The organism is Sphingomonas xinjiangensis (assembly GCF_014199255.1).
Classification (GTDB): domain Bacteria; phylum Pseudomonadota; class Alphaproteobacteria; order Sphingomonadales; family Sphingomonadaceae; genus Sphingomonas; species Sphingomonas xinjiangensis.
In genome coordinates this window covers 168,368-221,984 of sequence record NZ_JACIJF010000006.1, presented here as the reverse complement: position 1 = coordinate 221,984, position 53,617 = coordinate 168,368, and the positions used below count along the sequence as shown (strand labels likewise).

The window sequence follows — 53,617 nt, the reverse complement described above, 5'->3', positions numbered from 1 at the left end:
ACGCAGAAAGAAGGCAAGGTCACCTTTGACGACGTCGCGGGCATCGACGAGGCGCGCGAGGAGCTGGAGGAGATCGTCGAGTTCCTGAAGGACCCGACCAAGTTCGCGCGGCTGGGGGGCAAGATCCCCAAGGGCGCGCTGCTGGTCGGTTCGCCCGGTACCGGCAAGACACTGCTCGCCCGCGCAATCGCGGGTGAAGCGGGCGTGCCGTTCTTCTCGATCTCGGGCTCCGACTTTGTCGAGATGTTCGTCGGCGTGGGCGCGAGCCGCGTGCGCGACATGTTCGAGCAGGCCAAGAAGTCGGCGCCGTGCATCATCTTCATCGACGAAATCGACGCGGTCGGCCGTTCGCGCGGCGGCGGCGTGGGCAATCAGAATGACGAGCGCGAGCAGACGCTGAACCAGCTGCTGGTCGAGATGGACGGTTTCGACGCCAACGAAGGCATCATCATCGTCGCGGCGACCAACCGCCCCGACGTGCTGGATCCCGCGCTGCTGCGTCCGGGCCGCTTCGACCGCCAGGTGGTGGTGCCGCGTCCCGACATCGAAGGCCGCGTGAAGATTCTGGAAGTCCATATGAAGAAGGTGCCGCTGGCACCCGACGTGGACAGCCGCACCATCGCGCGCGGTACCCCGGGCTTTTCGGGCGCCGACCTGGCCAATCTGGTCAACGAAGCGGCATTGCTGGCGGCACGCCGCGGCAAGCGGCTGGTCGCGATGAGCGAGTTCGAGGATGCCAAGGACAAGGTGATGATGGGCGCCGAGCGCCGGTCGATGCTGATGACCGAGGACGAGAAGCGGATGACCGCTTATCACGAGGCAGGCCATGCCGTGGTCGCGCTGCACGAGCCGGCGTCCGATCCGATCCACAAGGCGACGATCATCCCGCGCGGCCGCGCGCTGGGCATGGTGATGCGCCTGCCCGAGCGTGACCAGAATTCGATGCACCGCGACCAGATGTACGCGCATCTGTCGATCGCGATGGGCGGTCGCGTCGCCGAGGAACTGATCTTCGGCTATGACCGGGTGTCATCGGGTGCGTCTTCGGACATCCAGTCGGCGACGCGTCTTGCCCGCTCGATGGTGACGAAGTGGGGCATGTCCGAAGCGGTCGGTCCGCTGGAATATGCCGAAGAGGAGCAGGGCTATCTCGGCTATGGCGGCAGCCGTGCGGCGAGCATGTCGAACGAGACCGCGCTGCTGATCGACGCGGAGATCAAGAAGCTCGTCGAGGGCGGCCTGAATCGTGCCAAGCAAGTGCTGACCGACCATATCGACCAGCTGCACGGGCTTGCCCAGGCGCTGCTGGAATATGAGACGCTGACCGGCGACGAGATCAAGCGGGTGCTGGCCGGCGACCAGATCGACCGCGAGGATCCCGGCGCCAAGGCGACGGTGGTGGCGACGGCGGGGACCTCCATTCCCAAGATCCGCAAGCCCAAGGGTCCGTTCGGCAATCCGGCGCCGCAGGGCGCCTGAGGTTCGGGCTTAGGCTTACCACTGACGCGAAAGCCCTTCTCCGGGATGCTGGAGGAGGGCTTTTTCTTTGGCGATATACGTTGCAAACACGTGGTCTTGGGAGCGAGCTTCTCCGGCTCCAGGGTTGCCACCTTCGCCAGCCGCTCATCCCAGCGCGCTTCATTGTTGGGAGCTAGCCGACGGTCTGCACCTTCTCCTGAAGCTCTCGCCAACGGACAGTGGCGCCATGCCGAATTTCTTGCGAAAGTGACGGTGCTGGCAAATTGTATCGCTCCATGGGCGGCGACGCCTAGCGCGACGTGGAGCGGAGGCGGTTGCGCTGCAAACCGCGAGGCGCTGGAGCGCCGCCCCCCCTTCCGCTGCAACTGGGCAGTGAGGTGCCGAGCCTCGCGACCTCCCCCCTTAGGGGGAGGTGGATGCAGCATGTTGCGGATGGAGCCCGCCCGACGTGAAGGAGAAGCTGCCGCCGGAGCGAGCCCCGGCGGCGACATCGTTACATCGAGAAGCGCACGCCCAGTGCGAAGGTGCGGTCGAGCAGGAGCGTGCTGGAGTTGAACTGATCGGCGCCGCCGACGTCGCCGAACTGATAATAGTTCTGCTGCTTCGACTTGGTGAGGTTCACGGCGTCGAAGGTGACGCCGATATTCTTGGCGACGTTCCAGGTCAGCTGGAGATCCAGGCTGCTCTCGGGCTTGCGCCACATGCCGATCGGGTTGGCAAAGGCGCGCGCTTCGTTGTTGTTGAGGAAGCCCTTGCGCCAGATGTAGGACAGCCGCGCGCCGATCGGGCCGTTATCGTACGCCAAAGTGGCGTTGTACGAGAATTTCGACACCGCGAAGAAGGACGATTCGCTTTCGCCGGTGATCGCGCCGTTGGCGTCGGTGACGGGGATCGTCTGAGTCGAATCGAGGATCGTCGCACTGCCCGTGAAGCCAAGGCCGTCCAGCGGACCAGGCAGATAGTTCGGGAAGTAGGTGACGCCGATCTCCACACCCTTCAGCACGCCGTCGGAGGCGTTGATCGGACGCGTGATGTTGAAGATTTCGGTGTAGTTGTTGGTGAGGTAGTTGTTCGGCAGGACCTCGCGGATGGTCAGCGGCACGACCAGACCATCGATCTCGCGGCGGAACGCCGTCACATAGATCGCGCTGTTGCGTTCGAAATACCATTCCAGCGCCAGATCGTAATTCTTCGAATGCGTCGGCGCCAAGGTGGCGGTGCCGGCGGAGCCGGTGCCGAAGCCGACGTTCGAAAGGTCGCCGGTGAGCGTGTAGTTCGGATTGAGATCGCCAAAGGCCGGGCGGCGCAGCGTTTCGCCATAGTTGAAGCGCAGGCGCAGATTGTCGGTCAGTTCATAACGCGCGGTGACGCTCGGCAGGAACTTGGATGATCCGGTCGACACGCGAGTCGCGGCGCCACTGGTGCGATCGAAATAGGTGTAGTCGGTGTCGATCGCGACAAACCGCACGCCTGCCTGAAGCTGGAGCGGACGACCGAACAGCGAGAGCTCGCCATCGGCCAGCGCATAGGCCGCGGTGTTGATCTCGTTGATGTCGAACACGCGCGTGAACGAAAGCTGGTCCGACAGCAGCAGGTTGGGACTGACGGCACGGTAGCGGGTGCGCAGGGCGTCCGCGTCCTGATAGAGCGCCGCTGCATCGGGAAGGACCCAGCTGCTCGGCACGTCGGCGCGGCCATCGAAGAAGTTCGCGTTGGTGAAGATCGCGTCCTCGCCCAGCGCGGTGAGGTTCGTGCCCAGCGGCGCGCCGCCCTGATCGCGCACGAACGTGGATGCGTCGCGATTGTCGTACCGGAAACCCAGCTTGATGCGGCGAAGGAAGCCGTCATCCCATTTCTGCTCGCCGTCGAGCATCGCAGTGATCGCGTTGCCTGTACCGCGGGTGCCGCTGTCGTACAGCTCACCCAGGGTCCAGGCGGAGGGATCGGTCAGGACGCCGGGGTTCCCGAAGCTGTAGGCGGGAATGCCGCCGCCAGCGTTGAAGTCCACATCGAGATCGAGCGGGCCGCGACTGGTGCGGATCGCGAAAAACGCGGTTTCGTTGGTGCTGTCCTGATAGGTGACGTCCGCGGTGATCTTTCCGCCGGTGCCCACGTCCCAGGTGCCGTTGAGCGCATAGACGTAGCTGTCGGTGCGGTTGGTAGCGTAATCGGCGCTGTTGAAGCCTGCCACCGCGCCGGCGCGGCGCGACTTGATGATGTTGGTGCCGTCATACAGCTCGAAGGTCGAGCCGGGATTGGAGCCGAGATTGCCCCACCAATCGGCAAAGGTGAACAGCAGGTTGTTCGACGTATTGCCGCGGAAGCCGCTGTAGAAGAACTCGGCGGTATAGACCGAGCTGCTGTTGGGCGCCCATTGCAGCGCCGCGTTCACCGAAGGCCGTTCGCGCTTGCCGTACAGGTCCGAGCTGATCACGGCGTCGCGCGAAAGATAATAGGGAATCTCGGCGCCGTTGATGTTGAGCGTCGAGCCGGCCGCGGTGGATAGGCCGCGATCGAGACCCGGCGTCCAGGTCGTGCCGAAGCGATTGGCAGCGGTTACGACCCGGCAATCGGTCGGGAACAGGCGCTCCAGGCCGACAAAGCTCGCAGGCGGATTGTCACCGCCGCAGGTTTCGGTCGGGGTGACTGCGGGGCGCGGACCATCAGCCGTCAGGAACGGCACCAGCGCACCCGATTGGACATTCTGGTTGCGGTATTCGTAGCGCGAATAGCTGCCGTTCACGAGCAGGCCGATATCGCCAATACCGGTGCTCCACCGGTTGCTGACCAGCAGTGCGACGTTGGGATTAATCTTGTCGGCCTGTTCGCTGTAGATGCCGCGCGCCAGGCCCGAAATGGCGAAGCCGTCGAAATCGAGCGGGCGGCGCGTCTTGATGTCGATCTGACCGGCAAGGCCTGTTTCGATCTGATCCGCGGCGCGCGTCTTGTACACGTCGACCTGCTTGACCAGGTTGGCCGACACGTCCTGCAACGCGAACGACGTGCCCGCCGCAGTGAAGATGTTGCGGCCGTTGAGCGTGGTCAGCGGATCGGAAAGGCCGCGGATGGTGACGGCCGCGGCTTCGCCGCCAGCGCGGTCGGTCACCTGGATGCCGGTGACGCGCTGGAGCGCTTCCACCACATTATTGTCGGGCAATTTGCCGACATCCTCGGCCACGACCGAGTCGACGATCTGGACGGATTCGCGCCGCACGTTGAGCGCGCCGACGATCGAACCGCGCACACCGGTGACGACGATCTCCTCGTCCGCAGGCGCCTGATCCTGCGCCGAGGCGGCGTCACCTGCCGGCGTTGCCGTCTGATCCGCGGCCGTTTGCGCCGCAACCGGCATGGCCGCGAACATCAACGAACCGACAGAAGCAGTGCACAGAAAAGCGGGCTTGAAAGCCATTGGTCCTCTCCTCGGGGCGGCATCGGCCGCTCTTTTAGTAGGACAAAACTACGACTCGGCAGCGGGGGAAAGCAAGCGCAATTTCACACAGCCGTCATGATGCGCCGGCGATGGCGGCGGAGCAGGCAGCGAACCGGGTGCGGCCAACGGTGTTTGATTTGTCTGATAAATACGCGTCTTAACCGCAGCGAAGGCGCGGATTGGCGTCCTTCATCATGGGCGCGCCGATGCGCATTGCGGGCGTGGTTTGCCTGTCAGCGCTTTACGCGAAGCGCCGGCGTGCAGATCAGGCAGCGCGCGCGGCGCTGCGCTCTCGCCTTATGCAGCCGAACATGGGAGCAGCGCGGGCGCGCTGCATGCCGCACGCGGCAAAGGCAGGTGCCTGCTTAGAAGATCCCGACGGCGGCGTCCGCCCAGACGACCATCGCGGCCGCTACGGCCAATCCGATCACGCCGGCCCTGATTGCAGAGGGCGGAAGCAAGCGGAAGGCGAGCTCGGCGGTTGCGGCGACGCCGGCAAGGAGAAGGGCAGCCGCCGCGAAATCGGGCGCGTCCCATCTGACGGCATCGGTGAACTGCATGGCGATCGCGGGGAGCACCAGAAGCACGAGGGCGGCGCCCGCCATCGCCGTGCGCCAACGCCGGTGCGTGCTCATGTCCTGTTGCAGCGTCAAGCTCATCGGTGCGCTCCCTTCGGGGATAACCGTTTACGCCGGTGGCTGGCGGTTCGAAAGCGATTTTTGCGGGTTCCTGGGGCAAGGGCAGTGGCCGAAGCCGCCGCGCTGGCCGAGCATGACCTCCTGGCGCAGACATTCCTGCCGTTGCCGCGGCGCACGTCGTGGCGCGGATCGCCCTTGAGCGGCGACGGTCGGCAGGTACGCACAATTCCTGCGTAAAACACCGGAGCCCGGGCGCGGGAAGCGGGCGGCTTTCGGTTCTACAATGGAAAGGAAGGGCCCTGGGCTCAACACGTCACGGGATCTGACGGCATGATACGGATGTTCAACAAGGCACGCAGATCGACCAGGATGCTGGTGATCCTTGCGTGGCTTACCCTGCTATTGTGCGGCATTGCCGGCGCCGTCATCCGCGCCATGTTCGATGCAGGAACCGTCGCGCCGGTGATGTGACTCGGGCGCGCACTGCTGCACTTCGGGCGCCGGCATAACACCAGCGTGGACCGCCCTACCCTGTCGCGCCCATCGTCAGCAGGATCAGCACGAAGAGCGACAGGACAATGCCGATAAAGGCGGTGAGGATCACCGCGCGGACGATCGCGGAGGGCCAGCCGAGATGGTAGGCCTGTTGCAGCTGGCGCGTGATGTGGACGAAGGGCACGATCATCGCCAGCACCTGCACCAAGTCCGAAGCGACGCCGACCGCCGACGCGACGCTCAGCACGATGAACAACAGCGACATGAACGCGATCGAATAGATGATGAAGATCGCATGGTCGTACAGCTTGTACTCACGGCGCCAGAAGAACAGCAGCCAGAGGAACGGCAGCGACAGCGGAATAAGCAGCCAGGAAAATTTATAGCCCGAGGACTGAAGCTTGTAGAGCATCAGCGACGGGTTCTTCTGCCATTTCTCGATCCCGTGATCGAGGAAAGGATTGCCGGTGTAGCTGACTTCGTCCGACACGGGGACTTCGCCGGCCTTGCGCAGCGGGGCCGCGGCGATCTCCAGCGCCTTTAGCCGGGCGGTGGCGTCGTCGATGCGCGCTTGTTCATCGGCACGGTCGGGGTCGGCGGGCGAAAGTTTGTCGCGGTCCTTGATCGCCTCGTCCCGGCGCTCGGCCACGGCCTTGCGCTCTTCCTCGATCGCGGCGAGCGGCTTGGCGGTGTTGCCCTTGAGCTCGGTGGTCGGCGTCACGCCGGCCCAGGAGAACACCGCGAACATGGCGAAGAGCGAAAAGAGAAAGATCGCCATGGGCGAGACGAAGCGCGCGCGCTCACCCGCAATGTAGCGGCGCGTGAGATCACCGGGGCGCCAGGCGAGCAGCGGCAGCGTGCGCCAGAACTTGCCTTCGAAATGGAAGACGCCGTGGACGATCTCATGCCCGACGGCGTGGAGCGAGCGGTGGACATGGCCAGGCTGGCCGCATTCGTGGCAATGCTCGCCAATCAGCGCGGTGCCGCAATTAAGGCACATGCCCCCGCCACGGCCGGCATGGACGCCGCCGGACGGGTGATCCATCGCTCGCCCCAGCAAGCCGCCGGTGACCAGCTCGCCCGCCGCTTCGATTCCCCCCATGGTGCCCCCTGTTCCGTTTCCCCGCGGGCATGCTAGCAAGCGGCATGGCCGAAGCCGATAGTCGAAATCTGATCGCCGACATGAGTGCGCGGGCGCGAACCGCCGCACGGCTGCTTGCCGCGATGCCCAGCGAGGCCAAAAGCGCCGCGCTGCGGGCCGGGGCGCAGGCGCTGCGCGATGCCGCGGACACGATCCAGGCGGCCAACGCGCAGGATGTCGCCGCGGCACAGGCGGCGGGGCTGTCGGGCGCGATGCTCGACCGGCTGAAGCTCGACGCCGGCCGGATCGCGGCGATGGCCGACGGCGTCGCGGCGGTGGCCGCGCTGACGGATCCAGTGGGCGCAGTGATTGAGCGCGTGGAACGGCCCAACGGGCTGGCGCTGAGCCGGGTGCGCGTGCCGATCGGCGTGATCGGCATCATCTATGAAAGCCGGCCCAACGTGACCGCCGACGCCGGCGCGCTGTGTGCAATGGCGGGCAATGCCGCGATCCTGCGCGGCGGATCCGAGGCGATCCGCAGCAACCGGGCGGTACATGCCGCCCTGGTCGAAGGGTTGGCGGCGGGCGGCATGCCGACGGATGCCGTGCAGCTGGTGCCGGTGACCGACCGCGCGGCAGTGGGCGCGATGCTTGGGGCCGCGGGCTTGATCGACATGGTGGTGCCACGCGGAGGCAAGGGACTGGTGGCGCGGGTGCAGGCCGAGGCGCGGGTGCCGGTGCTGGCGCATCTCGACGGTTTGAACCACACCTACCTCCACGCCGCCGCCGATCCGGCGATGGCGCGCGAGCTGGCGCTGAATGCGAAGATGCGTCGGACGGGGATTTGCGGGGCGACCGAGACACTGTTGGTCGATCGCGGCTTTGGCGGCACGGCGGCGGTGCTGGCCGCGCTTGCCGAGGCCGGGTGCGAACTGCGCGGCGATGGCGAAGTGCAGGCGGTCGAGCCGCGCACGGTGGCCGTGGCGGACGCGGATTGGGACACCGAATATCTCGACGCAGTGCTGGCGGTGAAGCTGGTTGATGGGCCCGACGAAGCGATGGCCCATATCGGTCGGCATGGATCGGGACATACCGACGCGATCGTGACGCGGGACGCGGCGGTGGCCGAACGGTTCCTGGCGCAGGTGGATAGCGCGATCGTGATGTGGAACGCCTCCACCCAGTTCGCCGATGGTGGCGAGTTCGGGCTGGGCGCCGAGATCGGCATTTCCACCGGGCGGCTGCACGCGCGCGGGCCCGTGGCGTTGGAAGGGCTTACGACCTATAAATGGATCGTGCGCGGCACCGGCCAGGCGCGGCCTTGAAGCGACGCCGCGCGCGGCGTAGCTTACGGCCATGAACAAGCCCGCTGCCATTACGGCCTATGTCGATGCGGATACCCTGGCGGTGGTGGAGCAATTGGCGGCGGCGCAAGGGCGCAGCGTTGCGGATCTTGCCGCCGAGGCGATCCGGCTAGTCGCCGGGCATCAAGCGGAGAGCGTCACGCTGACCGAGACGGCGCTGCTCGCCTCGCTTGCAGAAGCCGAACGGCAGATCGACGACGGCGCATTCGCGAAGCAGGAGGATGTGGAGGATTGGATCGCCGGCTTGCGTCGCGACCCGGCGGCTTAGTGCTGGACATTCGTTGGGCGTTACTTGCCCAAGCCGACCTCAAGCGCATCGCCAGCTACTACCAAAGGGTCGATCCGTCGATCGCCGTTGATCTTGCGGAACGGATCGTCAGAGCAGCGCGCCTGCTGTCCGAACTCCCGCGCGCCGGGCAAGCGACCCAAAGTGCCGGGCGGCGGCGCTGGCGCGTTCCGGGCACGCAATATCTGATCTTCTATCCAATAGCGGCCGGCCATGTCCCGATCCTGCGCGTGCTGCACGGTGCACAATTGCTCGCGGGGCGCTTGTGAAACGCATCGGGCTTCTGGGTGGCTCGTTCAATCCGGCACATGGGGGGCATCGGCGGGTCTCGCTGAACGCGATGCGGGCATTGGGGCTGGACGAAGTGTGGTGGCTGGTATCGCCCGGCAATCCGTTGAAGCCTGAAGCGGGCATGGCGCCGCTGGCGGCGCGGCTCGCTTCCGCGCGGCACGTCGCCCGGCATACTCCCATCCGGCCCACCGCGATCGAAGCCGAGTTGGGCACCCGCTACACCGCCGACACGCTTGCCAAGCTGGTGCGGCGATATCCGCAGCACCGCTTCGTCTGGCTGATGGGCGAGGACAATCTGGCGCAATTCCATCGCTGGCGCGCATGGCGCACGATCGCACGCACGGTTCCGATTGCGGTTGTTGCGCGCCCGGGCTATACTGCACGGGCTCACGCAAGTCCTGCGATGAGTTGGCTGCGGCGCGCTGTGCGGCCCGCAGGCCAGGCAAAGAATTGGACGTGTTGGAGATTGCCGGCCCTCGTGTTGCTGCGCTTTCGCCCCGATCCGACTTCAGCGACAAGCCTTCGGGCTGTCGATCCCGCCTGGCACCGGCACTTTCCGGGCGGCAATCGAGACACCATATCGATTTCGCCCGTGCCGACACCAAGCGTCAGCACAGGCGTGTTGCAACCTTAAGGAGCTATCTTGGCAACTACCCCCCATGTGCAGGCGATCGCCGACGACGCCGATGCGCTGCACAAGCTGATCCTAGACTCGCTGGAGGACGATCAGGCGGTTGAGACCGTTTCGATCCCGCTCGCCGGCAAGTCGAGCATCGCCGATTACATGGTCGTTGCAAGCGGCCGATCCACGCGTCAGGTCGCGTCGATGGCCGCCAAGCTGGGCGAGAAGATCAAGGCCGAGTTCGGCCGCAGCCCCCGCATCGAGGGCCTGGCCACCGCCGATTGGGTGCTGATCGATGCCGGCGACGTGATCGTCCACCTGTTCCGCCCCGAAGTCCGCACCTTCTACAATCTGGAGCGGATGTGGGCGTTCGGAGACACTGCGCCCGCCGCCCAGGCCTGAGCGTCAGCGACCGATGCTGCTCCACATCGTGGCGCGGGGGCGCATCGGCCGGTCGCCCGAGGCCGAACTGGTCGAGCGCTATCTGAAGCGCGTCGGCTGGCCTACCCGCGTCACCGAGCTTCCCGATACCGGCGGCAAGCTGCCGCCGGTCGAGCCCGCCACCCGCATCGTGATGCTGGATGAAAAGGGCGAGAACCTGCCTTCCAAAACGCTGGCCGAGCGGCTGGGCCGCTGGCGCGACGATGGTATCCGCGAGACGCGTTTCCTGATCGGCGCCGCCGACGGGTTCGACGATGCGCAGCGGAGCGAGGCGCACATGCTGTTATCGTTCGGCAAGGCGACCTGGCCGCACATGATGGCGCGTGCGATGCTGGCCGAACAATTGTGGCGGGCGAGTTCGATCCTGGCGGGCCATCCGTATCACCGGGAAGGGTGATGGGGGTGTCGGACCCACAGAGCGTCGACGCTTCTTCCCTTTCCTGGAAGGGAGCGGATCAAGAGGTGGGGTTATCGCCGGCCGAGGCTCGATGCCCCGGGTGGCGCTTTGCTGTCCCCGCTTCAGGCGCTCTTTTGAGCGCGCAGACGCGCGCACCGACCCCTAGCCCCTCCCTGAAAGGGAGGGGAGTCGAAGGGCGGCGCATGATCCTCGTGCCGGTGGCACTCGCCGCGATTTTGGCGACCGGCAGCCTGGCGGGCGCGCAGGCGCCAAGCCTGGGGGATCAGCAGGTGCGGCTCAGGTCCGCTTCCGCCGAGGCTTCCGCCGCGCGGGGGCGCGCGCAGGCACTGGAGCGCGCCGCCGCTGCCGAAGGCGACCGCGCCGCGCAGGCCAGGGCAGAAGAAGCGGCAGCCAATGAGCGAATTCGCGCGGCAGAGGCCGACATCGCCGCTGCCGATGCGCGGATCGCGATCGTCGACCGGCTGCTTGCCGCGCAGCGCGCCGGCCTTCGCGCGCAGCAGAGCCCGATCCTGAAGCTGCTCGCCGCGCTGCAATCCATGGCGCGGCGGCCGCCGATCCTGGCACTGATCCAGCCGGGCTCGACCACCGACATGGTGCATGTCCGTGCCGCCCTGGGCGCCGCGTTGCCGCTGGTGGAGGCGCGTACCGCCGGGGTGCGCGCGGAGTTGCAGCGGGTGAGCCAGTTGCGCGCGACCGCCGGCAGCGCCGCCACCCGCTTGCAGCAGAGCCGGGCACGGCTGGAGGACGAGCGGCTGGCGCTGGTACAGCTGGGGGCCGAGCATCGCCTGCGCTCACAGGCGCTGGGCCGCACGGCGCTGGTGGAAAGCGACCGGGCGATCGCAATGGGCGAGCGCGCCCGCGAGATCGCCGACCAGATGGACAGCGCGGGCAGCGCCGCCGAAGTGCGCGCATCGCTCGCCGGACTGGAAGGGCCCCTGCCCCGCCCCTCGGCGCGGGATACGCTTGCCGCGCGAGCGCCGGGGGGACGGCCCTATCTGCTGCCGGTGTGGGGACGGCTGGCGACCGGCTTTGGCGAATTGTCGGCCACCGGCGTGCGCGCGCGCGGGCTGACGCTCGCCTGCGCAGCACATGCCGGCGTGCGGGCGCCCGCGGCGGGGCGCGTGGCCTATGCCGGGCCGTTTCGCGGCTATGGCGGCGTGATCATCCTGGACCACGGCAATGGCTGGACCTCGCTGCTCGCGGGATTGGGCGCAGTGGCGGTACGAGTCGGGCAGCATGTGGCGCAGGGCGCGCCGGTCGGCCGCGCGGGCGGGGGCGAGGAACCGCGCGTAACGGTGGAGCTGCGGCGGCGGGGAACGCCAGTGGACCTGGTACAATTGCTCGACTGACAGGCCGTGAAAAGGCCGCTATCCTTCCCCATATCCGGGAAAATCCCCAGAACTGAAAGTTCGTGTCGATGCTGCGTTCGTTTCTTCAGGTGACTGCCGCCGTGGGCGCGCTGGCGCTGGTCCCCATAGCTTCGGGCGCAATGGCCGGTGTGGATACCGGCAGCTATCGCGAGCTCGACACCTTCATGGCCGTGCTGACTCAGGTGAAGGCGAACTATGTCGACAAGGTCGACGACAAGAAGCTGATGGAGGGCGCGATCCAGGGGATGCTCGCCTCGCTGGATCCGCACAGCAGCTATGCCGACGGGCTGGAATATGACAATCTCCAGATCCAGACCCAGGGCAATTATGGCGGGCTGGGGCTGACGGTGACCGAGGAAGACGGCGCGGTCAAGGTGATCGCCCCGACCGAAGACACGCCGGCCGCGCGCGCGGGGATCAAGCCGGGCGACTACATCACCCATATCGACGGCAAGTTCATCGTCGGCGGCAGCCTGGACGAAGCGGTGCAGCAGATGCGTGGGCAGCCCGGCAGCAAGATCGCGATGACGATCATCCGCCCGGGCGCGGACAAGCCGCTGCAATTCACCCTGACGCGCGAAGTGATCGTGCAGAAGCCGGTGAAGTGGGAAGTGAAGAACGGTGTCGGCATCATCAACATCAACACCTTCACCGCGCAGACCGGCGCGGACACGGTGAAGGCGATCCAGGCCATCGACAAGCAGCTGGGGCATAAGCCGTCGGGCTATGTCATCGACCTTCGCGCCAATGGCGGCGGGTTGTTGAGCGAGGCGATCGCGGTTTCAGACGTATTCCTGAGCCACGGCGAGATCGTGTCGCAGCGCGGGCGTGCGGCGAGCGATATCGAGCGTTATTATGCCGAGAGCATGGTGCCGGGCGACTTGACCGCCGGGCTGCCGCTGGTGGTGCTGGTGGATGCGGGCACGGCTTCGGCATCGGAGATCGTCGCGGGCGCGTTGCAGGACCATCACCGCGCACTGGTGATGGGCACACGCAGCTTCGGTAAGGGATCGGTGCAGACCATTCTGCCCATGGGCGAGCACGCCGCGCTGCGGCTTACGACGGCCCGCTATTATACGCCCTCGGGCCATTCGGTGCAGGAAGGCGGGATCAAGCCCGACCTGCTGGTGCCGCAGATCTCCGACCCCGATTACAAGACGCGGCCGGTGCTGCGCGAAGCCGATCTGCGCCGCCACCTGATCAACCAGGACAAAGTCGACGATTCCGTGCTGGAGGACGACGCCCGCATCGACCCGCGCTTTTCGGCAACGCCCGAGGCGCTGAAGAAGCAGGGCATCGAGGACTTCCAGCTGCATTATGCGATCCAGACCGTGTCGCGCACCGGCAGCAAGGCCGGCCAGGTCGCGTCCAAGGGCCGCTGAGGCATGCGCAGGGACGGATTGCACACCGCGCGCTGGATCGCATTGCTCCTGCCCGCGGCGCTGCTCGCCGGGGCATGGGGATCTCAGCTGTTCGGGCTGGTGCCGTGCGAGATGTGCCATTGGCAGCGCTGGCCGCATTATGCCGCGATGATCGTCGCGGCGTTGAGCTTCGTCGTGCGGCCGCGCCCGGTACAGATGCTGTTCGTGCTGTTCGCGGCCGTGCTGGTGGCGGTGAGCGGCGGCATCGGGGTGTTCCATGCCGGTGTGGAATATCATTGGTGGCAGGGCATCACTGCCTGCACCACCAGTCTGGCACATGGCAGCGATCCGATGGCGATGCTGCAAGAAGCGCTCGGCAAGCCGATGATCCGTTGCGACGTGCCGCAATGGTCGTTGTTCGGGATCAGCCTGGCAGGGTATAATGCGATCCTGTCGCTGGGCGGGGCGGTGCTGATCTTCATCCTGGCGGCAAGGAGGCCGCGCGCATGAGCTGGAAGCCCGGAGACAAGCGCGAAACGCGCGACATGATGGTGCGGGTCGACCAGGCCGGCGAATATGGCGCGACGCGCATCTATGCCGGGCAGCTGGCGATCATGGGCGACCGCACGCCGATGGCGCGAATGATCAACGGCATGGCGTTGCAGGAGGAAGAACACCGCGCGTTCTTTGACGCGATGCTGGCGCGGCGCGGCATCCGGCCGACGGCGTTGCAGCCTTTCTGGAATGTGGCGGGGTTCGCGCTGGGCGCAGTGACGGCGGCGATGGGGCCTTCGGCGGCGATGGCATGCACCGCCGCGGTGGAGACCGAAATCGACAAGCACTACCAGCAGCAGGTCGACGAGCTGACGCGCGACGACGACGATCCCGAGCTGCGCACGGCCGTGCTGAAGTTCCAGGCCGAGGAGCTGGAACATCGCGACACCGCGTTGGATCACGGCGCGGAGACTGCGTTGGGCTATCCGGTGCTGTCCGGCCTGATCCGGATGGGGTGCCGCGTCGCCATTGCAGTGTCGAAACGGATATGACAGGCGCGGTTAAGCGTTAACCGGGCAAGACCGGTTCGAAGGAGTAGATCATGCTGAAGCGCATTGCCCTTTTCGCGGCGGTTGCCGCCGCGCCGATGGCGGCTCCCACGGCCGTGCAGGCGCAAAATGCCGCGCAGAACGGCGTCCTGGTGATCTATGGCGAGGACAAGTGCCCGACCAATTCCAACGGCGAGGAAGTGGTGATCTGCCGTCGCCTGGATGAATCCGAACGCTTCCGCATTCCCAAGACGCTGCGCGAACAGCCCGGCCCGCCGCAGCAGACCGAAAGCTGGGCCGTGCGCTCGCAAGGCGCGCTGGAAGAAGGCGCATTCGGCACCGGCAGTTGCTCCCCCGTGGGCGCGGGCGGCGGCACCGGCTGCTTCGTACGCCAGGCGCGCCAGGCCAAGGCCGAGTCAAAGGCGCGCCGCGAAGCGCAGACTGACCTGCCGCTACCCTGACCGGCCAGGCCGGCTTTGGCCGGTCACAGATACTCGTCCCAGTGGCGGTAGGCGGGCTCCTGCGTCAGCTGGGGCCGGTCGGCCCGATCGAGCGTCATGTACGGCGCGTCCTCGACATCCTCACGCTTGAGGTCGAGGCAGTATCCGCGTTCCTTGCTGTCATAGGTCAGCATCGGCCAGGGGATCGGATAGGCGCGCGTTCCTAGCCCGAGAAACCCGCCAAAGGTGAGAACCGCGTGCGTCGCCTGGCCGCTCACCTTTTCGATCATCACCGAATGGATGGCGCCAATTTTCTTGCCGTAGCGGTCGAACACCGGCGTGCCTTCGATCCGTTTGGATGAGATGAGCCGCTGCACGGGGTCGATGCCCTCTGGTGCGTCGGCAAGCGGTGCGACATGCGTGTCCATCATGGTAAGCCTCCACTGCCCCCCACGACTTTGCCCGCCCGTCGCCCCAGCGACTCCCCGCACGGTGCGAGTATGCGCCGATTTGAGTTTGCGCGCTATGGCTGTGCGCGCAGGGAAGGCTCCGAACCGGTCCAGTGCGGGGCGCGGCGGAGCACGCAATCGGCGATGATCCACAGCATCGCCGCCCCCCGGAAGCCTGCGGCATAGGCGATGTGCATGGGGGTGGTGGCGGGCCAGGCACCCTCCATGCCGGCGAAGAACCAGAATTCGGCGAAATAGGCGGCGACGTCGCCAAGCGCGAACAACGCCACCGGCAGGAGGCGCGGCGCAGTCAGCAACAGCATCGGGTACAGCCACAGGTCGAATTGCGGCGAATACACCTTGTTGGTGAGCATGAACCAGGCGAGCACCGGCGTGAACAGCACCCAGAGATGGTCGCGGTGGCGGCGCCAGCCGATCGCGACGATCAGCGCGAAGCCGGCGAAGAACAGCGCAGTGGCGTAGAAATTGCGCTGATCGAGCCAGGTGACCCACAGGCCAGTGTTGGCAAGCAGGTCCCAGGTGGCGCCGGCAGTCCCGGTGCGCTCCTGCGAGAAGCGGTAGAACTCGCTCCAATTGCCGGGGGCGAGCAGCGCGACGGGCAGGTTCACCGCACCCCAGGCGGCGATCGCGGCGGCGGTGACGATGGCGGCGCGGACCAGGCGCGCGCGCCATCCGCCGCGCCCGAACAGCGCCTGCAATCCGATCAGCGGCAGGGCGAGCGCGGGGAACAGCTTGGCGGCGGCTCCAAGCGCCGCGGCGCTGGCGGCAGGAACGAGGCGACCGGCCCGGGCGAACATCATCGCGACAACCGCCAGCGCGGCGGCGGCCAGGTCCCAATTATGGCCGAGATACAGGATCAGCGGCGGTGCCGCCGCCCACGCCCATAGCCGGCGACGCTCCACACCGGCCGCCAGAAACATGCGCAGGATCAGCGCGGCGAGCAGCGCGTTGGCGAGCGTGACGATCGCAAGGAACTGGCCGTCATGCGCCTTGCGGCCGAACAGGGTGCGGGTGAGCGCCCCTTCGGCCCAGATCTGCGCGCCGGTAAGCACCGGATATTCCATGCGCGTCTGGACATAGGGGATCTTGCCCTGCGCCACTTCGCGCCCGAACCAGAAGGGAACCACGTCGCTATAGCAGCCGGTGGTATATTGCTCGGCGTCGCGCCAGCCACCGGGCATGCAGTGGCTCTTGAACGACCAGCCGGCGAAACAGGTGAGCACGAAGGCGATCCACAGCGACGCGGCGCGCCAATCCAGCCGTGCGTCGTCCTGGTTCATGGCAGGCCGCTTACCGGCTGCGGCCAAGCGCGTCCACTTGCTCTGGACTTCGCGGTCTCAAGAACATAAATGGAACGCATGGCCCAGTTGGACGTCCGCTCCAAGCTCGCGATTCTGGCGGATGCCGCCAAGTACGACGCGTCGTGCGCGTCGTCCGGCACGTCCAAGCGCAAGTCCGACAAAGGCGGAAAGGGGCTGGGATCGACCGAGGGCATGGGCATCTGCCACGCTTATGCGCCCGACGGCCGCTGCATCAGCCTGCTCAAGATCCTGTTGACCAACAGCTGCATCTTCGACTGCCATTATTGCATCAACCGCAAGAGTTCGAACGTGCGCCGCGCACGGTTCACGCCCGAGGAAGTGGTCGACCTGACGCTGAGCTTCTATCGGCGCAACTATATCGAGGGGCTGTTCCTCTCCTCTGGCATCATCGCTTCGTCCAACTACACGATGGAGCAGATCGTGCGGGTGGCCAAGCTGCTGCGCGAGGAACATGATTTTCGCGGCTATATCCACCTGAAGACAATCCCGGACGCCGATCCCGAGCTGGTGCATCAGGCGGGCCTGTATGCCGACCGCGTGTCGATCAATGTTGAGCTGCCCACCGTCGCCGGGCTGACGCGGCTGGCGCCGGAAAAGTCGGCGCCACAAATCGAAGGCGCGATGCAGGACGTGCGCACGGCGATCGACGACGGCACCGATGCGAAGAAACGCTACAAATCGGCACCGCGCTATGCGCCGGCAGGCCAGTCGACGCAGATGATCGTTGGCGCGGACGCCGCGACCGATGGTGACATCATCGGCCGCGCGGCGGGGCTGTATGGCCGCTTCAACCTGCGCCGCGTCTATTATTCGGCGTTCAGCCCGATCCCTGACGCCAGCGCGGTGCTGCCGCTTCAGCGCCCGCCGCTGATGCGCGAGCACCGGCTGTACCAGTCGGACTGGTTGATGCGCTTCTATGATTATCAACCCGGCGAGGTCGCGGCGGCGGCGGATGCGACCACTGGCATGCTGCCGCTCGATATCGATCCAAAGCTTGCCTGGGCGCTCAAGTTCCGCGACCGCTTCCCCGTCGACGTCAACCGTGCCCCGCGCGAGGCGCTGCTGCGCGTGCCGGGACTGGGCGTAAAGGCAGTCGACGCGATCCTGGCGACGCGGCGCTGGCGGCGGCTGCGGTTGGCGGATGTGACGCGGCTGACCGCATCGGTGGCCAAGGTGCGGCCGTTCCTGATCGCCGAGGATTGGCGGCCGGTGACGCTGGCCGACAAGGCCGAGCTGCGCCCGTTGGTGGCGCCCAAGCGCGAACAGTTGGAGCTGTTTGCCGCCTGATTCCTGAGCGAACGATTCGCAGGAGAAACATGCGTTCGCGCGCGCCGTTGGGTGCGCGAAGGAGTTTCGACATGGCCAATATCTACGAAGTGCTGAAAGCGGACCATGATCGCCAGCGCGCATTGCTGAAGCGCGTGGGCGATCATCCCGGCACCGACGGACCCCGCCGCGAGGCATTCGAGACGCTGCGGCTGGACTTGCAGGCGCATGCCGCGGCCGAAGAGGAGTCGCTGTACGCGACGATGCTCGGCGACCCCGATCTGCGCGAGGACGCGAGACATTCGGTGTCCGAGCATAAGGAAGTCGATGATTATCTCGGCGAGTTGCTCGACCTCGAGTTCGGCAGCTCGGATTGGGACGACAAGTTTGCCGAGATGCGCCACCGCTACGAGCATCATATCGACGAGGAAGAGGAAGAGATGTTCCCCACCGCCGACGAGCATCTGTCGGCCGAGGTCGAGGAAGCGCTTGGCGAGAAGTTCGAGGAGCGCAAGCCCGCCGAGCTCGAGCGGGCGGAGGAGCACAAGCCGGGCGACGAGCGCGAGTGATTGGCGGCCGTCTGCTAGGGTCGTCCCCCTCCCTGCAAGGGAGGGGCTAGGGGTGAGTCCGCGGCGCAGGCGCGTTCCAGCGCGTCCCACGCGAGCCGCCTTTGGCGGCCCCCACCGGCCTCTTCCTTTTAGGGAGGGGAGGTAAGGTGCGCGTCGTAAGCCTCGCCGACGAGGACGATTTCGAGGGCTGGCGCGATGCCGCGCGGGCGCTGGTGCAGGCGCGGGTGCCGGCGTCCGAACTCGTGTGGCAGGTGGGCGACGCACCGGTCGACCTGTTCGGCGACGAGGCGGTGCTGGCGCCTGCCGCCCCCGCCCCGTTCCGAGTCTCACGCGCGTTTGTCGACTTGGCCCAGACCGCGATCCTGCACGCCGATCCGCAGCGGTTCGCGCTGCTCTACACGCTGCTGACCGGGCTGATCGATCAGCCCAAGCGGATCGAAGATCGCGCGGACCCGCTGGTGCGGCGACTCGAAGAAATGGCTAAGGCCGTGCGGCGCGACGTTCACAAGATGCGCGCATTCGTCCGCTTCCGCGAGACCGAAGCGGATGGCGGCACGCGCTTCGTCGCGTGGTTCGAGCCCGAGCATCATATCGTGCGCGCCAACGCCCGCTTCTTTGTCGATCGCTTCACCAACATGCGCTGGTCGATCCTGACGCCCGAGCTCTCGCTGCACTGGGACGGCGACACGCTCCAGGAGGGGCCGCCCGCGACTAAGGCGGATGCGCCCGAGGGCGATCCGATCGAGGAGGTCTGGAAGACCTATTACGCGTCGATCTTCAATCCCGCCCGCCTGAAGACGGGGGCGATGTTGAAGGAGATGCCGCGCAAATACTGGAAGAACATGCCTGAAACGGCGCTGGTCAAAGACCTGATCGCAGGCGCGCGGGCACGGGAGACGGCGATGGTGGAAACGGCGCAAGCGACCCCAGCGGGGAGCAACAGTCAGGCGGCCTGGGCCGCGTTGCGCGATGAGGCGATGCACTGCACCCGCTGCCATCTGTATCAGCACGCTACGCAGACGGTGTTCGGCGAAGGCCCAGTGGATGCGCGGCTGATGTTCGTCGGGGAGCAACCCGGCGACCAAGAGGATCTGGCGGGCAAGCCGTTCGTCGGCCCGGCCGGCCAGATGTTCGATCGTGCGGTGACGCAGGCGGGGATCGACCGCCGCACCGTGTACGTCACCAACGCGGTCAAGCACTTCAAGTTCGAGCCGCGGGGCAAGCGGCGCATCCATTCCAAGCCCGACGCCGGCGAGATCAGCGCATGCCGATGGTGGTACGAGCAGGAACGCCTGATCGTGCGACCCGAGATGACGGTCGCGCTGGGAGCGACTGCGGCGCGGCAGATGCTGGGCAAGACCGTAACGATCAGCCGCGAGCGCGGCCGCGCGATCGACCTGCCCGATGGTGGCCGCGGCTGGATCACCATCCATCCCAGCTTCCTGCTGCGCATGCCGGACAAGTCCCGCGTGGAGGATGAATTCGCGGCCTTCGTCGAGGATCTGAAGGGCGCCGCGGCATCGTTGCGGTGAGCCGTGTGGAACTTAGGTTAGTTTCCGGCGCTTGGTACCGCTGGTGCAACGACCTGAAAGGGTGACGATGACGTTCGTGATGAAGGCGGCAGCTGCCGCGGGCCTGCTGGCATTGGGTGCATGCGGCGGCAATGCCGATGACAAGGCCGCCGACAACATCGAAGCCGCCGCCGAAAATCAGGCGGATACGCTGGAGGCGCAGGCCGACAACTCGCAGAACGAGCAGGCCGAAGACGCGCTGGAAGATCATGCCGACGCGGTTCGCGAGAACGGCCATGACCTGGCCGAGAAGGCCGACGACAATGACGACGCCCGCGTCGAGCAGCAGGCGGCCAACCAGATGTAAGCGCGTCCGCCGGGGTTCCGGCGGACTGGCTTTTGAGACCCCGCGCGGCCGCCGGCCCGCGGGGTTTTTCGTGTGCGGTCCTCCTGGCATGCTTCGCATGACCCCCTCCCCGTGCCGGGAAGGATTTTACTTTCTTGGGCCGAAGTTCAGGCGACGAGTGACGTTATAGTCGAGCACGGCCATGACGAAATAGGCGCCGAACTGCTTCACGCGGGTCCAGGGGCCAGTACGCGCCTTGTAGAGTTCGGGCGTGATCCGCTCCGATCGCGCGACCTCGCCATCGACATAGCTGCGGACATGGGCGGCAAACGTCGGATCGGCGATGCGGAACATCAGTTCCAGGTTCAGAAACATCGAACGGATGTCGAAATTGGCCGAGCCGATATGGACGACCTCGTCGATCACGAACAATTTCGTGTGCAGCTTAGTCGGCTGATATTCGTAGATTTCGACCTTTTTGCGCAACAGCCCGGCATAAGTGAAGCGCGCCGCCCAGATCGCGGCGCCGTGATCGAGTTTCGAGGGCAGCACCAGCCGAACGCGCCCGCGCCGCCCGGCCTTGTCGACCCGGCGCAGCATCGCGGGGCTCGGCGCGAAATAGGCGGCGATCAAGTCGATGGTGCGGGCGCGCTGCATGTCGCGTTTGACCACCCGCGCCCAGGGCGACAATCGCTGCATTGGCCCGCCCAGCAGCCAGCGCGTCGTGCCGAGCGGCTCACTCCAACGATTAAGCGTGCGGGCCAGCGAGCGCATCGACGCGCGCGGGCGGCGGGTCCAATCCGCCAGCGCGTCGAAATAACCAACCAGCCGCGCGGCGGCGGGTCCTTCGACCATCAAGCCGAGATCGCGCCAGCCCGCCTGCTCTGCCGTCTCGAAATAATCGTCCTCGATGTTGAAGCCACCGATGAGCACCCGTTCCTCGTCGGCAAGCGCGAGCTTCTGGTGATTGCGCATCAAATAGCGTCGGCCCAGGCGGGGCACAAAGCGACATGTCTCCACGCCCGCGGCGCGCAGCGGTTCGAAAAAGTCATTGCTGGCGGCCGGCTCGCTGCCCAGACCGTCGACGATGAGTTGGACTTGCACGCCGCGTCCCGCCGCGCTGATCAGCGCATGGCGCACCGCCGCCCCGGCTTCATCGTCGACATAGATATAGTACAGAACACGCAGCGTGCGCCGTGCCGAATGGATCAGGTCGAGCAAGACCGCGAGGCGCTCGGGCCCTTCGGTGATCAGCCTCAGCCGATTGCCGTCGACGGTGAAGCTGGGTTGGCTGGTCACGGACATGGCCGCGTCATGCGCGGCTTGTTTGACGGGAGCAAGGCAGGGACCTGCGTGTCGCGACGGGCATGGCGCAAGCATGCCGCCAAGGCGCGGAAGGGTTCACCGGCCCTGGGGAATGGCCGATTTCCTTGACAATCCGGCACATGCTGGCTATGTCCCCGACCTTTCCGGACAACTAGACCAAGGAAGCGTTCAATGGCGCGCGTCACCGTCGAGGATTGCGTCGACAAGATCCCCAACCGTTTCGACCTGGTGTTGTTCGCCGCGCAGCGTGCGCGTCAGATCTCCGGCGGCGCCGAGCTGACGCTCGACCGCGACCGTGACAAGAACCCCGTGGTTGCGCTGCGCGAGATCGCAGAAGAGACCGTGCGTCCGGACCATCTGGAAGAAGCCGTGGTGTCGAGCCTGCAGCGCGTGCAGATCGACGACGAGGAAGCACCCGACGAAGTCGGCTCGCTGTCGGCCCAGGCCGAGGCGCTCCGTCTCACCGCCGCCGCCCCGCCGCGCAACCAGAATCTGGGTGCCGATTACGAAGGCTGAGACTTTCGCGGTTTACACGATTTCAAAGGGGCTCCGGAGCGATCCGGAGCCCTTTTCATTTCTATCCATGCCCGGGGGAGCATTTTCAGCTTTCCGGCTCGACCTCGGGCGGCCGTACGCCCTTGAAGCCCTGCGCGACGACGAACCACTCCACCGAGCCCTTGCGGCTGGCAGGGGGCTTGGCGTGCTTCACCGTGGTGAAGTTGCGCTTCATCTCGGCAACCAGGCTCGAATCCGCGCCGCCGGCAAACACCTTGCCGACAAAGGTGCCGCCGGGTTCGAGCACCCGCAGCGCGAAGTCGAGCGCGGCCTCGACCAGCCCCATGGTGCGCAGCGCGTCGGTCTGCGGGTGACCGACGGTGTTCGCGGCCATGTCGGACAGGATCAGGTCGGGTGCGCCGCCCAGCTCCTCGATCAGGCGTGCGGGCGCGGCATCGTCCATGAAGTCCATCTGGAGAATGGTGGCGCCTTCGATCGGATCCACCGGAAGCAAGTCGATGCCGACCACGCTGGCGCCTGGCAAGCGCTTGCGCACGACCTGCGTCCAGCCGCCCGGGGCGAGCCCCAAGTCGATGATGCGCTTGGACCCGCGCAGGAAGCCGAACTTTTCGTCCAACTCGGTAAGCTTGTAGGCGGCGCGGCTGCGATAGCCTTCGGCCTTGGCGCGCTTCACATAGGGATCGTTCAACTGGCGCTCGAGCCAGCGCGTCGATTGCGCGGTGCGGCTGCGCGCCGTCTTTACGCGGGTATGGCCCCGTGCTCCGCCGCGGCTCACAACGTGTCTCCGTTCATCAATCGACGCAAAATACCCTCGCGAATGCCGCGGTCGGCGATGCCGAGCCGTTCGGCCGGCCATAGATCCAGGATCGTCTCGAGGATAGCGCAGCCGGCGACCACCAGATCGGCGCGCTCGTTGCCGATGCAGGGGACCTGGCCGCGTTCGGCGATGCTCATGGCGCCGATGCGGCGGCTGACGTCACGCATCGCTGCGGATGGAACGATCAGGCCGTCGATCACCGACCGGTCATAGCTGGGCAGCCCGAGATGGACGCTGGCGAGCGTCGTCACGGTGCCGCTGGTGCCAAGCAGGCGCGGGGTGCCGCGCGGACGCTTCAGCCGCGCGACAAAGGGCGCGAAGCTTTCGGCGACACGGGCGCGCATGTCGGCATAAGCGCGGGCGCGCCCCTCGGCCGTGTCCTCGGCGCGCGCCGATTCGGTCAGCGAGACAACGCCCCAGGGCGCACTGTGCCAGTCCAGGATGCGGGGCACGGGCGACCGCGAATCGACCAGCACCAGCTCGGTCGAGCCGCCGCCAATGTCGAACACCAGAGCCGGGCCATCCCCCGCTTCGAGCAACGCGTGACAGCCGAGCACGGCCAAGCGCGCTTCTTCCTCGGCGGTGATGATGTCCAGGGCGATCCCCGTTTCCGCATAGACGCGTTCGATGAAGGCGGGCCCGTTCGAAGCTTGGCGGCAGGCCTCGGTCGCGACCGAGCGGGCGAGCGCAACGTTGCGGCGCTTGAGCTTTTCCGCGCAAATCCGCAGCGCCGCCAGCGTCCGATCGATCGCGGCATCCGACAGCTTGCCGCTCGCGGCCAATCCCTCGCCCAGCCGGACGATTCGCGAGAACGCATCGATGACCACGAACGCCGATCCGGCGGGGCGCGCGATCAGCAGGCGGCAATTGTTGGTGCCCAGATCGAGCGCGGCATAATGCCGCCCTTCCGGCATCCGCGCACGGATTTGCCGCTCTTCGAGCGGCTTGGGCGCAGGCCGGGGAGCAACGTTCCTCCGGCCGCGGGGCAGTCTGGCGGAGCCATCCCCCATGGTTTCACTCACTTATCTTCTTCCGTCACGGCTCCAAAACGGAACCGCCGGTGCTTGGGATGCAGGCTAGCGCAGCGAAGGAATGAGGGCAAGCAAGGTCGCACGACGGCGTTGACAGGGCAGAATCCGCCGACTATTGCGCACCCCTCTTGGTGCCCTGTCGTCTAAAGGTAAGACTACGGACTCTGACTCCGTTAATTGAGGTTCGAATCCTCACGGGGCATCCAACTTGCTAAAATCATTGCGCTTCGGCCAGCAACGCCGCCATTCCGGCGCCTGCCCAGTCGCGCTCGCCCAGCGCACGCCAGACTTCCTTGCCCGCCGAATCATAGAGGATCGTCGTGGGCAGATTTGCGCCCAGCCCCAGGCTGAACGCCGCGTCGGCATCGAGATAGGGTTGGAGATGCTTGAACCCGTTCTTTTGGAAGAACGGGGTGACGGCTTCGCTGCCCTTGAAATCCTGGCTGACAGCGAGAACCTGGAGCGCACCGGCCTTCTGCCCGGCAAGGGCGTCGAGCGTCGGCATCTCCTTGATGCAGGGGATGCACCAGGTCGCCCACAGGTTGAGCAGCACCGGCTTGCCCTTGAAACTGGCGAGCGTCACTGTCTTGCCGGCGGGATCCTCGAACGGGATCGAGGGCGCCGCCGCGCCCTTGTGGCTGCGGTCCACACTGCCCGGCGTGGGCGCCGGCGCGGCGGAGTTGTTTTGCGTCGCTTGCTGCGGCGGCTGTGAGGCCCTATCGCAGCCGCCGATTGCCACCAAGCCTGTGAGGAGAAGCGCGATAGCTGGGCGCAAGGACAGCTCCAATGCGATGTGGGGTGGGCGGTTCGCCGAAGGGCCGTCCGCAGTGATGCGTGAGATAAACGCGTCTATCCCCTTCGACAAGCGCATGTGGCGACAGGACATTCGCGGCAGCCAGGCGCATGTTGCCATGCTGGGCAAGCAGGGCATCGTTGCGGCCAAGGATGCCGAATGGATCGCGGACGGGCTGGCACAGGTCGCCGACGCATTCGAGGCCGAGGGTGTGCCCGACGACTTGGCGCTCGAAGACATCCACATGCTGACCGAAGCGCGATTGTCCGAGAAGATCGGGCCGGTTGCTGGACGGCTGCACACCGCGCGATCGCGCAACGACCAGGTCGCGACCGACTTCCGGCTGTGGGTGCGCGACGCCATCGACCAGGTCGAGGCGGCGCTGGACGCTTTCCAGGAAGCCTTGCTGATGCGCGCCGAAGAGCATGCCGCGACGGTGATGCCGGGCTTCACGCATTTGCAGAGCGCGCAGCCGGTGACCTTGGGCCACCATCTGATGGCTTATTACGAAATGATCGGCCGCGACCGCTCGCGCTTCGCCGATGCGCGGGCGCGGATGAACCTGTGCCCGCTGGGATCGGCAGCACTGGCCGGCACTGGCTTCCCGCTCGACCGTGAGGCCACCGCCGGGGCGCTTGGCTTTGACGGGCCGACTCGCAATTCCCTCGACTCGGTGTCCGACCGCGACTTCGCGCTCGAATATCTCACCTGCGCGTCGCAATGCGCGCTGCATCTGTCGCGGCTGGCCGAGGAATTCGTGATCTGGGCGAGCCAGCCCTTCGGCTTCGTATCCTTGAGCGACCAATGGTCGACCGGCAGCTCGATCATGCCGCAAAAGCGCAACCCCGATGCGGCCGAGCTGGTGCGCGGTCATTCGGGGCGGATCACCGGCGCGCTGATGAGCCTGATGATGACGATGAAGGGCTTGCCGCTCGCTTATTCCAAGGACATGCAGGACGACAAGCCGCCGGTGTTCGAGGCGCACGACCTGCTGGGGCTGTCGATCGCGGCGATGACCGGCATGGTCGAAAGCGCGACCTTTCGCGAGGCGCGGATGCGCGCGGCGGCGGAAGCCGGCTTTTCCACCGCGACGGACCTGGCCGACTGGCTGGTGCGCGAAGCCGGCGTGCCGTTCCGCGAGGCGCATCACATCACCGGGCGCGCAGTGGCGAAGGCCGAGGCCGAAAACCTGCGGCTCGACCAGCTGCCCCTGGACGCGCTGCAAGCAATCGACGCGCGGATCGACGGACGCGTGTATGACGTACTGAGCGTCGATGCATCGGTGTCGAGCCGCACCAGCTTTGGCGGCACGTCGCCAATGCGGGTGCGCGAGGCGATCGCGGCGGCACGTGCGGCGCGTGAGGAGAACGAGCGATGAAACAGTTGTTGCTGGTGGCAATGTCGGCTGCTCTGGCGGGCTGCGGTGCGCGCGGCGACCTGAAGCCTGCTGAGGGGCAGGCGCTGCCGCCTCCGCCCTATGGCGCGACTGCCACACCGACCCCGGCCGACCTGTTGCAGCCCGCGCCGCTGACGCGACCGGCGCGCAGCGACGAACTGATCCAGAGCTCGGAGCGTCGCCGCAGCGACGAGTTCGACCTGCCTCCCCCGAACTGACGGAATACGATGGACCATTTCACGCTGATCGACGGCGAACTCCACGCCGAGAATGTGCCGCTTGCGCGCATCGCCGCCGATGTCGGCACGCCGGTCTATGTCTATTCCACTGCCACGTTCCAACGCCACGCCCGCGCGTTCCGCGAGGGTTTGGCTGGCGTCCCGCGCGCGCGCATCGCCTTTGCGATCAAAGCGAATCCGAACCTGGCGGTGCTGCGATTGCTCGCCAATGAAGGCTTTGGCGCCGATGTCGTGTCGGGCGGCGAGCTGGCACGTGCGCTGGCGGCAGGCATGCCGCCCGAAGGCATCGTGTTTTCCGGCGTGGGTAAGACCCGCGCCGAGCTCGACCAGGGACTGAACGCCGGGATCGGCCAGTTCAATCTGGAACTGGAAGAAGAGGGCGTGGTCCTTTCCGAACTCGCGGTCGCTCGGAATATTCGGGCGCCGGCGACGCTGCGGGTCAACCCGGACGTTGACGCGGGAACCCACGAGAAGATTTCCACCGGACGCGCCGAGAACAAGTTCGGGCTGCCGATCAGCGAAGCGCGCGCGATCTTCGACCGGCTCGCGCCGCTGCAGGGTCTGAACCTGCGCGGCGTTGCGGTGCATATCGGCAGCCAGCTCCAGAGCCTGGAGCCGCTGGAGCGGGCCTATACCCGCGTCGGCGAGCTCGTCGCCGAATTGCGCGCCGCCGGGCACAGCATCACCCATGTCGATCTGGGCGGCGGGCTGGGCGTGCCGTACCGTACCACCGACACTCCCCCATCCCCGGCCGAGTTCGGCGAGATGGTCGCGCGGGTCACGCGCGGCTGGGACGTCGAGCTGATGTTCGAGCCTGGCCGGGTCATCGCCGCCAATGCCGGCGTGCTGCTGACGCAGGTGCTGTGGGTAAAGCCCGGCGTCACGCATCCTTATGTCATCGTCGACTCGGCGATGAACGACCTGGCGCGCGTGGCGCTGTACGATGCCTATCACGACTTTGTCGCGGTGAAGCCGAGCGGCGAGACGATGACCGCCAACGTTGCCGGCCCGGTATGCGAATCGAGCGACGTGTTCGCCAAAGGGCGCGAGATCGACGTGGTGAAGTCCGGCGACCTGGCGGTGCTGCGCAGCGCCGGCGCCTATGGCGCGACGATGGCGAGCACGTACAACAGCCGCCCGTTGGTGCCCGAAGTGCTGGTGTCGGGCGACACCTATGCCGTGGTCGCTGGGCGGATCGCCGCCGAGACGATCATGGCCGAGGAGCATGTCCCGGACTGGCTGAAATGAGCCTGCCCGCCCTGCCCTTGTTCGTGAAGCTGGCGGGGCGGCCGGTGATCCTGATCGGCGAAGGCGAAGCGGCGGAGGCCAAGCGGCGGCTGCTGGAGCGCGCCGGTGCGAAGATCGTGGGGATCGAGGATCGGGCAAGCCTGGCGGTGGTCGCCGTGGACGATCCCGAACGGATCGTGACGGCGCTGCGCGAGCGTGGCGTGCTGGTGAACACCGTCGACCGGCCCGAGCTTTGTGACTTCACGGTCCCCGCGATCGTCGATCGCTCACCCGTATTGGTGGCGATCGGCACCGCTGGCGTGTCGGCGGGGCTGGCCGCGGCGCTGCGACAGAAGCTGGAGGTGCTGCTGCCGGCGCGGCTTGGGCGATTGGCCGAGGCATTGCACGCCGCGCGAGGCGCGATGCGGGCGCGGTGGCCCGATGGCGCGGAGCGGCGGCGGGCGTTGGGAGCGGCCTTCGCGGGGCAGCTCGACCCTCTGCTGGAGGGTTCCGAAGATGCAGTCGGCCCATGGCTGGCGCGCGCGGCGGCACCCTCTCGCGCGCTCATCCGTATTCGGCTCAGGTCAGGCGATCCGGATGATCTTACCCTGCGCGAGGCGCGGTTCTTGGCGGGCGCGGACCGCCTGTTCCACCGGCCCGACGTGCCCGACGCGATATTGGACCGCGCCAGAGCCGATGCGGTACGGATTCCCTGCGACGCGCCGCCGACGGAGTCAGGCGAGGGCATGTCGGTGGACCTGGAGATGGCGGGTTGAGCGGTTTTGCCTATGTCGTGCACGAGGGAAAGGCACGGAAGACCACGCTGCGTGAGGCGCTGCACGAGCAGGCCAATCTCAGTTGGACGCACCTGACGACCAATGACGGACGCGCCAAGGCGTGGCTGGGTGGCGAGGCGCGGCTTGGACCTTTCGTTCTCGAGTCGCTGACCGCCGTCGAAACGCGCCCGCGCTGCGACGCGGTGGGCGATGGCGCGGTGATCAACTTGCGCGGCCTGTCTTCCGAAGCGATGGGCAGTTCGGACCCGCTCGCCTCGATCCGCATCTATGCGCAGGGCGGGCATGTCTTCTCGGTCACGCGCAAACCGCTCAACGCCATCGATCCGGTGCGCAAACAAGTGGAGGCCGGAGAGATCCTGGACCCGGGCGACCTGATCGCCGCGATATCGCAGGCGATCACCGAGGAACTGGATCCCGTGGTCGCCGATCTGGGCGATACGCTGGACGATTGCGAGGAACAGATCGCCGGCAAGCAAGTGTTCCAGCTGCGCCGAAGCGTCAACCAGACGCGCACGCAAGCGATCGGCTATCGCCGTTTCCTGAATCCGCAGCGTGCGGCGCTGGAGCGGCTCGCAGCGCTGCCGGGCGAATGGCTGCGCGACGACGACCGGCTGCATCTGAACGCCGCCGCGGATCGTGCGGCGCGCATGGCCGAGGAGCTGGAAAGCATCCGGGAGCGCGCGGCGGTGATGCACGAGACGCTGACCGACCTTCGCGCCGAGCAGATCGACCAGCGCTCGTTGATGATCGCGATCGTCGCCATGGTGTTTCTGCCGCTGACCTTTCTCACTGGGCTCTTGGGAATGAATGTCGAGGGGATACCCTTTGCACATGCATCTTGGGCGTTCTGGGGCGTCGTGGGGGTGTGCGTGGCGATGGCAGTGGCGATCGCCGGGTATTTCGTACGGCGGCACTGGTTCGAGCCGTGAGTGGCTGGGCGCACCGCGTCAAAGCCTAGCCATCCCCGGCAAGGCGGTGGCCCAGTTTCGGCGAACTTGCGATGGCATATCGCCGCTTCGACGGCAGCGCAGCTGGGCCAGACCCTCGCCGGGGAACTGCGGTGCGCGAAACCCGATGCGTCAGCGGTTCAGGAAGGTGAAAATCTGGCCAACCATGGTGTCGATGCCGCCGCGCGCGCGGACGATCGCGTCGCCGGGTTCGGCAGTGTTTATCGCCAGGCCAAGCGGCGTCGGCCAGCCGCGCAGGGCGTGGGTGATGGTGCGCAGCGCGTGCAGGGTCGAGACCGCCGCCTGCCAGCCCGCGGCGGTGGCGAGCAGGCCCACCGGGATTCCGTCGAAATAGACCCGGTCATCGGTCCGCAGTTCCTCGACATAGTCGAGCGCGGTCTTCACCAACCCTGACAGCGTGCCATGATAGCCCGGTGAACCGACGATCACCGCATCTGCGGTGCGCAGCGCTTCCAGATAGCGGGTGATGGCGGCATCTCCCTTGCCCAGACCGGGTTCGTAGTGCCGGAACGCGATGGCGTCGCCGGTGAGCAGCGTCGTGCGCGCGCCGCGCGCCTCCGCCGCCGACAGCGCTGCGGCGAGCAGCCGTCCCGTAGTCGATTCGGCGCGGAGCGTGCCGCCGAGGGCGACGATATGGGGCTGGCTCATGCCCGTTCCGCTAGCCGAAACCCCCGCGCCGCGCCAGCACCGCGGGGCTGCGGCATTGGCTCAGAAGAACAGCTTACGGAAGCTCAAGCGCACCGTGCGGCCCTGGCGATCGACCAGATCGCGCTGGAAGTTCAGCGGCACGATCCCAGTGGCATCGGTGACGCGCTGGCGCGCGTCGAAGATGTTCTGGATGCTGAGGCTTACGCGGCTGCCGCGCGCCCAGCGCTTGCGCGGGCCGGCGAGCTGGCCGAGATCGGCGAACACACGCAGGTTCAGCGTCGTCAGGCTGTTGAAGTTCAGCTGGTCGCCGCTGCCCGCCTCACCGGTCAGCACCTGCCGGCCGCTGCGCCAATTGCCGGTCAGGTTCACGCCCAAACCGTCCTTGTTGTAGCCGGCATTGCCCTCCAGCGCGTGCGCACTGACGCCGTTGCCGCTGGTATCGTCCAGCGTGGCGCCGTCGAGAAGGTCGAGCACGGGCAGGCCGTCGCGAATCTCGATCTCGTTTTTGAACTGCCAGGTGTGGAACAGGCTGAAGCGCAGCCGCCCGCCGCGTGCGCCCGGACCCCGGCCGCCAAAGCCGCCGCGCGGACCGACGCCGCGTCCGCCCCCCGGCCCACCAGGTCCCCTGCCGAAGAAGCCGCCCGGGCGCTGCCCCTCGCCTGCGCCTTGCCGACGATCACCCGGTGGCGTCACTTCGGCGGGCGGAGCGCTGCCTTCGGAGCGCGCGGCTTCTCGAGCGGCCTGCATCTGGGCGCGGCGGGCCTGGAACTCCCGCTCCCGCGCCGAAGTCAGCGCCTTGGAAAAGTTGAACCCCCACCGCAGTTCCTGCCGCTCCGCACGGTTGAAATTCACCGACCGGTTGTCGAGCGCGATCAGGCGGCCGCTGGCATCGCGGGTGAAGCGGCCGGGGAACGCTGCTTCCACCTGCGCCGTGATCGAGGGGAAGCTGGAAATCTGGTTGCGCGTCTTGCTGGTCACATAATTGGCGCTGAGGTTGAAATCCTCTTTCTCGAAGGGGCGCAGGTTCAAGCCCAGCTTCATCACATGGCGGCTGTCAGCGGTCAGGAAGGGATTGCCCCCGGTGGTGGTGGTCACGTCCACTGTCTCGCCGCGCACGAAATCGAACACGCGGACGTTGGGCGTGACCAGGATCGGGCCGCCAAGCTGGCTCGCGCTCGGCGCACCTTCTTCGTCGGTGAACGAGGCGATCAGCCGCAGCGCCGGGATGGGCGACCAGTTGACGCCATAGCCGGTGGTGATCAGCGTGCCGAAATCCGAAAGCTGTTCGACTTCGATATTGCCGTTGAGCGACACGTCGCCGATCGCGCTCAACACCTCGCGGCGGCGGCTGGTGAGCGGCAGATCGATATTCGCCCGGAAGCTGCCGCTTTGGCGCGAAATATCACCGGTGCGGGCGACACCATTCGATAGCGAATAGCTGTCGAGGTCCGAGGTGCGGCCGCTGACGCGGATGCTGGTGGCGACATCCCCGGCGGGAAGCTTGAACAATGGACCGTTCAGCAGCGCGTCCACCGACCCGACATTGGTGGTCGACTGGGCGAAGTTCGCCGGCAGGCTGTTTAAGGCGAACAGCGGCAGCGGACCGAAAGGATTGAAGCCGGGATCGTTGGCGTCGGCCAGCGCCTGTGCGGGTGACAGGTCGATCCCGCGCTGCGTGATCGTGCGGCTGTTCGTCCGGTCGTAATTGCCGGTCAGCGACCAGCGCCATTCCTTGTCCCAGGGCAGGCCATCACCGTTGAAGCTGAACCCGGCATGCGCGGTGGTGCTGCGCGTCGACCGGGAGAGTGGCAGGAGTTCGTCATAGAAACGGTCGAGCTGCACATCCTGCGCGAAGGGCGAGAAGGGACTGTCCGCGCCGATCGTCAGCGTGCCGTCGGGCAGGCCGAGCAGCGTACGGCTTTGAGTGGCGTCGAGACTTAGGTTGAAGGTCCCGGTGACCTTCTCCGACAGGTTGCGGGTCAGCACGCCGTTCAGGTTCAGCTGCTTGGACGGAGCAATCAGCGAGCGATAGGGGGAAAGATCGGTGACGTTGAGCGTACCCGCGGTGCCGGCGAAATCGGCTAGCGTGGGCATGCCGCCCGCTGCCGCAACCGGTACGCCCGCTTGCGTCACGGGGGATCCGACAAGCGCACTGAGTGCGGGGTCGATCTGCCCGCCGTCGATGCCGGTGATGTTGCCGCGCACGTCGGCCAGCTGTCCGGCGGCATTGCGGGACAAAAGATCCCGCTCGCTTTCGAGCAGGCCGGAGGTCGCGTTGTACTTCACGTCGAACTGCAGCCGCCCGTCGCGGCTGATCCGGTTGAGGCCGAAGTTGCCGCGCGAGGTGACCGTGCCGCCGGCGGTGGGCATCGATCCGGTGAGTTCGGTCGTGACGGCACGGAAGCGCTCGCGCAGGACGATGTTCACGACGCGCTGATCGGCGCGATAGCCATATTTGAGCGCGACTTCCTCGGGCAGGATGTCGACGCGCTCGATCGCTTCGGTGGGAATGTCCTGAAGCTCGCGGAAGCCCGAGATCCGGCGGCCGCTCAGCAGCACCACGGGCGCATCGCCGCCCCGCCCCCGACCGCTGCCGGTCTGCGGCGCGAGTTCGGTCAGCAGTTCGGAAATGCTGTTGACGCCATAGGAGCGGATATCGGCCGGCGAGAGCTGCACCTCGGCCGGAATATCGCTCTGCACCGCGCCGCGCAGCGTGCCGGTGACGACGATCTCCTCGGGCTGCTCCTCGGCCCCTTCCTCAGCGATGCCGGCTTCGGCATCGGGCGACGGCGCGGGTTCGGCGACGGGGGGTGTCTGGCTCTGGTCCTGGGCCATCGCCGTCACCGGCCAGGCGCCGACGATCAGCCCCGCGATCGCGCATCCCCATTTCCGCATACGATAGAACTCCCTCAGCGCCCGCACGTTTGGCACCGGCGTGCGTAGCGCCTCGCTACAAGCGACTTGTCGCAAGAATGTGCCAGAGCTCGGAAAAAAGAACGGCGCCCCGAAGGGCGCCGCTTTTGGTTTCTGGTGCGGTCGAGAAGACTCGAACTTCCACGGCCTTTCGGCCACAACGACCTCAACGTTGCGCGTCTACCAGTTCCGCCACGACCGCACGTGAAACTCCGTCGGAGAGCCCCGACGGCTGGTAAGGCAGCGGCCCCTAGCAGCCAGTCCAGAGCATGGCAAGCGGGGTTTGCGCACTTTCCTGAATCATCGCGGACCCCTAAGCCCGCGGCCATGCAGCTGACTCCCGCCCTTTACGCTGAAATGCGCCGCATCCTGGCGCTGGCATGGCCGGTGATGCTGACCAGCCTCAACTGGACGATCCTCCACGTCACCGACGTAGCGGTGGTGGGCCTGACCGGCGCGCATGAAGCCGCGGCGTTGGGCGCCAGCCGGGCGATCACCTTCCCCGGCATTGTCATGGGGCTGGGCGCGCTGACCGGCATCCTGGTGCATGTGTCGCGTGCCGACGGCGCGGGCGAACTCCGCGAGACCGGACGGGTGCTGCACCAGGGGCTCGCGCTGGCGGTGCTGCTGGGGCTGATCAGCGGCGCGATCCTGTTCGCCTTTCCCGAACCGATGCTGCGCGGCATCGGCGTCGCGCCCGCCACGGTGCCCGGCGCGGCGGCGGTGGTGCGGGTGATGGCGCTCGCTTACCCCTTCCAGCTGGTGATCATCGCCGCGAGTTTCTTTCTGGAAGGGGTGAGCCGGCCGCAGCGCGTGACCGTGGTCAATCTGGCCATCCTGCCGGCCAACGCGCTGCTCGCCTGGGCGCTTTCGGGCGGGCATCTGGGGCTGCCGGCGCTGGGCGCGGTGGGTGCTGCGGGCGCGACGGCGATTGCTTCGGCGCTCGGCGCGATCGGCATGGTCGCGGTCGCCTGGACCTTGCCCCGCGCCGAGCCGCGCGGGGTGCGCGACCTGTCCGACTTCGCCAGCGCCGCCACCTTTGCCGGAGCAGTGCGGCTGCTGGGCTTCGGGGTGGTGCCGGCGGTAGCGTCGGGGCTCGAGTTGGTCGGCTTCGCGATCCTGATCGCGCTGTCGACACAGCTGGGCGACGTCCAGGCGCATGCCTTTCAGATCGTGTTCTCGATCCACAACGTCACCTTCGCCGTGGCGCTGGGGCTGGGATCGGCGGCGGGCGTGCGCGTCGGCAACGCGGTGGGCGAAGGCGTGCCGCAGGCGGCGGAGGGGCGGACGATGATCGCCGCGGTGCTGGCGGCGCTCGCCACCGGTCTGCTCGCCCTGGTGCTGGTGTTCGCGCCTTCCCCCTTCATCCAACTATTCCCGGCGGGCGAGGGCGTGCACGCGCTCGCCATGGCGATGCTGGCGATCTGGGCGCCGTTCATCCTGTTCGACGGCGTGCAGGTGGTGTTCGTCTATGCGCTGCGGTCGCTCGGCGATCAGGTGGCGGCGGGGATCAACGGCATCCTCGCCTTCTTCGTCGTCACCGGTGGAGCCGGGTTGTGGCTGGTGAAGATCGGCATGGACACGACCGGATTGGTGCTGGCGTCGGGCATGGGCATGGTCGCCGCCGCGTTATTGAACGGCGGCCGCTTCGCCTGGATCAGCCGCCGATCTCGCTCGCGAAGCTGAGCTGCACCACCGTGGCATTGGCCGGGACATCGACCTTGGCGCCGGTGAAATCGAGCAAGCCGTTCGGCGCCAGCTGGCGGTTCTCCGGCGTGATCCGCCAGCTATAGACCAAGTCATCCGAAGCATTGCGCAGCTCGACGCGGATGTCGGGCACCTGCTGACGGTCGCCGGTGGGATTGCGGACCTTGCCGGAGACGACCAGCGCCTCGCTGCCGTTCGGCATGACCTTGCGCTCCACGCTCTTGTCGCTGAACAGCAGCGGGGTCTCCACGGGGCCACCAATGCCGAGGCCTAGCTGCGCGGCGATGCCGGGCGCGCCGGAATAAAGGATGGCTGCGAGCCCTAGCAGCATCGACACCCCCGCGACGATCGCGGCGGCGGTCCACTTACGCGCCGGGTTCTTGCGGGGGCGAAAGGGCGGGCGCGGCGCGAAGGGATCATAGTCAGGACCGGCATCGGCAAGCGCGTCTTCGTATAGCCGCGGCGCGGGCTGGGCGCGGGGGGCCTCCATCGCGGTGCGCGGCACGACAGGTTCGGGCACGCGCGGTGCGGGTGCCGGCTCGGGCGGCGGCGCGGAGGGCTCAGGCACGGCCATGGGGGCAGCGAGGGCCTCGCCGACCGGCGGCGCCTGAAACCAGCTATGCTTGCAATTGGCGCAGCGCACCGTGCGCCCCTGCGCGCCGACGGCGGTGTCGGGGACGAGGTACCGGGTCCGGCACTGGCTGCATTCGAGGATCATGAACCGTCTCAAGCACCGGCTTGCCCACTGGCCGGTCGCGCCGAACCTACCCCGTTCGAATCGGGCGAACAAGAGTCCGGCGCGCTGGCGCTCGGCTTGAGCGACCCGAACGGACGTGCAATGGCTGGCGTTACGCAGACAAGGAGCCGGTGGCCGCGCTTATGGCCAATATCGTTCAATTCGAAAATGTCGGGCTGCGCTATGGCAGCGGGCCGGAGACGCTTTCTGACGTCAATTTCGGATTGAAGAGCGGCGCGTTCTATTTCCTCACCGGCGCGTCGGGCGCGGGCAAGACCTCGTTGCTCAAGCTGCTCTACCTCGCCCAGCGGCCTTCGCGCGGCGTGGTCCGGCTGTTCGGCGAGGATGCGGGCGTCTTGCCCCGCGCCCGTCTGCCCGGCTTCCGCCGCCGCATCGGGGTGGTGTTCCAGGACTTCCGCCTGGTTCCGCACCTGTCGGCCTATGACAACATCGCGCTGCCCCTGCGCGTGGCGGGCGTGCCGGAGAGCGACGTGGAAGCGCCGGTGCGCGAGATGCTGGCCTGGGTCGGGTTGATCGAGCGGAGCCGTGCCAAGCCGCCGACGCTGTCGGGCGGCGAGCAGCAGCGCATCGCCATCGCCCGCGCGGTGATCGGGCGGCCCGAGATCCTGGTCGCCGACGAGCCGACCGGCAATGTCGATCCCGCCATGGCCGAGCGGCTGCTGCACTTGTTCGAATCGTTGAACCGGCTCGGCACCACCGTGGTGGTGGCAACGCACGATTTCCATCTGATCAATCGCATCCCCACCGCGCACATGATGCGGATCGAACAGGGGCGGCTGAGCGACGCCACCGGCGCGCTGCGCAATCCGCCAAAGTCGGCCTGATGGTCGAATACGGACCTGCCGCTCGCAACCGCAGCCTGCTCGACACCGGGCGGCGTGCGCGGGTGATGACCTGGATCATGGCGATCATGGTCTTCCTGACTGTGCTGGCCGGCGCGCTGGGGCTCGGCATGTTTGCCGCCACCGCGCAGATGGACCGCCAGCTGACCGGGCGGCTGACCGTGCAGATCGTCGATCCCGACGCCCAGGCGCGCGACCGCCACGCCGCGGCGCTGCTCGCCACGCTGCGAACGCTTCCCGGCGTTTCCGGCGCCCAGGAAGTGGACCGTACCCGGCTTGCCGAGTTGCTGCGTCCGTGGCTGGGAGACTCCGGGCTCGATCCCGACCTGCCGATGCCGGCGATGATCGATGTCGAATTGCGCGGCAACGACGCGTCCGGAGTCGAACAGGCGGCGCGCAGGGTCGCGCCGGGCGCGCGGGTGGACCGGCACGCCCAGTGGCTCTCCCCCGTGCGCAGCTTCCTGGTGACGATGAGCTGGCTTGCCGTCGGCCTCATGCTGCTGATCGCCGCCGCAACCGCCGCGGTGGTGCTGCTCGCCACGCGCGCGGGGCTGGACACGCACCGGGACACGATCGATGTGCTGCACATGCTCGGCTCCACCGATGTCCAGATCGCCCGCTTGTTCCAGCGCCGCATTGCCTTTGACACGCTCAGCGGCGGGCTCGCGGGTGCGGTGGTGGCGTTCGCAGTGGTGTGGTTCCTTCAGGCGCGCATGGCGGCGGTGGGCTCCGAAGTGCTCACCGGCGTGACGCTGGCCCTGCGCGATTGGCTGGTCCTGCTGTTGCTGCCGGTACTGTTCGCGCTGCTGGCGACAGTCGCCGCGCGCGTGGCGGTACTGCGCACCCTGGGCAAGACGCTGTGATCTGGCGGACGATCCTGGTGCTGATCGTCGCCTGGGCGCTGGGCTTTGGCGTGTTCATGCTCTCGCTCGGCAGGCCGCTCGATGGCCGCAAGACCGACGGCATCGTCGTGGTGACCGGCGGATCCGGGCGGATCGATCGCGGGCTGAGGGTATTGCGCGATGGTGAGGCCGAACGGATGCTGGTCAGCGGCGTCGATGTCGACGTTCGGCCAGTCGAATTCGCCGTGGAGTACAAGATCGACCGCAAGCTGTTCTCCTGCTGCATCGATCTGGGCTGGCAGGCGGTCGACACTCGGTCCAACGCCGAGGAGACCGCCGCCTGGGTGAAGCGGCATCGCTTCAAATCGGTGCGGCTGGTGACCACCGACTGGCACATGCCGCGCGCGCGGATGGAACTGGTGCACAGCCTGGGCAGCGATGTCGAGGTGGTAGGCGACGGCGTGCGCAGCATCACCGGATGGCGCGTGCTGCTGCGTGAGTACAACAAATATCTGGTGCGCCGGATCGCGCTGTGGCTGAGGGCCGATTGATGGAGCGGCTGCGGGCGCTGATCTTCAAGACAGCCTTCTATGGCGGGTCGGTGCCGATCGTGCTGCTCGCGCCGGTGGCTGCATTGTTCGGGAAGAGCTTCTTCCGCAGCTGGGTGGTGGGGTGGACGCGCTATCACGGCTGGTGCGCGCGCAACCTGATGGGCATCCACACGCGCTTCGACGGCGCGCCGATGCGCGGGCCGGCGCTCTATGCCGCCAAGCACCAGAGCTTTTACGAAACCTTCGAACTCGTCCGCCTGCTGGATGCGCCGGCGGTGGTGATGCGCCAGGAATATGCCCGGATCCCGGTATGGGGATGGGCGGCCAAACGCTATGGCATCATCGTGATCGACCGTAGCGGATCGGCCTCGGCGCTGCGGCAGATGATGCGGGAGGCCAAGGCGGCGGGCGCCGCCGGACGCCCCGTGGTGATCTTCCCCGAAGGCACCCGCAGCGCGATAGGCGAGGCGCCGCCCCTCCAGGCCGGCCTCGCCGGACTATACCGCGCGGTGGGCCTCCCGCTGATCCCGATCGCGCTGGATTCGGCGCGGGTGTGGCCCAAGGTCGGGCCGCTGCATTCGGGCACCGTCACGTTCCGCTTCGGCGATCCGATACCCGCCGGCCTGCCTCGTGCAGAGATCGAGGCACGAGTGCATGCCGAGATGAACCACCTCAACCATCCTCCTCTGTAAGGAGAGATTTGCGTTTAATCGTGCGCGCGGCCAAAGTCCGGCCGGGCGTCGTCCTGCCCCTGGTCGATGATCGAGCGGCGGACAGCCCGGGTGCGGGTGAACAGGTCGAACAGCTCGTCGCCCTTACCCCAGCGGATCGCACGCTGAAGGCTGGTGAGATCTTCGGTGAAGCGCTGGAGCATGTCGAGCACCGCCTCGCGGTTCGACAGGAAGACGTCGCGCCACATGGTCGGATCCGACGCGGCGATGCGCGTGAAGTCGCGGAAGCCGCCCGCGGAATATTTGATCACCTCCGACGCGGTCACTTCCTCCAGGTCCGATGCGGTGCCGACGATCGTATAGGCGATCAGGTGCGGCAAGTGGCTGGTGACCGCGAGCACGCGGTCGTGATGCGCCGGCTCCATGGTCTCGACCATCGCGCCTAGCCGCCGCCAGAATTCGCAGACGCGCTCGGCGGCGAGCGGATCGGTGCCCTCGGGCGCGGTGACGATGCACCAGCGGTGCTGGAACAGCGTCGCGAAGCCTGCCTCCGGGCCGCTATTCTCGGTGCCCGCAACGGGATGCGCCGGTACGAACAGCGCGTGCGGCGCGGCTTCGCGGACGGCGGCGAGAACGGTCTCCTTCGACGATCCGACGTCGCTCAGTACGGCATCGGCGGGCAGATCGTCGGCAATCTCGCCGGCCACCTGCCCCATAGCGCCGACGGGCACGCAGAGGATGACAAGGTCGGCATCGATCACCGCCGCGCCCGGCGTGTCCGCGACATCGTCGCACAGCTGGAGACGGACGGCAGTCTCGCGAACCTGCGGATCGGCGTCATGTCCGGTGATCCGCACGCTCGGCATATATTGCCGCACCGCGCGCGTGATCGACGAGCCGATCAGGCCCAGCCCGATCACCGTGACCCGCGCGAAAGGCAGCATCAGGCGCCGACCAGCCGGCGCAGCGCCTCGACCACGCCGCGCATTTCCTCCTCGCTGCCGATGGTGATGCGCAGGCCATGAGCAAGCCCCTGCCCCGGCAGCCAGCGGACGATATACCCCGCGTCCATCAACGCCTTGTACGCCTGTTCGCCGGTCACATCGCCTTCGAACAGGACCAGCTGAAAGTTCGCCTTGGACGGCACCGCGCGCAGGCCCTTGTTGCCCATCGCGTCGATCTGCTGCGCGAACCAGGCGCGGCATGCCTTGTTGTGGCTGCGGCTGCGCTCGATGAAAGCGGCGTCGCCCAGCGCGGCGACAGCGGCGCGGCCTGCGCCGATCCCGAACGAGAACGGCGCGCGGATGCGATGCATCGCGCCGATCAGGTCGGGATGGCCATAGCCCCAGCCCACCCGCTCCGAGGCTAGGCCGAAGATCTTGGAAAAGGTGCGCGTGACCAGCACGTTGGTCTGGGTGCGGGCGAGTTCGAGGCCGCCGTCATCATCCTCGGGGTCGAGATATTCGGTATAGGCTTGGTCGAGCACCAGCAGCACATGCGCAGGCAGTCCCGCATGCAGGCGGGCGATCTCGGCCCTGACGGTGTAGGTGCCCGTCGGATTGTTCGGGTTGGCGACGAAGACGACCTTGGTCTTCTCGGTCACCGCCGCGAGGATCGCGTCGACGTCGGTAGCATAGTCCTTGTCGGGCGCGACCACCGGCGTGGCGCCGACGCGGCGCGTGGCGATATCGTACACCGCGAAGCCGTAGCGGACATAGATGATCTCGTCGCCGACACCCGCGAACGAGCCGGCGGCCAAATGGAGCACTTCGTCCGAGCCGGTGCCATAGACGATGCGGTCGGCCTCGATCCCGTAATGCGCGGCCAATGCCGAGCGGAGGTCCGCGGCGCTGGCGTCGGGATAGCGCTCCAGCTCGGCGGCGGCCATGGCATAGGCGCGGCGCGCCGTCTCGGGCGTCCCGAACGGGTTCTCGTTGGAGGAAAGCTTGGCGACCTTGCGGCCGTCATCGGTGGTGGCGCGCCCCGGGATATAGGGGGCGATGTCCATGACCCAGGGCTTGGCGACGGGAGCGTTCATGGCCGCGCGGAGTGGCCCAATGGCAGGGGCTTGGCAAGCGTCGCTTGAACCCGCGCGCTGCCCTGCGTAACGCGAAGGCATGTCTGAGGATGCGCGTTTCGGCCTGAGCCGTACGGTGACGTTGCCGGGGCCGCTGCGGCTCGACGGCGGCGTGCTGCTGTCGCCGGTCGACATCGCCTATGAAACCTATGGCACGCTGGCGCCCGATGGCGGCAACGCGATCCTGGTGTGCCATGCGCTGACCGGCGACCATCATCTGGCGTCGAACCATCCGCGCACCGGCAAGCCGGGCTGGTGGACGCGCATGGTCGGTCCGAGCAAGCCGATCGATACCGACAAGTACCTCGTGATCTGCGCTAATGTGCTCGGCAGTTGCCTGGGCTCGTCCGGCCCCGCGACCATCAACCCGGCGACCGGAAAACCCTGGGCCATGGCGTTTCCGGTGATCACCATCCGCGACATGGTGCGCGCGCAGGCGATGCTGCTCGACCATCTCGGCATCGCGCGGCTGTTCGCGGTGGTCGGCGGATCGATGGGCGGCATGCAGGCGCTCAGCTGGGCTGCGACCTTTCCCGAGCGCGTTGCGGCGGCAGTGGTGATCGCCAGCGCAGCCCGGCATTCGGCGCAGAACATCGCCTTTCACGAAGTCGGACGGCAGGCGATCATGGCCGACCATCGCTGGCGCGGCGGCGACTATTACCATGACAGCGATCCGCCCGCCTCGGGCCTCGCGGTGGCGCGGATGGCGGCGCACATTACCTATCTCTCCGAAGCCGGGCTGACCGCCAAGTTTGGGCGCCGATTGCAGGCACGCGACGCCAAGACCTTCGGCTTCGACGCCGATTTCCAAGTCGAAAGCTACCTGCGCCATCAGGGGCTGAGCTTTGTCGACCGGTTCGACGCCAACTCCTACCTCTACATCACGCGCGCGCTCGACTATTTCGATTTGGCCGAGGAGCATGGGGGGACGCTCGCCAACGCGTTTCGCGGCGACACGCGCTTCTGCCTGGTCAGCTTCGACACCGACTGGTTGTACCCGACCAGCGAGTCGCGCACGATTGTCCACGCGCTCAACGCCGCGGGCGCCCCTGCCAGCTTTGTCGAGCTGTCCTCGCCCTTCGGCCACGACGCCTTCCTGCTGGAAAGCCCCGAACTGGACCGTGTGATCGGCGGGTTTCTCCAGAACGGGACGCCGCGATGACCCTGCGCCCCGATCTTTCGATCATCGCCGCGACCGTCCAGCCGCGCACCCGCGTGCTCGACATCGGCTGCGGCGACGGCGCGCTGATGGCGGCGCTGCGCGACCGGCATGGCTGCGACGCGCGCGGGCTCGAGCTCGACGCGCGCGACGTCGCCGCGGCCATGGGACGCGGGCTGTCGGTGGTGCAGGGCGACGCCGATATCGACTTGGCCGATTATCCCGACAACAGCTTCGATTACGCGATCCTCAGCCAGACGCTGCAAACCACGCGCCGCCCCGACTGGGTGCTCGACCAGCTGCTGCGGATCGGGCGCCGGGCCTTCGTGTCATTCCCCAACTTTGCGCATTGGCGGGTGCGCGCGTCGCTGCTGTTCGGCGGGCGCATGCCGGTCACGCGGCTGCTGCCGGTGGAATGGTACGCCACCCCCAATATCCACCACGTGACCGTGGACGATTTCCGCGCCTTCCTGAAGACGCGCGGGATCGTGGTCGAGGGCTGCTGGTTTCTGTCGGGAGACCAGCGCACCGGATCGGCGATGGCGAACCTGTTCGCCGAGCACGCGGTGTTTCTGCTGCGCCGCGCCGAGTGACGGCCCGCACCCCGCCCGCCTTGCGGCCAAGCCGCTAGCGCACGGGCCCGCCCCAGTTCACCGTCACACGCGTGGCGCCGCCATAGGGTTCGGACACGATCATCAGCTTGCGCCCCTCATGCACGCCGGTGGTGAGCTTGTTGCCCTGCACCGCCGCGTCGGTGAGCCCCGCCACCTTGGCTTGGTCGAGCGACCAGGCGAGCACGTCGCCCGGGCTGGTGTGCGTGGTATAGACGATCGAGCCGCTGACATGGCGCGGCTCGCCATCAGGCCCCGACACACAGGTGGTGACTTGCGCCTCGCGATAGATCGGCACGAACGAGGGCGTGTTGTTGCAGTCGACCGCCGCCGCCACCGCCGCCGGTGTCCCCTGCGCCGCCGCCGCGACGACGTTCTGCGCGATGGGATCATCGGTGGTTGCCACGGTGGCGTTGCCCGTGCCGTCTCCCCGGTCGCCGCACGCGCCCAGCAGCAATGCCAATCCTAGGGGCCAATAGCGCATCGTCGATCCTTCCATTTGGAAGCCCCAACGTGCGCCGGCCCCCGGGGTTGCCCGCCCGCCTTTAGAACCGCACCCGGAACCCGTCGCGGTAGATCCGTCCCAGCGTGTCGTAGAGCGCCGGATTGACGTACAGCGTTGGTCTGGGGCGACGGCGCCGGATCATGGTCCAGGACGTCGGCGACCTTGAAGAACATCGCCGCCTGCTCGCTGACATTGATCAACCCGCCGATGTCCAGGTAGAAGGCGCCCTTCGTCCGATTGCGCTCCATGGTCGGATTGTGGCGAACAACACGCCGACCTTCGCCCGCTTTTGCGACAGCAGCAGAACGGTCCCAGGATCGGGTCGGCGCTACCTGGTGCAAGACTTCTCCTACGGGTTGAAGCTGTTGGCGCCGGGCACGATCGGAGCTTATGCGACCGGCGTATCGATGGCGCTCCGCCGGGCGGCAGCGCGCCTTCCCCCAAGATCCGCGCGCTGCCGCCAGTATGCGACTGGGCAAATGTCCGCGATTTCGGGGTAAAAGGCCACCGGCGACACTGCTGCGCTGCAGCGGGCGATCGACACGCACCGCGTGCTGTATTTCCCGAAGCGCCGCTACCGGATCATCGACACGCTGAAGCTTCGCTCGGACACTGCGCTGATCGCGCTGCATCCAAGCCTCACCCACCTGTATCTGCCCGACGAGACGCCGGCCTATATGGGTCGGCAGCCCCAAGGCTGCTACTCCAGAGCGCCAAGGGCGGCAACGCCATCGTGCATGGGCTCGGCCTGTGGGCCGGGGGCGGGGTGAACCCACGCGCGACTGCGTTGCTGTGGCGCGAGCGAAGCGTCGGAATCTAGCGCCGGCATTGCAGGTCCGCGGCTGAGCGGTCCTGCATGCAAGGGCGGATCAGAACGGAACGTCGTCGTCCAGATCGTCCGAGAACCCGCCGCCATAGTTGCTGCCGCCGCCACTGCCGCCGCTGCGCTGTCCGCCGCTGTTGAAGTTGCCGCCACCCGAACCGCCGCGGCTGGGCGCACCACCGCCGATATCATCGCCGCCACCGAAATCGTCGCTCGGCCCGCTGCTGCGGCCGCCGCCGCCCTGACGGTCGCCTGGACCGTCGAGCATGTTAAGGACGCTGTTGAAGCCCTGGAGCACCACTTCGGTCGAGTAGCGGTCGTTGCCCTGCGGGTCCTGCCACTTACGTGTGGTGAGCGCGCCTTCGATATAGACCTTGGATCCCTTGCGCAGGAAGCGCTCGGCGACATTGGCGAGGCCTTCGTTGAAGACCTTCACCGTGTGCCATTCGGTCTTTTCCTTGCGCTCGCCCGAATTGCGGTCCTTCCACGACTCCGAGGTGGCGATGCGCAGTTCGACCACCTTGCCGCCGTTCTGGAAGCTGCGGCTTTCGGGATCGCGCCCGAGATTGCCGACCAGGATAACCTTGTTGACGCTGCCGGCCATTCAGAACTCCAGTAATCGATTGGGCGCCAGGCGGACCGGCGCTAGGATGCGGTATGGCCGAGATCATTAACCTGAACCGGGCGCGCAAGGCGAGGGCGAAAACGACCGCCAAAATCAACGCAGCGGCGAACCGCGCCAAGTTCGGGCAGAGCAAGACGGAGAAGCAGGCCGAGGCGGCCGAGCGGGCCAGGGCCGAGCGGGAACTGGATGGGGCGAAGCGCGACTAGCCACTATCTTGTCGACGCGGAAAGCGGTTGGCCACTAAAAGAAATCAATGACTTAGCGGATCAGCCCAACCCCAGCGCGACGGCGGTCCAATAGGTCAGTCCGGCGGAAATATACGCAATCGCAAAGAGATAGCCGAGCATGAAGGCCGGCCATTTCCAGCCATTGGTCTCTCGCCGCGTCACCGCGATCGTCGAAATGCACTGCGGCGCGAAGACGAACCACATCAGGAAAGCAAGCGCACTGGGCAGGCTCCAATGCGCCTGGAGATTGTCGCGGATCGAGGCTTCGCCTGCGGCATCGTCAGGATTGTCGATCGCATACACCGTGCCTATCGCGGCCACCGCGACTTCGCGCGCGGCCATGGCCGGGATCAGCGCCAGCGCCATGTCCCGGTTGAAGCCGATTGGTGCGACCACCGTCTCCAGCGCGTTGCCGATGCGGCCAGCGACCGAATAATCGACCGGCGAGATGTTCGAGCCCTCCGGCGGCTTGGGGAAGCTGAGCAGCGCCCAAAGCACGATAGTGGTCACCAGGATGATGGTGCCTGCGCGCTTGAGGAATATCTCGGCGCGCTGCCACAGCCCCAGACCGATGTCGCGCAGGCGCGGCAGCTGGTACTTTGGCATTTCCATCATGAAGCCCGAGGTCGCGCCCTTGGTCACGGTGCGGCGAAGCACGAGCGCGGCGACGAACGCGCCGGCGATACCCAGGATGTAGAGCGCGAACAGCACCACGCCCTGCAAGCCGACCCCCGGGCCGATCGCCCGGTCCGGAATCAGCGCGCCGATGATGATGGTATAGACCGGCAGCCGCGCCGAGCAGGTCATCATCGGGGCGATCAGGATGGTGGTGAGCCGGTCCTTTTCATCCGAAATGGTCCGCGTCGCCATGATGCCCGGCACCGCGCAGGCGAAGGACGACAGCAGCGGAATGAACGCGCGGCCCGAAAGACCGACGCCAGCCATAAGCCGGTCCATCAGAAAGGCGGCGCGGACCATATAGCCGGTCGCCTCGAGCACCAGGATGAAAGCGAACAGGATCAGGATCTGAGGCAGGAACACGATCACCGCGCCCACACCGCCGATCACGCCGTCGACCAGCATCGAGCGGAGCAATCCTTCGGGCAGCGCGTCGCCCACAGCGCCGCCGAGCCAGGCCATGCCCGCCTCGATCCAGCCGATCGGCGCTTCGGACCAGGCGAACACCGCCTGGAACATGATGAAGAGAAGGCCAAGCAGCAGGATGGGACCGGAAACGGGGTGGAGCGCGATCGCGTCGAGCCGGTGCGTCCAGCGGCGCGCCGCGGTTTCGGACACGGTGACCGCGCTGGCGATCTGCCGTGCGCGGCGCTGAAGCACGATCATGTCATGCTGGATCGCAGGGTTAGGCTGCGCCTTGCCGGCGGTGCGGGCGAGATCGGCGATACGGTCCTTGAGCGCGTCGAGGCCGCGGCGGCGGACGGCGACGGTGGGGACCACCGGCACGCCCAGTTCGCGCTCGAGCCGCTCGGGATCGAGCTTCAGCCCGTCACGCTCGGCCAGGTCGACCATGTTGAGCGCGACCACGATCGGCAGGCCGAGCGCGATCAGCTGGAGCGTGAAGCGTAGATGGTTGTCGAGATTGGACGCGTCGACCACGGTCACGATCGCGTCGGGCAGCCGCTCCCCGGCTTGCTTCCCAAACAGCACGTCGCGGGTGACCTGCTCGTCCGGGCTGGAGGGGTCGAGGCTGTAGGTGCCGGGCAAGTCGATCAGCTCGACTGGGCGGCCATCGGGCAGCACCATGCGCCCCGAATGGCGCTCCACGGTGACGCCGGGATAATTGCCGACCTTCTGCCGCGCACCGGTCAACGCATTGAACAGCGCGCTCTTGCCGGCATTGGGATTGCCGACCAGCGCCACCAGCGGTGCGGGGTTCATGACGTCAGCCGACGCTCGGCGAAACGTGGATCGCGGCGGCGACATGGCGGCGCAACGCCACGGTCATGCGCCCGATCCGGCAAGCGACCGGGCCGCCGAACAGCCCGGCGCGGTGGAGCAGTTCAATCTCCACGCCTTCGTCGAGCCCCAGCTCGCGCAGGCGGCGCGCCTCAGGTTCGGAAAGGTGAGTCCAATCGACATCAGACACGGTGCCGGGCTTCATGCGGGGAAGCTGGGCAAGGCGCACTGGCACGGGAATCGCTGCGGCCATGTTCATGCTGCGAGTGATTATCAATAAGTGCGGAAGATAGCTAGGGTTTTATGCTCTGGAAGAAGCGTGAATCGACGCATGGGCTGCTGCGTACGGACGTGGCCGCGGTGAACCCGCCCTGACGAACAAGCGTCCGCTTGCCGGTGGCTATGGTGGGGTTGGCGTTGCAAGTTCGGCGATGGCGATCGTGCCGCAACGGAGGGCGTCGACGGGCAGTCTCTTGCCCGGCAAGCGCCACGAATACGGGCACGCTGCTCCTCTCACCCTGACCAGCCCGAACGATTCGAGCCAGGTTCAGGCCGCTTCGCTGTGCTGCTCCGCGGTTCGAGGCGCGGCACTGTTGGCGTCGGCGGGGATCCCAACGATCGGCCAGTGGGGCGCGCGGTCGTCGATCGCATTCAGCAGCCGAAGAAATTCCACCTCCTGCGCGTCGTGCGCAACGCCGCCAGCGTCGAAAATGTCGTGGAACCACTTGCCTTCGAGGCCGGCCAGATTGGGGCTTTCCCAGGAGGCCCAAGGGAGATGGGTCTGCGTCTTGCCCCGCACGAGGCCCCAGCAGAACGCACCGACGCGGCGCGTTCTGGCGAGCGGCAGGATGGCCTCAAAGGTGCTGCCCGCCGGGCGCGCCATGAATTCGGTGCACAGCACGGGACGCCCAAACGCGCCGAGCCAGTCGAGACGGCGGCTGAAATCGGCCGCGTCGCCGTAGTTATGAAAGGAGATGATGTCCGACAGGCCGGTCTGGGCCTGCTGGAGTGGGGACAAGCGATCGCGCGACGACCAGTCGCCGAGCCAGATGGCGCTGGTGAGCGGTTGTGCCGGGGCCATGTCCCGAGCCCAGCCAAAGGCATCGGTCAGCAGCGGCAGCACCAGATCGGCCTTGCCCTGAAGCTCGCCGGCGTCGCAAAGCGCCACATCGGGGCCGTTGTCGGGCTCGTTCCAGATGTCCCAGGCAAGCACGCGGGCATCCGTGCGGAAATGCCCGACGATGCCGCGAACATAGGCCTCGAGCCGAGGGCGCTGGGCCGGATCGCGCAAGGCGGGCACGCCGGGCGCCTGGACCCAGCCGGAATTGTGAACTCCGGCCTTGGGCTGAGGTTGGGGGCCGAGCGCCGGCTCAGGATGCCAACAGGAATCGAACAGCACGAGCATGGTGCGAATGCCGTGCCGGTCGGCCGCTGCCAGGAACTGCTCGATCCGCGCGGTGAACCCCGGGGCATCATCGGCCCAAAGGAGGTCGTGGAGGTACACGCGGACCGCGTTCATGCCGATGGACGCAGCGAGCGCGAGTTCGGCATCGATCAGCGCAGGATCAAAGCTTTCGGCCTGCCACATTTCGAGCTGATTGATCGCGCTGGAGGGCGTGAAGTTGCACCCCATGGGCCATGGCTGACCCGACCACCAACGATTTGCCTTCTCGGCTGACCACTGCTCACGCATTGCCCGGTCCCACGCTCCACCAGCGAAAATCCAGCTTTCGCTTCCTGGCGCTAAACTATTCCATAAAGCTGAATTCAGGATGTATCCTGAAGGCCACGGACGCTTGGCCGGGCCGGGCGGCATGATCGAGCGCGGCAAGTACGCCGAGCGGCCTACACCGCCGGGTAGCGGAGCCGACCGATGAAGCGGGACAGGCTGGGGCGGTGCGTGGTGCGGCCGAGCAACTGGGCCTTGGTGCGTTCGAACTGCATGATGTTGTCGATGCGGCGCGACAGGAAGGCGCGGGTTTCGGCATGGGCTTCGCTGTCGTCCTGGAGGAAGACGGCGACCGTCGCGGCATAGATGCCGCCAAGCATCGCGCGCTTGGTGTAGTGGTTGTAATCGGCGGCGGTGTCGCCGGCGAGGCGCCACATGACGTCGGCCGAGCGCCAGCCGAGCCTTGCCGCGCGTGCGGCGTTCTGGGGCATGGCGAGGATGGCGATGGCGCGGCGCAGCGCCTCGCGGTTCGGCGCGGCGATGTCGAGCCGGGCTTCGACCAGCGCGGTGATGCGCTGACGGATCTTCATGGCAGACAGGGTCTCGGGCGGCAGGCGGCGGGCCATTTCGCGATCGATGCTGGCGAACCAGGCGTCGATCATCGCCACCGCGCCGCCGGTGAAGGCGAGGCGCGCGACGTCGCGGTCGACGCCCATGGCATCGGCAGTGGCGTCGAGCGCCGCGTGCGACCAGCCGTCGAACGCGGCGTTGGCGGCGAGCGCGGGGGCGAGCGCTTCGCGCAGCTCGTCCAGGGTTGCGTCTGCGAGATCGTGGGCCATCAGGTTGATTTAGGCTCCTGCGCGGCGGGCGCAAGCTGCTGGGGCTGGCGGGAGCCGCTCTGGCGCACCAGGACGAGCGCCACGGCGACCAGGATCGCGCCGAACGCATCGGCGGCGGCGAGTTGTTCGTCGAAGATCACCCAGCCGAGCGCCGCTGCCACGGCGGGCTGAATGAGGAGCGCGATGCCGACCACCAGCGGGCTGAGATGACCGAGCGCGTAGATCATGCAGCCCTGGCCGATCAGCTGGCTGACGATGGCGAGCGCGAGCAGCGGCCACCAATTGCCGGGCATGACCTGCTCGCCCAAAGTCAGCGAGAGGATGAGCAGCGGCGGGATCGTCGCAAGCGAGGAGAGCGCCAGGGCGGGGACCGGCGCGAGCCGCGCGCGGGCGCGGGCCATGAAGATGAAATACACCGCGTAAAGCACGCCGGCGAGCAGGCAGAACAAGTCGCCTGCCAAATGCGTCGAGGAGAGACTCGCCGAGCGGCCGAGCAGCAGGCCGCCGCCGATCGCTGCCAGAAGCAGGGCGAGGCCCTGCATCCGCGACGGCCAGGCGCGCGCGGCGATGAAGCCGTAGATCGGGAAGATCAACGTCGCCGAATTGCCGAACAGCGTGGAGTTGGCGAGCGTCGTGCGGACGATGCCGATATGCCAGCTGGCGAGATCGGCGGCAAAGGCGACGCCGGCGATGGCGAGGACGCCCCACAGCCCCTTGGATGCCGAGATCGGGCGCTGGCCCATGGCGAAGGCGGCGACGAGCAGCACCGGGGTGGCGAGCGCGAGGCGCCAGAAGCCCGCGGCGACCGGACCGACATCGGCATAGCGCACGAACAGCGGCCCGAAGGCGAGCGCGACATTGGCGATGACGGCGGCGAGCAGCGCGAGGGCGGCGTGGTTTCGGGCGGCAGGCTGCGAGTCCATGCGGGCGGCTCTAGCGTGGGATTTGGTGGGCGTCGTGGGGGTATTGGAGCTGCGTCGCCCCCTCCCCGATCAGGAGGGAGCGAAAAAGGTGCTTCAGCGCGCCTGGTCCAGCGTGTCGACGAAGCGGGTGCTGGCGGCGTGAAGCCTGGTGCGGACCTTGTCGCTCAGCAGGAAGCCGAAGACGCCCAGTGCAAGCGGCCAGAACAGGAAGGCGAAGGCGACCAGCAGGGCGATGATGATCGCGCCGCCGAAGCGCACGCCATCGAGGCGCCTGCGCGTGACATCGTTGATGCGGATCGTGCGGGGCGCTCTGGCGTCGTAGAAGGATTTGGTGACGAAGGTGTCGGCGTCCAGCCCCGCGGTGCCGGCGGCCGGAGGGCTGGGCCGCAGGCGGCGCATGCTGGGGAATAGGCTCTCGCCGCCCGACAGCGGCGGGGGCGCGTGGTGCGAGGTTGCACGCTCGCCGGTGCGCGTGTCGATGACTTCCAGCCGCCGCCCGCGCTCCACCACCTTGTAGCGGGAGGGGGGCGGCTGGATGGTCATCGGCTCAGGCGAACTTCTGCTTGAGCGCGAGCATCGCCAGCGCGGCCTTGGCGGCTTCGCCACCCTTGTCCTTTTGCGCGGAGTCGGCGCGGACCAGGGCCTGCTCCTCATTCTCGACGGTCAGGATCCCGTTGCCGACCGCGAGCCCATCGAGCGCGAGGGCCATGATGCCGCGCGCGCTTTCGCCTGCGACGATCTCGAAATGATAGGTTTCGCCGCGGATCACGATGCCGAGCGCGACGAAGGCGTCATATTGGCCGGTGTCTGCGGCGAGCGAGATGGCGCCGGGGATTTCGAGCGCGCCGGGGACGGTGATCACTTCATAGTCGTGCCCGGCCTCTTGCAGCGCAGTGCGCGCGCCGTCGAGCAGCAAGTCGTTCAAGTGCGCGTAGAAGCGGGCTTCGACGATCAGGACGCGGGCCATCAGTGTTCCCTATCGATTGCACGCTCGCCGACGATCGACAGGCCATAGCCGTCGAGCCCGACAAGGGTGTGGTGGGTATTGGTGAGCAGGACCATGTCGCGCACGCCCAGTTCGATGAGGATGGTGGCGCCGACACCATAGTCGCGCAGCTCCTCCATGTCCTTGGGTTCCAGCGTGCCGGCCTTGGCATCGAGCGCGACCGAGAACTGATCGGGGCGCGGGCGATTGATGACGACGACGACCCCTGCCCCTTCGCGGCCGATGATCTCCATCGAGCGGCGCAGCAGCCCTCCACGGTCGCCGCCTTCGCCGAAAATGTCGGAGAAGGGGGAAAGCGCGTGCATGCGGACCAGGGTAGGCTGGCTGGGATCGATGCGGCCCTTGACCAAAGCGACCTGTTCGGAGCTCGTCGCCTTGTTCCAGAAGGTCATGGCGGTCCAGTCGCCGCCCCAGTCGCTGCTGAACGCGGCTTCGGAGCGCTTCTCGACCAGATGGTCGTGATGGCGGCGATAGGCGATCAAGTCGCGGATCGTGCCGATCTTCAAGTTGTGGAATTGGGCAAAGGAGACGAGGTCGTCGAGCCGCGCCATCGTCCCGTCGTCCTTCATGATCTCACAGATCACGCCGGCCGGATTGAGTCCGGCGAGACGCGCGACGTCGACCGCGGCCTCGGTATGGCCGGCGCGGACCAGCACGCCGCCATCGCGCGCGACCAGCGGGAAGACGTGCCCCGGCGTGACGATATCGGCCTTGTCCTTGGTCGAATCGATCGCGACCGAGATGGTGCGAGCGCGATCGGCAGCGGAGATGCCGGTGGTCACGCCTTGGCGCGCCTCGATCGAAACGGTGAAGGCCGTTTCGTGGCGGGTGCCGTTGGCGCGGCTCATCAGCTCGAGCCCGAGCTGGTCGACGCGGGACTTGGTCATCGCCAGGCAGATCAGCCCGCGGCCGAACTTGGCCATGAAGTTGATCGCGTCGGGCGTCGCCATCTGCGCGGGGATGACAAGGTCGCCTTCATTCTCGCGGTCCTCGTCATCGACCAGGATGAACATGCGGCCGTTACGCGCCTCGTCGATCAGCTCTTCGGGGCTGGAGAGGAAGCCGTGCTTCAAGGTGGCGAGTTCAGGCTTTTGCACGCAGTGCCTCCATGCGCTGGAGGTAGCGGGCGAGCACGTCGATCTCGAGATTGACGGCCTGGCCCTGTTTGAGGTCGGCGAAAGTGGTGACTTCGGCGGTATGGGGGATGATGTTGAGCATTAAGTGAACGCCGTCGGCGGTGTCGGCAACGTCGTTGACGGTCAGCGACACGCCATCGACGGTGATCGATCCCTTGGCTGCCACGTAGGGCGCCAGATCCTTGCCGGCTTCGATGGTCACGCGGTGCGATCCACCCTCCTCACGGACGTCGACCACCGTGCCAATGCCGTCGACATGACCCGTGACGATGTGGCCACCCAGTTCGTCGCCGAGCTTGAGCGCGCGCTCAAGGTTGAGGCGGCGGCCCTGCGTCCACTGATCGGCGGCAGTGCGCGAGATCGTCTCGTTCGAGACGTCGAAGGCGAGCTCGCCTGGGCCCTTGTCGACCACCGTCAGGCAGACGCCCGAGCAGGAGACCGAGGCGCCAAGGTCGATCCCGTCGGTGTCGTAAGAGGTGGAGACGCGGACGCGCAGGTCGCCCTGCTGGTGCGCTTGGGTGATGGTACCGATGTCGGTGACGATGCCAGTAAACATTTCAGCTGTTCGCGTAGACTTCGAGACGGTCGCTGCCAAGCTGCCGTGCATCGAGGAGGGACCAGCGGCCATGTGCCGAAGCGAGATCGGGCAGGCCGATATCGCCGAGCGCAGGCTTGCCGGTGCCGAGAAGGATGGGCGCGCGGTAGAGCAGGAGGCGGTCCACCAGCCCGGCGCGGAGGAAGGCGGCGGCGGCCTCTGCGCCGCCTTCGACGAGGAGGTGGTCGACGCCCTCAAGGCCGGCAATGTCGGAGGGACTGCGCAGGTCGCCGGTCGAGGACAGCACCAACCGCCGCGGCGCGCGGTGTTCAAGGCCTGCAAGCCGCACGTCGAGCCTGGGGCGGTCGATCTCCCACGTGCCCCGCCCCACCAGGATCGCCTCATGGCGAGCGCGTTCGAGGTGCGCGTGCGCGCGCGCTTGCGGGCCGGTGATCCAGCGGCTTTCGCCCGAGGGAAGCGCGATGCGGCCGTCGAGCGAAGTTGCGAGCTTGAGGGTGACGTGGGGGCGGCCCTTGGCCTGGCGGGTGAGGAAGCCGGCCATCGCCAGCCGCGCCTCTGCCTCCAGCACGCCGGTGGTCACATCGATGCCGGCGGCGCGGAGGCGGTCGGCGCCCGCCCCATCAGTGCGCGGGTCGGGATCGCGTAGCGCGATCACGACGCGGGCGACGCCGGCTTCGATCAGCAGGTTCGAGCAGGTCGGGCCGCGATGCGAGCGGTGCGCGCAGGGTTCAAGCGTGGTGTAGCAAGTGGCGCCGCGTGCCCGCGCGCCCGCTTCCGCCAGCGCCATCGCTTCGCCATGCGGGCGGCCGCCCGGCTGGGTCCAGCCGCGCCCGACCACGGCGCCGTCATTAACGAGGACGCAGCCGACATTGGGGTTGGGTGCGGTACGCCCGCGGGAGCGGTGCGACAGCATCAGCGCGGCCGCCATCCAGCGGCCGTCGCTCAGATGCCCCATTTTTCCAGGCGATCGTCCAGCCGCTTGAACTCCTCCTGGCGCTTCCGGCGCTTCTTTTCGAGCTCGGCCTGCTGGGCGTGCTTCTTGGCCTGGTCGATCTTCTGCTGCGCGCGGATCTGTTCGTCGCTGCGGTCCGCCGGCCAGGACTCCACATAGATGATGTTGCGCTTGTACGGGACCGGGATGTTGGAGTCCTTCACGAACGCCCAGATCACCACCAGGGTGAGCACCATGGCAAGCATCAGGAACCAGATTTCGTACGCCGGCCGCGTCGCAAGGTAGCGGCGCAAATCGCGGATCGC

The 53,617-nt window shown here is 67.1% G+C and carries 59 protein-coding genes, 2 tRNA genes and 1 pseudogene (2 of these 62 cut by a window edge); 34 read left to right on the top strand and 28 right to left on the bottom strand.

All coding sequences use genetic code 11. The features are described from left to right. Positions 1-1,479 carry the 3' portion of an ATP-dependent zinc metalloprotease FtsH gene (gene ftsH, locus FHT02_RS12270; RefSeq protein ID WP_184087927.1) on the top strand. Its footprint begins 495 nt before the window's first position, so only the last 1,479 of its 1,974 coding nucleotides appear in the window; its start codon lies beyond the left edge, outside the window; the stop codon is at positions 1,477-1,479. Positions 1,480-1,972: 493 nt separating this feature from the next. Here ftsH and FHT02_RS12265 read toward each other — a convergent pair whose 3' ends face one another. Further along, a complete protein-coding gene (locus FHT02_RS12265) occupies positions 1,973-4,891 on the bottom strand; it encodes a TonB-dependent receptor (protein WP_184087925.1) in 2,919 nt (972 codons plus the stop codon). A gap of 386 nt (positions 4,892-5,277) precedes the next feature. Then, positions 5,278-5,571 (bottom strand): hypothetical protein, encoded by a 294-nt coding sequence (locus tag FHT02_RS12260; RefSeq protein WP_184087923.1) that lies wholly within the window; start codon positions 5,569-5,571, stop codon positions 5,278-5,280. A 309-nt stretch (positions 5,572-5,880) separates the two neighbouring features. On the opposite strand from FHT02_RS12260, the gene FHT02_RS12255 reads away from it, so the two are divergent. Further along, positions 5,881-6,021, top strand: a complete 141-nt coding sequence (locus tag FHT02_RS12255) for a hypothetical protein (protein ID WP_184087921.1) — start codon at positions 5,881-5,883, stop codon at positions 6,019-6,021. A gap of 55 nt (positions 6,022-6,076) precedes the next feature. Here FHT02_RS12255 and FHT02_RS12250 read toward each other — a convergent pair whose 3' ends face one another. Beyond that, a complete protein-coding gene (locus FHT02_RS12250) occupies positions 6,077-7,147 on the bottom strand; it encodes a DUF3667 domain-containing protein (RefSeq protein WP_184087919.1) in 1,071 nt (356 codons plus the stop codon). A 44-nt stretch (positions 7,148-7,191) separates the two neighbouring features. Here FHT02_RS12250 and FHT02_RS12245 point away from each other — a divergent pair, with 44 nt between their 5' ends. From FHT02_RS12245 to FHT02_RS12195, 11 genes are all read left to right on the top strand, one after another. Then, entirely contained in the window at positions 7,192-8,451 is a 1,260-nt protein-coding gene (locus tag FHT02_RS12245) for a glutamate-5-semialdehyde dehydrogenase (RefSeq protein WP_184087917.1), read from the top strand. Between the two features lie 31 nt (positions 8,452-8,482). Then, positions 8,483-8,758: a ribbon-helix-helix protein, CopG family gene (locus FHT02_RS12240; protein ID WP_184087915.1), complete on the top strand. Its 276-nt coding sequence runs from the start codon at positions 8,483-8,485 to the stop codon at positions 8,756-8,758. Further along, positions 8,758-9,045, top strand: a complete 288-nt coding sequence (locus tag FHT02_RS12235; protein WP_184087913.1) for a type II toxin-antitoxin system RelE/ParE family toxin — start codon at positions 8,758-8,760, stop codon at positions 9,043-9,045. The genes FHT02_RS12240 and FHT02_RS12235 overlap by 1 nt, the downstream gene beginning before the upstream one ends. Further along, entirely contained in the window at positions 9,042-9,701 is a 660-nt protein-coding gene (locus FHT02_RS12230) for a nicotinate-nucleotide adenylyltransferase (RefSeq protein WP_184087911.1), read from the top strand. The genes FHT02_RS12235 and FHT02_RS12230 overlap by 4 nt, the downstream gene beginning before the upstream one ends. A gap of 9 nt (positions 9,702-9,710) precedes the next feature. Continuing rightward, positions 9,711-10,091, top strand: coding sequence for a ribosome silencing factor (gene rsfS, locus FHT02_RS12225; RefSeq protein WP_221239451.1), 381 nt, complete (start codon positions 9,711-9,713; stop codon positions 10,089-10,091). Between the two features lie 13 nt (positions 10,092-10,104). Then, a complete protein-coding gene (locus FHT02_RS12220; RefSeq protein ID WP_184087909.1) occupies positions 10,105-10,527 on the top strand; it encodes a 23S rRNA (pseudouridine(1915)-N(3))-methyltransferase RlmH in 423 nt (140 codons plus the stop codon). A gap of 203 nt (positions 10,528-10,730) precedes the next feature. Continuing rightward, a complete protein-coding gene (locus FHT02_RS12215) occupies positions 10,731-11,897 on the top strand; it encodes a murein hydrolase activator EnvC family protein (RefSeq protein ID WP_184087907.1) in 1,167 nt (388 codons plus the stop codon). A 68-nt stretch (positions 11,898-11,965) separates the two neighbouring features. Beyond that, complete coding sequence (locus FHT02_RS12210; protein WP_184087905.1) at positions 11,966-13,300, top strand: S41 family peptidase; 1,335 nt, start codon at positions 11,966-11,968, stop codon at positions 13,298-13,300. A gap of 3 nt (positions 13,301-13,303) precedes the next feature. Continuing rightward, positions 13,304-13,789 (top strand): disulfide bond formation protein B, encoded by a 486-nt coding sequence (locus FHT02_RS12205; protein ID WP_184087903.1) that lies wholly within the window; start codon positions 13,304-13,306, stop codon positions 13,787-13,789. Further along, positions 13,786-14,325 carry a demethoxyubiquinone hydroxylase family protein gene (locus tag FHT02_RS12200; protein WP_184087901.1) on the top strand — a complete coding sequence of 180 codons (540 nt, stop codon included), beginning with the start codon at positions 13,786-13,788 and terminating at the stop codon, positions 14,323-14,325. Before FHT02_RS12205 ends, FHT02_RS12200 begins: the two co-directional genes overlap by 4 nt. 50 nt (positions 14,326-14,375) lie before the next feature. Continuing rightward, a complete protein-coding gene (locus tag FHT02_RS12195) occupies positions 14,376-14,783 on the top strand; it encodes a hypothetical protein (RefSeq protein WP_184087899.1) in 408 nt (135 codons plus the stop codon). Positions 14,784-14,806: 23 nt separating this feature from the next. On the opposite strand, the gene FHT02_RS12190 is transcribed toward FHT02_RS12195, so the two are convergent. Together FHT02_RS12190 and FHT02_RS12185 are read right to left on the bottom strand one after the other, a co-directional pair. Beyond that, on the bottom strand, positions 14,807-15,193 hold the full coding sequence (locus FHT02_RS12190; RefSeq protein ID WP_246352368.1) for a PRC-barrel domain-containing protein: 387 nt from the start codon (positions 15,191-15,193) through the stop codon (positions 14,807-14,809). A 92-nt stretch (positions 15,194-15,285) separates the two neighbouring features. Then, the gene (locus FHT02_RS12185; RefSeq protein ID WP_184087897.1) at positions 15,286-16,512 is read right to left on the bottom strand and encodes a hypothetical protein; all 1,227 of its coding nucleotides are present in this window, start codon (positions 16,510-16,512) and stop codon (positions 15,286-15,288) included. Between the two features lie 78 nt (positions 16,513-16,590). Here FHT02_RS12185 and FHT02_RS12180 point away from each other — a divergent pair, with 78 nt between their 5' ends. The 4 genes from FHT02_RS12180 (at position 16,591) to FHT02_RS12165 (ending at position 20,267) form a co-directional block, all read left to right on the top strand. Continuing rightward, positions 16,591-17,841: a putative DNA modification/repair radical SAM protein gene (locus FHT02_RS12180; protein WP_184087993.1), complete on the top strand. Its 1,251-nt coding sequence runs from the start codon at positions 16,591-16,593 to the stop codon at positions 17,839-17,841. A gap of 71 nt (positions 17,842-17,912) precedes the next feature. After that, the gene (locus FHT02_RS12175) at positions 17,913-18,389 is read left to right on the top strand and encodes a hemerythrin domain-containing protein (protein ID WP_184087895.1); all 477 of its coding nucleotides are present in this window, start codon (positions 17,913-17,915) and stop codon (positions 18,387-18,389) included. A gap of 146 nt (positions 18,390-18,535) precedes the next feature. Next, positions 18,536-19,921 (top strand): UdgX family uracil-DNA binding protein, encoded by a 1,386-nt coding sequence (locus FHT02_RS12170; RefSeq protein WP_184087893.1) that lies wholly within the window; start codon positions 18,536-18,538, stop codon positions 19,919-19,921. Between the two features lie 67 nt (positions 19,922-19,988). Then, entirely contained in the window at positions 19,989-20,267 is a 279-nt protein-coding gene (locus FHT02_RS12165) for a hypothetical protein (protein ID WP_184087891.1), read from the top strand. A 126-nt stretch (positions 20,268-20,393) separates the two neighbouring features. Here FHT02_RS12165 and FHT02_RS12160 read toward each other — a convergent pair whose 3' ends face one another. After that, positions 20,394-21,551, bottom strand: a complete 1,158-nt coding sequence (locus FHT02_RS12160; protein ID WP_184087889.1) for a phospholipase D-like domain-containing protein — start codon at positions 21,549-21,551, stop codon at positions 20,394-20,396. 192 nt (positions 21,552-21,743) lie between these two features. Here FHT02_RS12160 and rpoZ point away from each other — a divergent pair, with 192 nt between their 5' ends. Further along, a complete protein-coding gene (gene rpoZ, locus FHT02_RS12155) occupies positions 21,744-22,088 on the top strand; it encodes a DNA-directed RNA polymerase subunit omega (RefSeq protein WP_184087887.1) in 345 nt (114 codons plus the stop codon). Between the two features lie 85 nt (positions 22,089-22,173). Here the strand turns inward: rpoZ and FHT02_RS12150 are convergent, their stop codons facing one another. Then, positions 22,174-22,863: an RlmE family RNA methyltransferase gene (locus FHT02_RS12150; protein ID WP_343056934.1), complete on the bottom strand. Its 690-nt coding sequence runs from the start codon at positions 22,861-22,863 to the stop codon at positions 22,174-22,176. Then, positions 22,860-23,915 (bottom strand): Ppx/GppA phosphatase family protein, encoded by a 1,056-nt coding sequence (locus FHT02_RS12145; protein ID WP_184087991.1) that lies wholly within the window; start codon positions 23,913-23,915, stop codon positions 22,860-22,862. The genes FHT02_RS12150 and FHT02_RS12145 overlap by 4 nt, the downstream gene beginning before the upstream one ends. A 153-nt stretch (positions 23,916-24,068) precedes the next feature. On the opposite strand from FHT02_RS12145, the gene FHT02_RS12140 reads away from it, so the two are divergent. After that, positions 24,069-24,142 (top strand) — tRNA-Gln (locus FHT02_RS12140). A gap of 11 nt (positions 24,143-24,153) precedes the next feature. Here the strand turns inward: FHT02_RS12140 and FHT02_RS12135 are convergent. Then, positions 24,154-24,675: a TlpA family protein disulfide reductase gene (locus tag FHT02_RS12135; RefSeq protein ID WP_343056933.1), complete on the bottom strand. Its 522-nt coding sequence runs from the start codon at positions 24,673-24,675 to the stop codon at positions 24,154-24,156. Positions 24,676-24,727: 52 nt separating this feature from the next. Here FHT02_RS12135 and argH point away from each other — a divergent pair, with 52 nt between their 5' ends. From argH to FHT02_RS12110, 5 genes are read left to right on the top strand one after another with little or no spacing between them, the layout of a single operon-like run. Then, complete coding sequence (gene argH / locus FHT02_RS12130; RefSeq protein ID WP_184087881.1) at positions 24,728-26,107, top strand: argininosuccinate lyase; 1,380 nt, start codon at positions 24,728-24,730, stop codon at positions 26,105-26,107. Beyond that, a complete protein-coding gene (locus FHT02_RS12125; RefSeq protein ID WP_184087879.1) occupies positions 26,104-26,343 on the top strand; it encodes a lipoprotein in 240 nt (79 codons plus the stop codon). The genes argH and FHT02_RS12125 overlap by 4 nt, the downstream gene beginning before the upstream one ends. A gap of 9 nt (positions 26,344-26,352) precedes the next feature. Beyond that, complete coding sequence (gene lysA, locus FHT02_RS12120; RefSeq protein ID WP_184087877.1) at positions 26,353-27,612, top strand: diaminopimelate decarboxylase; 1,260 nt, start codon at positions 26,353-26,355, stop codon at positions 27,610-27,612. Continuing rightward, positions 27,609-28,367, top strand: a complete 759-nt coding sequence (locus FHT02_RS12115) for a precorrin-2 dehydrogenase/sirohydrochlorin ferrochelatase family protein (protein WP_184087875.1) — start codon at positions 27,609-27,611, stop codon at positions 28,365-28,367. The genes lysA and FHT02_RS12115 overlap by 4 nt, the downstream gene beginning before the upstream one ends. After that, entirely contained in the window at positions 28,364-29,317 is a 954-nt protein-coding gene (locus FHT02_RS12110) for a zinc transporter ZntB (protein ID WP_184087873.1), read from the top strand. The genes FHT02_RS12115 and FHT02_RS12110 overlap by 4 nt, the downstream gene beginning before the upstream one ends. A 150-nt stretch (positions 29,318-29,467) precedes the next feature. Here the strand turns inward: FHT02_RS12110 and FHT02_RS12105 are convergent, their stop codons facing one another. From FHT02_RS12105 to FHT02_RS12095, 3 genes are all read right to left on the bottom strand, one after another. Next, positions 29,468-30,004 carry an NADPH-dependent FMN reductase gene (locus FHT02_RS12105; protein WP_184087871.1) on the bottom strand — a complete coding sequence of 179 codons (537 nt, stop codon included), beginning with the start codon at positions 30,002-30,004 and terminating at the stop codon, positions 29,468-29,470. Positions 30,005-30,064: 60 nt separating this feature from the next. Continuing rightward, positions 30,065-32,899 (bottom strand): TonB-dependent receptor, encoded by a 2,835-nt coding sequence (locus FHT02_RS12100; RefSeq protein ID WP_184087869.1) that lies wholly within the window; start codon positions 32,897-32,899, stop codon positions 30,065-30,067. A gap of 133 nt (positions 32,900-33,032) precedes the next feature. After that, positions 33,033-33,119, bottom strand: a tRNA-Leu gene (locus tag FHT02_RS12095). 125 nt (positions 33,120-33,244) lie between these two features. On the opposite strand from FHT02_RS12095, the gene FHT02_RS12090 reads away from it, so the two are divergent. After that, complete coding sequence (locus FHT02_RS12090; RefSeq protein WP_246352367.1) at positions 33,245-34,603, top strand: MATE family efflux transporter; 1,359 nt, start codon at positions 33,245-33,247, stop codon at positions 34,601-34,603. On the opposite strand, the gene FHT02_RS12085 is transcribed toward FHT02_RS12090, so the two are convergent. Next, positions 34,575-35,342: a zinc-ribbon domain-containing protein gene (locus tag FHT02_RS12085; protein WP_184087867.1), complete on the bottom strand. Its 768-nt coding sequence runs from the start codon at positions 35,340-35,342 to the stop codon at positions 34,575-34,577. The genes FHT02_RS12090 and FHT02_RS12085 overlap by 29 nt on opposite strands. Before the next feature lie 161 nt (positions 35,343-35,503). On the opposite strand from FHT02_RS12085, the gene ftsE reads away from it, so the two are divergent. From ftsE to FHT02_RS12065, 4 genes are read left to right on the top strand one after another with little or no spacing between them, the layout of a single operon-like run. Beyond that, positions 35,504-36,205 carry a cell division ATP-binding protein FtsE gene (gene ftsE / locus FHT02_RS12080; protein WP_184087987.1) on the top strand — a complete coding sequence of 234 codons (702 nt, stop codon included), beginning with the start codon at positions 35,504-35,506 and terminating at the stop codon, positions 36,203-36,205. Continuing rightward, positions 36,205-37,086, top strand: a complete 882-nt coding sequence (locus tag FHT02_RS12075) for a cell division protein FtsX (RefSeq protein ID WP_184087865.1) — start codon at positions 36,205-36,207, stop codon at positions 37,084-37,086. Before ftsE ends, FHT02_RS12075 begins: the two co-directional genes overlap by 1 nt. Then, entirely contained in the window at positions 37,083-37,616 is a 534-nt protein-coding gene (locus FHT02_RS12070) for an ElyC/SanA/YdcF family protein (RefSeq protein WP_184087863.1), read from the top strand. Before FHT02_RS12075 ends, FHT02_RS12070 begins: the two co-directional genes overlap by 4 nt. Beyond that, on the top strand, positions 37,598-38,308 hold the full coding sequence (locus tag FHT02_RS12065; RefSeq protein WP_343056932.1) for a lysophospholipid acyltransferase family protein: 711 nt from the start codon (positions 37,598-37,600) through the stop codon (positions 38,306-38,308). The genes FHT02_RS12070 and FHT02_RS12065 overlap by 19 nt, the downstream gene beginning before the upstream one ends. 14 nt (positions 38,309-38,322) lie before the next feature. Here the strand turns inward: FHT02_RS12065 and FHT02_RS12060 are convergent, their stop codons facing one another. Together FHT02_RS12060 and hisC are read right to left on the bottom strand one after the other, a co-directional pair. After that, complete coding sequence (locus FHT02_RS12060) at positions 38,323-39,231, bottom strand: prephenate/arogenate dehydrogenase family protein (RefSeq protein WP_184087861.1); 909 nt, start codon at positions 39,229-39,231, stop codon at positions 38,323-38,325. After that, positions 39,231-40,325: a histidinol-phosphate transaminase gene (gene hisC, locus FHT02_RS12055; RefSeq protein ID WP_184087859.1), complete on the bottom strand. Its 1,095-nt coding sequence runs from the start codon at positions 40,323-40,325 to the stop codon at positions 39,231-39,233. The genes FHT02_RS12060 and hisC overlap by 1 nt, the downstream gene beginning before the upstream one ends. A 79-nt stretch (positions 40,326-40,404) precedes the next feature. Here hisC and metX point away from each other — a divergent pair, with 79 nt between their 5' ends. After that, complete coding sequence (gene metX / locus FHT02_RS12050) at positions 40,405-41,526, top strand: homoserine O-acetyltransferase MetX (RefSeq protein WP_184087857.1); 1,122 nt, start codon at positions 40,405-40,407, stop codon at positions 41,524-41,526. Further along, positions 41,472-42,116 (top strand): annotated as a pseudogene (metW, locus tag FHT02_RS12045) (methionine biosynthesis protein MetW); the annotation flags it as partial. The gene metX and the pseudogene metW, both read left to right, overlap by 55 nt. A 34-nt stretch (positions 42,117-42,150) precedes the next feature. On the opposite strand, the gene FHT02_RS12040 reads toward metW, so the two are convergent. Next, positions 42,151-42,618, bottom strand: coding sequence for a hypothetical protein (locus tag FHT02_RS12040; protein WP_184087853.1), 468 nt, complete (start codon positions 42,616-42,618; stop codon positions 42,151-42,153). A gap of 161 nt (positions 42,619-42,779) precedes the next feature. Between FHT02_RS12040 and FHT02_RS12035 the strand changes: the two genes are divergently transcribed. Beyond that, positions 42,780-43,139, top strand: a complete 360-nt coding sequence (locus tag FHT02_RS12035; protein ID WP_184087851.1) for a hypothetical protein — start codon at positions 42,780-42,782, stop codon at positions 43,137-43,139. 51 nt (positions 43,140-43,190) lie between these two features. After that, positions 43,191-43,409, top strand: coding sequence for a hypothetical protein (locus FHT02_RS12030; protein ID WP_184087849.1), 219 nt, complete (start codon positions 43,191-43,193; stop codon positions 43,407-43,409). Between the two features lie 99 nt (positions 43,410-43,508). On the opposite strand, the gene ssb is transcribed toward FHT02_RS12030, so the two are convergent. Next, entirely contained in the window at positions 43,509-44,066 is a 558-nt protein-coding gene (gene ssb, locus FHT02_RS12025; RefSeq protein WP_184087846.1) for a single-stranded DNA-binding protein, read from the bottom strand. Between the two features lie 53 nt (positions 44,067-44,119). Between ssb and FHT02_RS12020 the strand changes: the two genes are divergently transcribed. Next, positions 44,120-44,293 carry a DUF4169 family protein gene (locus FHT02_RS12020; RefSeq protein WP_184087844.1) on the top strand — a complete coding sequence of 58 codons (174 nt, stop codon included), beginning with the start codon at positions 44,120-44,122 and terminating at the stop codon, positions 44,291-44,293. A 60-nt stretch (positions 44,294-44,353) separates the two neighbouring features. On the opposite strand, the gene feoB is transcribed toward FHT02_RS12020, so the two are convergent. The 11 genes from feoB to FHT02_RS11965 all read right to left on the bottom strand — a co-directional run. Further along, the gene (feoB, locus tag FHT02_RS12015) at positions 44,354-46,213 is read right to left on the bottom strand and encodes a ferrous iron transporter B (protein WP_184087983.1); all 1,860 of its coding nucleotides are present in this window, start codon (positions 46,211-46,213) and stop codon (positions 44,354-44,356) included. A gap of 4 nt (positions 46,214-46,217) precedes the next feature. Further along, the gene (locus FHT02_RS12010; protein ID WP_184087842.1) at positions 46,218-46,490 is read right to left on the bottom strand and encodes a FeoA family protein; all 273 of its coding nucleotides are present in this window, start codon (positions 46,488-46,490) and stop codon (positions 46,218-46,220) included. Positions 46,491-46,778: 288 nt separating this feature from the next. Then, complete coding sequence (locus tag FHT02_RS12005) at positions 46,779-47,864, bottom strand: glycoside hydrolase 5 family protein (protein ID WP_246352366.1); 1,086 nt, start codon at positions 47,862-47,864, stop codon at positions 46,779-46,781. A 212-nt stretch (positions 47,865-48,076) separates the two neighbouring features. Next, positions 48,077-48,739 carry a COQ9 family protein gene (locus FHT02_RS12000; protein ID WP_184087838.1) on the bottom strand — a complete coding sequence of 221 codons (663 nt, stop codon included), beginning with the start codon at positions 48,737-48,739 and terminating at the stop codon, positions 48,077-48,079. Then, a complete protein-coding gene (locus tag FHT02_RS11995) occupies positions 48,739-49,662 on the bottom strand; it encodes a DMT family transporter (protein ID WP_184087835.1) in 924 nt (307 codons plus the stop codon). Before FHT02_RS11995 ends, FHT02_RS12000 begins: the two co-directional genes overlap by 1 nt. A gap of 93 nt (positions 49,663-49,755) precedes the next feature. Next, a complete protein-coding gene (locus FHT02_RS11990; RefSeq protein WP_184087833.1) occupies positions 49,756-50,205 on the bottom strand; it encodes a hypothetical protein in 450 nt (149 codons plus the stop codon). 4 nt (positions 50,206-50,209) lie between these two features. Next, the gene (gene ribH, locus FHT02_RS11985; protein WP_184087831.1) at positions 50,210-50,629 is read right to left on the bottom strand and encodes a 6,7-dimethyl-8-ribityllumazine synthase; all 420 of its coding nucleotides are present in this window, start codon (positions 50,627-50,629) and stop codon (positions 50,210-50,212) included. Then, positions 50,629-51,765, bottom strand: coding sequence for a 3,4-dihydroxy-2-butanone-4-phosphate synthase (gene ribB / locus FHT02_RS11980; protein ID WP_184087829.1), 1,137 nt, complete (start codon positions 51,763-51,765; stop codon positions 50,629-50,631). The genes ribH and ribB overlap by 1 nt, the downstream gene beginning before the upstream one ends. Next, positions 51,752-52,360 (bottom strand): riboflavin synthase, encoded by a 609-nt coding sequence (locus FHT02_RS11975; RefSeq protein ID WP_184087826.1) that lies wholly within the window; start codon positions 52,358-52,360, stop codon positions 51,752-51,754. Before FHT02_RS11975 ends, ribB begins: the two co-directional genes overlap by 14 nt. Position 52,361: 1 nt before the next feature. Then, positions 52,362-53,288 carry a bifunctional diaminohydroxyphosphoribosylaminopyrimidine deaminase/5-amino-6-(5-phosphoribosylamino)uracil reductase RibD gene (ribD, locus tag FHT02_RS11970; protein ID WP_184087981.1) on the bottom strand — a complete coding sequence of 309 codons (927 nt, stop codon included), beginning with the start codon at positions 53,286-53,288 and terminating at the stop codon, positions 52,362-52,364. Positions 53,289-53,302: 14 nt separating this feature from the next. Continuing rightward, a protein-coding gene (locus FHT02_RS11965) for a hypothetical protein (protein ID WP_184087824.1) crosses the window boundary here: on the bottom strand, positions 53,303-53,617 show its 3' portion. 33 nt of this gene lie beyond the right edge of the window; only the last 315 of its 348 coding nucleotides appear in the window; its start codon lies off the right edge, out of view; the stop codon is at positions 53,303-53,305.

What these genes read in the sequence shown, in the direction of transcription:
- FHT02_RS12265 (WP_184087925.1), bottom strand. Translation starts at nt 4,891, where the DNA reads ATGGCTTTCAAGCCCGCTTTTCTGTGCACTGCTTCTGTCGGTTCGTTG.
- FHT02_RS12260 (WP_184087923.1), bottom strand. Translation starts at nt 5,571, where the DNA reads ATGAGCTTGACGCTGCAACAGGACATGAGCACGCACCGGCGTTGGCGC.
- FHT02_RS12255 (WP_184087921.1), top strand. Translation starts at nt 5,881, where the DNA reads ATGATACGGATGTTCAACAAGGCACGCAGATCGACCAGGATGCTGGTG.
- FHT02_RS12250 (WP_184087919.1), bottom strand. Translation starts at nt 7,147, where the DNA reads ATGGGGGGAATCGAAGCGGCGGGCGAGCTGGTCACCGGCGGCTTGCTG.
- FHT02_RS12245 (WP_184087917.1), top strand. Translation starts at nt 7,192, where the DNA reads ATGGCCGAAGCCGATAGTCGAAATCTGATCGCCGACATGAGTGCGCGG.
- FHT02_RS12240 (WP_184087915.1), top strand. Translation starts at nt 8,483, where the DNA reads ATGAACAAGCCCGCTGCCATTACGGCCTATGTCGATGCGGATACCCTG.
- FHT02_RS12220 (WP_184087909.1), top strand. Translation starts at nt 10,105, where the DNA reads ATGCTGCTCCACATCGTGGCGCGGGGGCGCATCGGCCGGTCGCCCGAG.
- FHT02_RS12215 (WP_184087907.1), top strand. Translation starts at nt 10,731, where the DNA reads ATGATCCTCGTGCCGGTGGCACTCGCCGCGATTTTGGCGACCGGCAGC.
- FHT02_RS12210 (WP_184087905.1), top strand. Translation starts at nt 11,966, where the DNA reads ATGCTGCGTTCGTTTCTTCAGGTGACTGCCGCCGTGGGCGCGCTGGCG.
- FHT02_RS12205 (WP_184087903.1), top strand. Translation starts at nt 13,304, where the DNA reads ATGCGCAGGGACGGATTGCACACCGCGCGCTGGATCGCATTGCTCCTG.
- FHT02_RS12200 (WP_184087901.1), top strand. Translation starts at nt 13,786, where the DNA reads ATGAGCTGGAAGCCCGGAGACAAGCGCGAAACGCGCGACATGATGGTG.
- FHT02_RS12195 (WP_184087899.1), top strand. Translation starts at nt 14,376, where the DNA reads ATGCTGAAGCGCATTGCCCTTTTCGCGGCGGTTGCCGCCGCGCCGATG.
- FHT02_RS12190 (WP_246352368.1), bottom strand. Translation starts at nt 15,193, where the DNA reads ATGATGGACACGCATGTCGCACCGCTTGCCGACGCACCAGAGGGCATC.
- FHT02_RS12185 (WP_184087897.1), bottom strand. Translation starts at nt 16,512, where the DNA reads ATGAACCAGGACGACGCACGGCTGGATTGGCGCGCCGCGTCGCTGTGG.
- FHT02_RS12180 (WP_184087993.1), top strand. Translation starts at nt 16,591, where the DNA reads ATGGCCCAGTTGGACGTCCGCTCCAAGCTCGCGATTCTGGCGGATGCC.
- FHT02_RS12175 (WP_184087895.1), top strand. Translation starts at nt 17,913, where the DNA reads ATGGCCAATATCTACGAAGTGCTGAAAGCGGACCATGATCGCCAGCGC.
- FHT02_RS12165 (WP_184087891.1), top strand. Translation starts at nt 19,989, where the DNA reads ATGACGTTCGTGATGAAGGCGGCAGCTGCCGCGGGCCTGCTGGCATTG.
- FHT02_RS12160 (WP_184087889.1), bottom strand. Translation starts at nt 21,551, where the DNA reads ATGTCCGTGACCAGCCAACCCAGCTTCACCGTCGACGGCAATCGGCTG.
- rpoZ (WP_184087887.1), top strand. Translation starts at nt 21,744, where the DNA reads ATGGCGCGCGTCACCGTCGAGGATTGCGTCGACAAGATCCCCAACCGT.
- FHT02_RS12145 (WP_184087991.1), bottom strand. Translation starts at nt 23,915, where the DNA reads ATGGGGGATGGCTCCGCCAGACTGCCCCGCGGCCGGAGGAACGTTGCT.
- argH (WP_184087881.1), top strand. Translation starts at nt 24,728, where the DNA reads ATGTGGGGTGGGCGGTTCGCCGAAGGGCCGTCCGCAGTGATGCGTGAG.
- FHT02_RS12125 (WP_184087879.1), top strand. Translation starts at nt 26,104, where the DNA reads ATGAAACAGTTGTTGCTGGTGGCAATGTCGGCTGCTCTGGCGGGCTGC.
- lysA (WP_184087877.1), top strand. Translation starts at nt 26,353, where the DNA reads ATGGACCATTTCACGCTGATCGACGGCGAACTCCACGCCGAGAATGTG.
- FHT02_RS12115 (WP_184087875.1), top strand. Translation starts at nt 27,609, where the DNA reads ATGAGCCTGCCCGCCCTGCCCTTGTTCGTGAAGCTGGCGGGGCGGCCG.
- FHT02_RS12105 (WP_184087871.1), bottom strand. Translation starts at nt 30,004, where the DNA reads ATGAGCCAGCCCCATATCGTCGCCCTCGGCGGCACGCTCCGCGCCGAA.
- FHT02_RS12100 (WP_184087869.1), bottom strand. Translation starts at nt 32,899, where the DNA reads ATGCGGAAATGGGGATGCGCGATCGCGGGGCTGATCGTCGGCGCCTGG.
- FHT02_RS12090 (WP_246352367.1), top strand. Translation starts at nt 33,245, where the DNA reads ATGCAGCTGACTCCCGCCCTTTACGCTGAAATGCGCCGCATCCTGGCG.
- FHT02_RS12085 (WP_184087867.1), bottom strand. Translation starts at nt 35,342, where the DNA reads ATGATCCTCGAATGCAGCCAGTGCCGGACCCGGTACCTCGTCCCCGAC.
- ftsE (WP_184087987.1), top strand. Translation starts at nt 35,504, where the DNA reads ATGGCCAATATCGTTCAATTCGAAAATGTCGGGCTGCGCTATGGCAGC.
- FHT02_RS12075 (WP_184087865.1), top strand. Translation starts at nt 36,205, where the DNA reads ATGGTCGAATACGGACCTGCCGCTCGCAACCGCAGCCTGCTCGACACC.
- FHT02_RS12060 (WP_184087861.1), bottom strand. Translation starts at nt 39,231, where the DNA reads ATGCTGCCTTTCGCGCGGGTCACGGTGATCGGGCTGGGCCTGATCGGC.
- hisC (WP_184087859.1), bottom strand. Translation starts at nt 40,325, where the DNA reads ATGAACGCTCCCGTCGCCAAGCCCTGGGTCATGGACATCGCCCCCTAT.
- metX (WP_184087857.1), top strand. Translation starts at nt 40,405, where the DNA reads ATGTCTGAGGATGCGCGTTTCGGCCTGAGCCGTACGGTGACGTTGCCG.
- FHT02_RS12040 (WP_184087853.1), bottom strand. Translation starts at nt 42,618, where the DNA reads ATGCGCTATTGGCCCCTAGGATTGGCATTGCTGCTGGGCGCGTGCGGC.
- FHT02_RS12035 (WP_184087851.1), top strand. Translation starts at nt 42,780, where the DNA reads ATGGTCCAGGACGTCGGCGACCTTGAAGAACATCGCCGCCTGCTCGCT.
- ssb (WP_184087846.1), bottom strand. Translation starts at nt 44,066, where the DNA reads ATGGCCGGCAGCGTCAACAAGGTTATCCTGGTCGGCAATCTCGGGCGC.
- FHT02_RS12020 (WP_184087844.1), top strand. Translation starts at nt 44,120, where the DNA reads ATGGCCGAGATCATTAACCTGAACCGGGCGCGCAAGGCGAGGGCGAAA.
- feoB (WP_184087983.1), bottom strand. Translation starts at nt 46,213, where the DNA reads ATGAACCCCGCACCGCTGGTGGCGCTGGTCGGCAATCCCAATGCCGGC.
- FHT02_RS12010 (WP_184087842.1), bottom strand. Translation starts at nt 46,490, where the DNA reads ATGAACATGGCCGCAGCGATTCCCGTGCCAGTGCGCCTTGCCCAGCTT.
- FHT02_RS12005 (WP_246352366.1), bottom strand. Translation starts at nt 47,864, where the DNA reads ATGGGGTGCAACTTCACGCCCTCCAGCGCGATCAATCAGCTCGAAATG.
- FHT02_RS12000 (WP_184087838.1), bottom strand. Translation starts at nt 48,739, where the DNA reads ATGGCCCACGATCTCGCAGACGCAACCCTGGACGAGCTGCGCGAAGCG.
- FHT02_RS11995 (WP_184087835.1), bottom strand. Translation starts at nt 49,662, where the DNA reads ATGGACTCGCAGCCTGCCGCCCGAAACCACGCCGCCCTCGCGCTGCTC.
- FHT02_RS11990 (WP_184087833.1), bottom strand. Translation starts at nt 50,205, where the DNA reads ATGACCATCCAGCCGCCCCCCTCCCGCTACAAGGTGGTGGAGCGCGGG.
- ribH (WP_184087831.1), bottom strand. Translation starts at nt 50,629, where the DNA reads ATGGCCCGCGTCCTGATCGTCGAAGCCCGCTTCTACGCGCACTTGAAC.
- FHT02_RS11975 (WP_184087826.1), bottom strand. Translation starts at nt 52,360, where the DNA reads ATGTTTACTGGCATCGTCACCGACATCGGTACCATCACCCAAGCGCAC.
- ribD (WP_184087981.1), bottom strand. Translation starts at nt 53,288, where the DNA reads ATGGCGGCCGCGCTGATGCTGTCGCACCGCTCCCGCGGGCGTACCGCA.